At 43.3% G+C, this 57,671-nt stretch carries 49 protein-coding genes and 1 other RNA gene (2 of these 50 running past the window's edge); 38 read left to right on the top strand and 12 right to left on the bottom strand.

Features of this window, described 5'->3' with window-relative positions; translation table 11 throughout:
- From rpsB to GSF13_RS17530, 19 genes are all read left to right on the top strand, one after another.
- Positions 1 to 403: the 3' portion of a 30S ribosomal protein S2 gene (gene rpsB / locus GSF13_RS17620; RefSeq protein ID WP_010371318.1), read on the top strand. Its footprint begins 326 nt before the window's first position; only the last 403 of its 729 coding nucleotides appear in the window; its start codon lies off the left edge, out of view; the stop codon is at positions 401 to 403.
- A gap of 220 nt (positions 404 to 623) precedes the next feature.
- Entirely contained in the window at positions 624 to 1,475 is an 852-nt protein-coding gene (gene tsf, locus GSF13_RS17615) for a translation elongation factor Ts (RefSeq protein ID WP_010371321.1), read from the top strand.
- Between the two features lie 139 nt (positions 1,476 to 1,614).
- Positions 1,615 to 2,352 carry a UMP kinase gene (gene pyrH / locus GSF13_RS17610; protein WP_010371324.1) on the top strand — a complete coding sequence of 246 codons (738 nt, stop codon included), beginning with the start codon at positions 1,615 to 1,617 and terminating at the stop codon, positions 2,350 to 2,352.
- 92 nt (positions 2,353 to 2,444) lie between these two features.
- Positions 2,445 to 3,002 carry a ribosome recycling factor gene (gene frr / locus GSF13_RS17605; RefSeq protein WP_010371327.1) on the top strand — a complete coding sequence of 186 codons (558 nt, stop codon included), beginning with the start codon at positions 2,445 to 2,447 and terminating at the stop codon, positions 3,000 to 3,002.
- A 171-nt stretch (positions 3,003 to 3,173) separates the two neighbouring features.
- The gene (locus tag GSF13_RS17600) at positions 3,174 to 3,947 is read left to right on the top strand and encodes an isoprenyl transferase (RefSeq protein WP_010606771.1); all 774 of its coding nucleotides are present in this window, start codon (positions 3,174 to 3,176) and stop codon (positions 3,945 to 3,947) included.
- Positions 3,948 to 3,957: 10 nt separating this feature from the next.
- Positions 3,958 to 4,824, top strand: a complete 867-nt coding sequence (locus GSF13_RS17595; protein WP_017216091.1) for a phosphatidate cytidylyltransferase — start codon at positions 3,958 to 3,960, stop codon at positions 4,822 to 4,824.
- A complete protein-coding gene (gene ispC / locus GSF13_RS17590; protein WP_206471041.1) occupies positions 4,821 to 6,011 on the top strand; it encodes a 1-deoxy-D-xylulose-5-phosphate reductoisomerase in 1,191 nt (396 codons plus the stop codon). Before GSF13_RS17595 ends, ispC begins: the two co-directional genes overlap by 4 nt.
- Positions 6,012 to 6,013: 2 nt before the next feature.
- Positions 6,014 to 7,366 carry a sigma E protease regulator RseP gene (gene rseP / locus GSF13_RS17585; protein WP_174170037.1) on the top strand — a complete coding sequence of 451 codons (1,353 nt, stop codon included), beginning with the start codon at positions 6,014 to 6,016 and terminating at the stop codon, positions 7,364 to 7,366.
- A gap of 166 nt (positions 7,367 to 7,532) precedes the next feature.
- A complete protein-coding gene (gene bamA, locus GSF13_RS17580) occupies positions 7,533 to 10,004 on the top strand; it encodes an outer membrane protein assembly factor BamA (RefSeq protein WP_010606775.1) in 2,472 nt (823 codons plus the stop codon).
- An 11-nt stretch (positions 10,005 to 10,015) separates the two neighbouring features.
- Positions 10,016 to 10,534: an OmpH family outer membrane protein gene (locus GSF13_RS17575; protein ID WP_010606776.1), complete on the top strand. Its 519-nt coding sequence runs from the start codon at positions 10,016 to 10,018 to the stop codon at positions 10,532 to 10,534.
- Positions 10,534 to 11,577 carry a UDP-3-O-(3-hydroxymyristoyl)glucosamine N-acyltransferase gene (lpxD, locus tag GSF13_RS17570; protein WP_211866556.1) on the top strand — a complete coding sequence of 348 codons (1,044 nt, stop codon included), beginning with the start codon at positions 10,534 to 10,536 and terminating at the stop codon, positions 11,575 to 11,577. The genes GSF13_RS17575 and lpxD overlap by 1 nt, the downstream gene beginning before the upstream one ends.
- A 10-nt stretch (positions 11,578 to 11,587) precedes the next feature.
- A complete protein-coding gene (fabZ, locus tag GSF13_RS17565; RefSeq protein WP_010371351.1) occupies positions 11,588 to 12,040 on the top strand; it encodes a 3-hydroxyacyl-ACP dehydratase FabZ in 453 nt (150 codons plus the stop codon).
- Complete coding sequence (lpxA, locus tag GSF13_RS17560) at positions 12,040 to 12,813, top strand: acyl-ACP--UDP-N-acetylglucosamine O-acyltransferase (RefSeq protein ID WP_088530226.1); 774 nt, start codon at positions 12,040 to 12,042, stop codon at positions 12,811 to 12,813. Before fabZ ends, lpxA begins: the two co-directional genes overlap by 1 nt.
- Positions 12,814 to 12,885: 72 nt before the next feature.
- Positions 12,886 to 14,040: a lipid-A-disaccharide synthase gene (lpxB, locus tag GSF13_RS17555; RefSeq protein WP_010606779.1), complete on the top strand. Its 1,155-nt coding sequence runs from the start codon at positions 12,886 to 12,888 to the stop codon at positions 14,038 to 14,040.
- Positions 14,030 to 14,623, top strand: coding sequence for a ribonuclease HII (gene rnhB, locus GSF13_RS17550; protein WP_010606780.1), 594 nt, complete (start codon positions 14,030 to 14,032; stop codon positions 14,621 to 14,623). The genes lpxB and rnhB overlap by 11 nt, the downstream gene beginning before the upstream one ends.
- 2 nt (positions 14,624 to 14,625) lie before the next feature.
- Complete coding sequence (dnaE, locus tag GSF13_RS17545) at positions 14,626 to 18,117, top strand: DNA polymerase III subunit alpha (protein ID WP_102057105.1); 3,492 nt, start codon at positions 14,626 to 14,628, stop codon at positions 18,115 to 18,117.
- A gap of 16 nt (positions 18,118 to 18,133) precedes the next feature.
- Positions 18,134 to 19,090, top strand: coding sequence for an acetyl-CoA carboxylase carboxyl transferase subunit alpha (gene accA / locus GSF13_RS17540; protein ID WP_010606782.1), 957 nt, complete (start codon positions 18,134 to 18,136; stop codon positions 19,088 to 19,090).
- Positions 19,091 to 19,176: 86 nt separating this feature from the next.
- Positions 19,177 to 20,484: a tRNA lysidine(34) synthetase TilS gene (tilS, locus tag GSF13_RS17535; RefSeq protein ID WP_211866554.1), complete on the top strand. Its 1,308-nt coding sequence runs from the start codon at positions 19,177 to 19,179 to the stop codon at positions 20,482 to 20,484.
- Entirely contained in the window at positions 20,477 to 20,824 is a 348-nt protein-coding gene (locus GSF13_RS17530; RefSeq protein WP_206471036.1) for a hypothetical protein, read from the top strand. The genes tilS and GSF13_RS17530 overlap by 8 nt, the downstream gene beginning before the upstream one ends.
- 34 nt (positions 20,825 to 20,858) lie before the next feature.
- Here the strand turns inward: GSF13_RS17530 and GSF13_RS17525 are convergent, their stop codons facing one another.
- Positions 20,859 to 21,755: a GGDEF domain-containing protein gene (locus tag GSF13_RS17525; protein ID WP_102057103.1), complete on the bottom strand. Its 897-nt coding sequence runs from the start codon at positions 21,753 to 21,755 to the stop codon at positions 20,859 to 20,861.
- Positions 21,756 to 21,908: 153 nt separating this feature from the next.
- On the opposite strand from GSF13_RS17525, the gene GSF13_RS17520 reads away from it, so the two are divergent.
- Positions 21,909 to 23,879, top strand: coding sequence for a monovalent cation:proton antiporter-2 (CPA2) family protein (locus tag GSF13_RS17520; protein WP_174170041.1), 1,971 nt, complete (start codon positions 21,909 to 21,911; stop codon positions 23,877 to 23,879).
- An 87-nt stretch (positions 23,880 to 23,966) separates the two neighbouring features.
- On the opposite strand, the gene GSF13_RS17515 is transcribed toward GSF13_RS17520, so the two are convergent.
- A complete protein-coding gene (locus GSF13_RS17515; protein ID WP_206471035.1) occupies positions 23,967 to 26,057 on the bottom strand; it encodes a winged helix-turn-helix domain-containing protein in 2,091 nt (696 codons plus the stop codon).
- Positions 26,058 to 26,172: 115 nt separating this feature from the next.
- Between GSF13_RS17515 and GSF13_RS17510 the strand changes: the two genes are divergently transcribed.
- A complete protein-coding gene (locus tag GSF13_RS17510) occupies positions 26,173 to 27,384 on the top strand; it encodes an alpha/beta hydrolase-fold protein (RefSeq protein WP_211866552.1) in 1,212 nt (403 codons plus the stop codon).
- A gap of 79 nt (positions 27,385 to 27,463) precedes the next feature.
- On the opposite strand, the gene GSF13_RS17505 is transcribed toward GSF13_RS17510, so the two are convergent.
- The 3 genes from GSF13_RS17505 to GSF13_RS17495 are packed head-to-tail and all read right to left on the bottom strand — an operon-like array spanning position 27,464 to position 30,400.
- On the bottom strand, positions 27,464 to 28,045 hold the full coding sequence (locus GSF13_RS17505; protein WP_211866550.1) for a GNAT family protein: 582 nt from the start codon (positions 28,043 to 28,045) through the stop codon (positions 27,464 to 27,466).
- Positions 28,046 to 28,051: 6 nt separating this feature from the next.
- Positions 28,052 to 29,230 carry a beta-propeller fold lactonase family protein gene (locus tag GSF13_RS17500; RefSeq protein ID WP_211866547.1) on the bottom strand — a complete coding sequence of 393 codons (1,179 nt, stop codon included), beginning with the start codon at positions 29,228 to 29,230 and terminating at the stop codon, positions 28,052 to 28,054.
- Positions 29,231 to 29,260: 30 nt separating this feature from the next.
- Complete coding sequence (locus GSF13_RS17495) at positions 29,261 to 30,400, bottom strand: patatin-like phospholipase family protein (RefSeq protein WP_045964207.1); 1,140 nt, start codon at positions 30,398 to 30,400, stop codon at positions 29,261 to 29,263.
- Positions 30,401 to 30,954: 554 nt separating this feature from the next.
- Between GSF13_RS17495 and GSF13_RS17490 the strand changes: the two genes are divergently transcribed.
- The 7 genes from GSF13_RS17490 (at position 30,955) to GSF13_RS17460 (ending at position 38,690) form a co-directional block, all read left to right on the top strand.
- Complete coding sequence (locus tag GSF13_RS17490) at positions 30,955 to 31,833, top strand: DUF3014 domain-containing protein (protein WP_211866545.1); 879 nt, start codon at positions 30,955 to 30,957, stop codon at positions 31,831 to 31,833.
- A 146-nt stretch (positions 31,834 to 31,979) separates the two neighbouring features.
- An RNA gene (gene ffs / locus GSF13_RS17485) (signal recognition particle sRNA small type) lies at positions 31,980 to 32,076 on the top strand.
- 184 nt (positions 32,077 to 32,260) lie between these two features.
- Positions 32,261 to 33,730: a gamma-mobile-trio recombinase GmtY gene (gene gmtY, locus GSF13_RS17480; RefSeq protein ID WP_211866543.1), complete on the top strand. Its 1,470-nt coding sequence runs from the start codon at positions 32,261 to 32,263 to the stop codon at positions 33,728 to 33,730.
- Positions 33,727 to 36,315 carry an integrase family protein gene (locus GSF13_RS17475; protein WP_211866541.1) on the top strand — a complete coding sequence of 863 codons (2,589 nt, stop codon included), beginning with the start codon at positions 33,727 to 33,729 and terminating at the stop codon, positions 36,313 to 36,315. Before gmtY ends, GSF13_RS17475 begins: the two co-directional genes overlap by 4 nt.
- Positions 36,308 to 36,952, top strand: coding sequence for a gamma-mobile-trio protein GmtX (gmtX, locus tag GSF13_RS17470; protein WP_211866539.1), 645 nt, complete (start codon positions 36,308 to 36,310; stop codon positions 36,950 to 36,952). The genes GSF13_RS17475 and gmtX overlap by 8 nt, the downstream gene beginning before the upstream one ends.
- A gap of 60 nt (positions 36,953 to 37,012) precedes the next feature.
- Positions 37,013 to 37,879 carry a DUF2971 domain-containing protein gene (locus GSF13_RS17465; protein ID WP_211866537.1) on the top strand — a complete coding sequence of 289 codons (867 nt, stop codon included), beginning with the start codon at positions 37,013 to 37,015 and terminating at the stop codon, positions 37,877 to 37,879.
- Positions 37,880 to 37,934: 55 nt separating this feature from the next.
- Entirely contained in the window at positions 37,935 to 38,690 is a 756-nt protein-coding gene (locus GSF13_RS17460) for a hypothetical protein (RefSeq protein WP_211866535.1), read from the top strand.
- Here GSF13_RS17460 and GSF13_RS17455 read toward each other — a convergent pair.
- On the bottom strand, positions 38,687 to 39,553 hold the full coding sequence (locus GSF13_RS17455) for an FRG domain-containing protein (protein ID WP_211866533.1): 867 nt from the start codon (positions 39,551 to 39,553) through the stop codon (positions 38,687 to 38,689). The genes GSF13_RS17460 and GSF13_RS17455 overlap by 4 nt on opposite strands.
- 33 nt (positions 39,554 to 39,586) lie before the next feature.
- Positions 39,587 to 40,138, bottom strand: a complete 552-nt coding sequence (locus tag GSF13_RS17450; RefSeq protein WP_211866531.1) for a recombinase family protein — start codon at positions 40,136 to 40,138, stop codon at positions 39,587 to 39,589.
- A 159-nt stretch (positions 40,139 to 40,297) separates the two neighbouring features.
- Here GSF13_RS17450 and GSF13_RS17445 point away from each other — a divergent pair, with 159 nt between their 5' ends.
- Both GSF13_RS17445 and GSF13_RS17440 read left to right on the top strand, forming a co-directional pair.
- Positions 40,298 to 41,011, top strand: coding sequence for a hypothetical protein (locus GSF13_RS17445; protein WP_211866529.1), 714 nt, complete (start codon positions 40,298 to 40,300; stop codon positions 41,009 to 41,011).
- Positions 41,012 to 41,254: 243 nt separating this feature from the next.
- Positions 41,255 to 42,151: a DUF4365 domain-containing protein gene (locus GSF13_RS17440; RefSeq protein ID WP_211866528.1), complete on the top strand. Its 897-nt coding sequence runs from the start codon at positions 41,255 to 41,257 to the stop codon at positions 42,149 to 42,151.
- A gap of 829 nt (positions 42,152 to 42,980) precedes the next feature.
- Here the strand turns inward: GSF13_RS17440 and GSF13_RS17435 are convergent.
- Positions 42,981 to 44,171, bottom strand: coding sequence for a serine hydrolase domain-containing protein (locus GSF13_RS17435; protein WP_211866526.1), 1,191 nt, complete (start codon positions 44,169 to 44,171; stop codon positions 42,981 to 42,983).
- A gap of 165 nt (positions 44,172 to 44,336) precedes the next feature.
- Here GSF13_RS17435 and GSF13_RS17430 point away from each other — a divergent pair, with 165 nt between their 5' ends.
- Positions 44,337 to 44,606 carry a hypothetical protein gene (locus GSF13_RS17430; RefSeq protein ID WP_029215787.1) on the top strand — a complete coding sequence of 90 codons (270 nt, stop codon included), beginning with the start codon at positions 44,337 to 44,339 and terminating at the stop codon, positions 44,604 to 44,606.
- A 208-nt stretch (positions 44,607 to 44,814) separates the two neighbouring features.
- Here the strand turns inward: GSF13_RS17430 and GSF13_RS17425 are convergent, their stop codons facing one another.
- Positions 44,815 to 45,438, bottom strand: coding sequence for a DsbA family protein (locus tag GSF13_RS17425; RefSeq protein WP_211866524.1), 624 nt, complete (start codon positions 45,436 to 45,438; stop codon positions 44,815 to 44,817).
- On the bottom strand, positions 45,432 to 46,298 hold the full coding sequence (locus GSF13_RS17420; protein WP_174170054.1) for an MBL fold metallo-hydrolase: 867 nt from the start codon (positions 46,296 to 46,298) through the stop codon (positions 45,432 to 45,434). Before GSF13_RS17420 ends, GSF13_RS17425 begins: the two co-directional genes overlap by 7 nt.
- Before the next feature lie 105 nt (positions 46,299 to 46,403).
- On the opposite strand from GSF13_RS17420, the gene GSF13_RS17415 reads away from it, so the two are divergent.
- On the top strand, positions 46,404 to 47,291 hold the full coding sequence (locus GSF13_RS17415; protein ID WP_206471028.1) for a LysR family transcriptional regulator: 888 nt from the start codon (positions 46,404 to 46,406) through the stop codon (positions 47,289 to 47,291).
- Positions 47,292 to 47,450: 159 nt separating this feature from the next.
- On the opposite strand, the gene GSF13_RS17410 is transcribed toward GSF13_RS17415, so the two are convergent.
- The gene (locus GSF13_RS17410) at positions 47,451 to 47,609 is read right to left on the bottom strand and encodes a hypothetical protein (protein WP_157782784.1); all 159 of its coding nucleotides are present in this window, start codon (positions 47,607 to 47,609) and stop codon (positions 47,451 to 47,453) included.
- Between the two features lie 359 nt (positions 47,610 to 47,968).
- On the opposite strand from GSF13_RS17410, the gene GSF13_RS17405 reads away from it, so the two are divergent.
- Both GSF13_RS17405 and GSF13_RS17400 read left to right on the top strand, forming a co-directional pair.
- Positions 47,969 to 48,481, top strand: coding sequence for a GNAT family N-acetyltransferase (locus tag GSF13_RS17405; protein WP_206471027.1), 513 nt, complete (start codon positions 47,969 to 47,971; stop codon positions 48,479 to 48,481).
- A 348-nt stretch (positions 48,482 to 48,829) separates the two neighbouring features.
- Entirely contained in the window at positions 48,830 to 53,272 is a 4,443-nt protein-coding gene (locus GSF13_RS17400) for a di-heme oxidoredictase family protein (RefSeq protein WP_211866523.1), read from the top strand.
- A gap of 70 nt (positions 53,273 to 53,342) precedes the next feature.
- On the opposite strand, the gene GSF13_RS17395 is transcribed toward GSF13_RS17400, so the two are convergent.
- Positions 53,343 to 54,551, bottom strand: a complete 1,209-nt coding sequence (locus GSF13_RS17395) for a porin (protein WP_010605186.1) — start codon at positions 54,549 to 54,551, stop codon at positions 53,343 to 53,345.
- Positions 54,552 to 54,915: 364 nt separating this feature from the next.
- Here GSF13_RS17395 and GSF13_RS17390 point away from each other — a divergent pair, with 364 nt between their 5' ends.
- From GSF13_RS17390 to GSF13_RS17380, 4 genes are all read left to right on the top strand, one after another.
- Positions 54,916 to 55,878, top strand: a complete 963-nt coding sequence (locus GSF13_RS17390) for a DUF5050 domain-containing protein (RefSeq protein WP_211866522.1) — start codon at positions 54,916 to 54,918, stop codon at positions 55,876 to 55,878.
- 206 nt (positions 55,879 to 56,084) lie between these two features.
- Complete coding sequence (locus GSF13_RS24800) at positions 56,085 to 56,315, top strand: hypothetical protein (RefSeq protein ID WP_249122695.1); 231 nt, start codon at positions 56,085 to 56,087, stop codon at positions 56,313 to 56,315.
- A 2-nt stretch (positions 56,316 to 56,317) separates the two neighbouring features.
- Positions 56,318 to 57,430: a serine hydrolase domain-containing protein gene (locus tag GSF13_RS17385; RefSeq protein WP_249122694.1), complete on the top strand. Its 1,113-nt coding sequence runs from the start codon at positions 56,318 to 56,320 to the stop codon at positions 57,428 to 57,430.
- Positions 57,431 to 57,565: 135 nt separating this feature from the next.
- A protein-coding gene (locus GSF13_RS17380; RefSeq protein WP_010605182.1) for a hypothetical protein crosses the window boundary here: on the top strand, positions 57,566 to 57,671 show its 5' portion. Its footprint extends 134 nt past the window's final position; 106 of the gene's 240 nt are visible here — the first part of the coding sequence; the start codon lies at positions 57,566 to 57,568; its stop codon lies off the right edge, out of view.

Here is a 57,671-nt window from a genome sequence, read left to right as displayed (position 1 = left end):
ATCAATCAAGCGTCTTAAAGAGCTTGAGACTCAAAGCCAAGACGGTACTTTCGAGAAGCTTACTAAGAAAGAAGCGCTAATGCTTACTCGTGAAATGCAAAAGCTTGAAAAAGGCCTTGGCGGTATCAAAGATATGGGCGGTCTTCCTGACGCTATCTTCGTTATCGACGCTGACCACGAGCACATCGCTATCCGTGAAGCTAACAACCTAGGTATCCCAGTAGTATCTGTTGTTGATACTAACTCTAACCCAGATGGTGTTGATTTCATCATCCCTGGTAACGACGACGCTATCCGTGCAATCCAGCTATACACTGGTGCAGTAGCGACTGCTATCACTGAAGGTCGTGAAAGCAACATCGTTGCTCAAGCAGAAAACGACGACTTCGTTGAAGCTGAGTAATTACCTGATTAGGTATTAGCTGTCATCAAGTCTTCATCAAATTATTGATGAAGACTTGATATTCTTTATAAGCGATTAACTGCTTATCCCGTTGTTTGCCAAGCAGACCTTGAAAGATAACGGATTTTTATCAAATTGAGGCGAGCTGTACTTGATTTGATATTCAGCCAACCTAAGGTTGGTTTTATCAAGAACTGAATTCAGATTTGAGGATATTCTAATGGCTGTAACTGCTGCCCTAGTAAAAGAACTTCGTGAGCGCACTGGCGCTGGCATGATGGATTGTAAAAAAGCACTGACAGAAACTGGCGGTGATATCGATCAAGCAATCGAAAACATGCGTAAAAGTGGTGCTGCTAAAGCTGCTAAAAAAGCAGGCAACATCGCTGCTGAAGGTACAATCATCATCAAGCAAGGCGAAGGTTTTGCTGCACTAGTAGAAGTTAACTGTCAAACTGACTTCGTAGCAAAAGATGCAAGCTTCCTTGCATTTGCTAACGAAATTGCTGATGCAGCTGTAGCTGAGCAACTAACTATCGAAGACTTACAAGCTAAGTTTGAAGAGACTCGCGTTGCACTAGTAGCTAAAATCGGTGAGAACATGAACATCCGTCGTGTTTCTTACATCCAAGGTGACAAGCTAGTTGCTTACCGTCACGGCGAGCGTATCGGTGTTGTTGTAGCTGGTGATGCTGACGAAGAAACACTTAAGCACGTTGCAATGCACGTTGCTGCTTCTAAGCCAGACTACCTAAACCCAGAAGACGTACCTGCTGAAGTAGTTGAAAAAGAAAAAGCGGTTCAAGTTGAAATCGCAATGAACGAAGGTAAGCCAGCTGAAATCGCTGAGAAGATGGTTGTTGGTCGTATGAAGAAGTTCACTGGTGAGATCTCTCTTACTGGTCAAGCTTTCATCATGGAACCTAAGAAATCAGTGGGTGACTACCTTAAAGAGAAGAATGCATCTGTTTCTTCATTCGTTCGCCTAGAAGTAGGTGAAGGTATCGAGAAGAAAGAAGAAGATTTCGCAGCAGAAGTTGCAGCGCAAATCGCTGCAGCAAAAGGCCAGTAATCACTTATTGTGATGCCTAATGACGTAAAAGCTGACATTAGCTTTGCGTCATTGCTGAAAATTCTCTAAAATAACCGCGCATTTATGTCTAGCATAAGCGCGGTTATTTTTTACCTCACTTTTAATTGGCCCGGATATTATGACTATCAATAAAAAACCTGTTTTTAGACGCGTTCTTTTAAAGCTTAGTGGTGAAGCTTTAATGGGAGATGAAGGCTTTGGTATCGATCCAAAAGTATTGGATCGTATGGCACAAGAAATCAAAGAGTTAGTAGAGCTCGACGTAGAAGTGGGTTTGGTTATCGGTGGCGGTAACTTCTTACGTGGTGGTTCACTTGCAGAAGCGGGCATGAACCGAGTTGTGGGTGACCACATGGGCATGCTGGCGACCGTCATGAATGGCCTTGCGATGCGTGATGCGCTGCACCGTGCTTTTGTAAACGCACGTTTGATGTCTGCTATCCCGCTAAATGGTGTGTGTGATGCGTACAATTGGGCAGAAGCAATTAGCCTATTAAAATCTGGCCGTGTTGTTATTTTCTCTGCAGGTACGGGCAATCCTTTCTTTACTACAGACTCAGCAGCATGTTTGCGCGGTATAGAGATTGAAGCGGATACCGTGATTAAAGCCACTAAGGTTGAAGGGGTATTTAGTGACGATCCGGTGAAAAACCCAGATGCTACGCTATACCGCACGTTGACTTACAACGAAGTGATCGATAAAGAATTGAAAGTGATGGATTTAGCTGCATTTACATTGGCACGTGACCACAATATGCCAATCAGCGTATTCAACATGAATAAACCGGGTGCATTGAAAAATGTCATCATGGGTGAAGAGGAAGGTACCCTTATCTCTTCTCAAGCAGCAGAATAATCTGACGACTATTTCAGCAACTCGCAGTTAAGTAGCGAATCTCTAAATTGCGAGTATAATCTGGCATAACAAGAACAGACTAGGAAAGTATTGTGATCGAAGATATTAAAAAAGACGCTCAAGAGCGCATGAAAAAAAGTGTGGCGGCACTTGGAAGCCAGCTTTCTAAAATCCGCACAGGTCGTGCACACCCTGCACTACTAGATGGTATCTCTGTTTCATACTACGGTGCAGATACACCGCTAAACCAAGTAGCAAATGTAACGACGGAAGACTCTCGTACGCTGGCTATCAGCGTATTCGACAAGTCACTTGCACAAGCGGTAGAAAAAGCAATCATGTCTTCTGACTTAGGTCTAAACCCAATGTCAGCAGGTACTGTGATCCGTGTTCCACTTCCTCCACTAACTGAAGAGCGTCGTAAAGATCTCATCAAGATCGTACGTGGTGAGGTTGAAGGTGGTCGTGTTGCAGTACGTAACATTCGCCGTGATGCAAACGGTGATATTAAATCATTGCTAAAAGACAAAGAAATTTCTGAAGACGAAGCGCGTCAAGCTGAAGATGATATCCAAAAACTGACTGACAAGTTCATCAAAGAAATGGATACTCAACTAAGCGCGAAAGAAGCAGAGTTGATGGAAATCTAAATGTCTTTATCCTAGCGTTTATATTTACGCACTGTTTACGTATTGCAGAAAATTCTGCTTTGTTTCTGAGCAGTTAGGTTTTTTTGGGCTAGGTACACTGACAAATTTATTAGGTTTGAAGCGCCGCCTAAGGTATACTAGGCGGCGTTTTTTTTCACTTAAATTGGAATTATGGTTTTAAAAGCAGAGGTTATTTCGCAGCAATCATTGCCAAAACATGTTGCGATAATAATGGATGGCAACGGTCGTTGGGCTCAAGCTCGCAGGCGTCCACGCGCCTTCGGACACAAGAAGGGCGTAGATTCTGTTCGTAGTGCTGTACAATTCTGTTCCAAGTTAGGTATAGAGTCTCTGACGCTATTTGCCTTTAGTAGTGAAAACTGGCGTAGGCCAGAAGATGAAGTCAGCACGTTAATGGAATTATTTATTTATGTGCTGACTAAAGAAGTTAAAAAATTACATAAGAACAACGTAAAGCTAACCATTATTGGCGAACTTTCTCGTTTTCCTGACAGCCTCCAAAAGCGTGTTCATGAAGCTCAAACATTGACCCAGGACAATACAGGGCTTAACTTAAACATTGCAGCAAATTACGGTGGACGTTGGGATATCACACAGGCAGCACAACACCTCGCAAAACAAGTTGCAGCGGGTGAATTGCAACCAAGTGATATAACCGAAGATGCCTTGACAGAGCAGATGACGATGGCCGATCAAGCGAATCTCGACTTGCTGATCAGAACGGGAGGCGACTTCCGCATCAGTAACTTCTTGCTATGGCAAGCTGCGTATGCCGAACTCTATTTTACCGACACGCTTTGGCCTGATTTTGACGAGCAAGCATTCTCTGAAGCCATTGCTTGTTACGTGTCTAGAGAGCGACGCTTCGGATGCACAGGAGAGCAGATAAAGCAGCTCCTCGCAGAGAAAGACGCAACAAGTTAAGGGTTCAAATTTGTTAAAACAACGTATTCTAACGTCAGCGGTGCTTGCACCTCTGGCTCTACTTTTGGTGTTTTATACACCGCTGGCAATGTTTAGTACGATTGCCGCACTAATCGTTTTGCTTGGTGCATGGGAGTGGTCGGCGCTTGCGGGCCTATGTCAAAAGCGTCAGCGTTTTACTTTCGTTGGCGTCATGGCGGTGTTAATTCTATTGCTTAACACCCACTGGCCAATACAGGATTTATGGCAGCAAGGGCGCTTAGTCGCTGATGCTAATTATGTATTTACGCTCGCTTTTGCGTGGTGGCTGGTTGCTACTTTCTTGGTAGTTAAATATCCACGAGCAGCTCGTGCTTGGAATGAAGGGATCATGATGCGCTCCATCGCTGGTGTACTGACACTAGTACCGCTGTGGCTTGCGTTAAACGTGATGCGTAGTGCCGGATACGAAGATGGCGAACACATAGGTTCGGTTCTTATCATGGTGGTATTGGGTATAGTGTGGAGCGCAGACATTGGCGCCTACTTCGCTGGAAAGAATTTAGGTAAGCACAAGCTCATGCCTAAAGTGAGCCCTAATAAAACGATTGAAGGCCTAGTTGGTGGTGTGATCACCGCGGTTGTTTTTGTTTTGGTGTTTTGTCACTTCGCTGCGATTGATCTCAACATGTGGCCAATTTACGCTGCAATGACCATTATTATCGCGCTATTTTCCGCCGTTGGTGATTTGCTTGAAAGTATGTTTAAACGCGAAGTAGGCCTTAAAGATTCAGGCCGTTGTTTGCCAGGTCACGGCGGTATCCTAGATCGCATTGATAGCTTAACGGCTGCAGCACCCATTTTTGCTTTTTGCTACGCTTGGACGGTAGTGCTATGAGCGAGCAAAACTTGGTAGTACTGGGGGCGACAGGCTCAATTGGACTATCAACCTTAGACGTCGTCAGCCGCAATACAGAACAATATCGTGTATTTGCCTTAGTCGCAGGGCAAAACGCAGAAAAGATGGCTGAGCTTTGTTTACATCATCAACCCAAATACGCGGTTATGAGCTCTGAGCACGCAGCTAAGCAACTTTCTCAACGTTTGACGGACACTACCACCGAAGTACTCCATGGCGTTGAAGCAATGGCTGAGATGGCTCGCCACGTGGATGTGGATATTGTGATGTCCGCAATCGTTGGTGCAGCTGGGTTGTTACCGACTTTAGCGGCAGTCGAAGCGGGTAAAAAAGTGTTGCTGGCGAACAAAGAGTCGTTAGTAATGAGTGGCCAGCTGTTTATGGATAAAGTAAAAGCGCATGGTGCGACTTTACTCCCTATCGACAGTGAGCATAATGCTATTTATCAGTGCCTACCAACGACCATACAAACTGGGCAATCTTCAAATCTAAGCCACAGCGGTGTTAGTAAGATTTTATTAACCGGTTCAGGTGGACCTTTCTTGCAGCGTTCATTGGCTACCTTAGCTTCAGTAACGGTAGAAGAAGCGGTTGCGCATCCTAATTGGTCGATGGGCAGAAAAATCTCTGTCGACTCTGCGACCATGATGAATAAAGGGCTAGAGTTTATTGAAGCTAAGTGGTTATTTAACTGTTCAGCTGACGATATTGAAGTGGTGATACACCCACAAAGTATGATCCACTCTATGGTGCAGTATCGCGATGGCTCGGTGCTGGCACAAATGGGGCAACCAGACATGCGAACGCCGATTGCATATGGGCTTGCCTATCCTGACAGAATTGACGCGGGCGTCAAGCCATTAGATTTTTCTCAGATTGTCGATTTCACTTTTACCAAACCAGATTTTAACCGTTATCCCAACCTCAAATTAGCGATTGACGCATGTCGTAGTGGTCAGGCCGCAACAACAACAGTGAATGCTGCAAATGAAATTGCTGTTGCGGCATTTTTAGAGGGTAAGATAGGGTTTTGTGATATCTATCGAGTCAATGCCTTAACGCTTGAGCACAGTGAGCTAAGCGTATTAGAATCCGTTGAGTCTATTATGGAAACAGACCGAACGGCACGCCACCGAGCGCAGCAAATTATCGCCACATTGAGGTAACCATGTTTGAATTTTTCTGGCACTTAGGCTCATTTATTCTTGCTTTAGGGATTTTAGTTACCGTTCATGAATATGGCCATTTTTGGGTTGCCAGAAAAGCCGGCGTTAAGGTCTTACGTTTTTCTATCGGTTTTGGTAAGCCTTTAGTTAAGTGGTATGACAAACACCAAACCGAATACGTTATCGCCGCAATTCCACTTGGTGGTTATGTCAAAATGCTCGATGAACGTGTCGACGATGTGCCAGAGCAGGAGCGCCACCTTGCCTTCAATAATAAGCCAGTACTTTCTCGTATCGCTGTGGTAGCTGCAGGCCCCATTGCGAACTTTTTGTTTGCCATTGTCGCGTTGGCGGCAATGTATATGGTAGGGGTTCAATCAGTAAAACCCGTCGTTGGAGCTGTGACACCAACCAGTATCGCGGCGGATGCTGGGTTTCAATCAGGCGACCACATCATTGCACTGAATGATGAGTTAGTGCACTCATGGCAAGACGTTACGTTTGAATTGATGGCGCATTTAGGTGAACCATCACTGGTTGCCAAAGTACAAGATGAAAAGGGTAGCTTAGCAATTCGCACGCTACGTTTGAGTGACTGGAAGCTGGAAAAGCAGGACGAAGCGCCGCTGACCTCAGTCGGCATTACGCCATATAGGCCGCCACTGACGCTGCAGCTCGGTTATATTGAAGAAGGTGCGGCTGCCGACAAAGGTGGCTTACAAGTAGAAGACACGCTAGTTGCGATAAATGGTGACAAATTGGCGTCGTGGCAACAGCTGGTGAGCCGAGTTCAAAAATCGGCAAATCAAGCCATAAGCATTGATATTCTGCGCGATGGGCAGCCACAAACCCTAACGGTAACCCCTCGGGCAAAAACGTCATCAGAAGGTGTCGTACAAGGCTACTTGGGCGTTGTGCCTGTGATGGAAAAATGGCCAAATGGTTATATTGAAACTAGACAATATGGCATCCTAGATAGTATGGTGCTTGGCATTCGTAAAACTTACGACTTGATTGCCTTAAGTTTCGACATGATCGGCAACTTAATCACGGGCCAAGTCTCGGTAAAAAACTTAAGCGGGCCTGTGGGGATCGCGGTTAGTGCCGGAAATAGCGTTAGTTACGGGTTAGTTGCATTTTTAGGCTTCTTAGCGCTTATCAGCGTGAATTTAGGAGTTTTTAACTTATTACCGCTCCCTGTCCTAGATGGTGGGCATTTAATGTATTACTTAATTGAACTAATTCGCAGAAAACCAGTCTCTGAAAAGACACAAGAGTTTGGGTTTAAGATTGGAGCAGCGCTTCTTCTTGCCTTAACGTTTTTTGCACTATTTAATGATGTTTCTCGGCTTTAAGCCGTGCGGTGCTAAAAAGCGCACATTATATGCAGTTTAAATGTTTGCATTTTTGTTCAAGCATACAACGGATAACATAATACAAAAGCTGTAACGTTTGAATGTTGTGATGTAGTGGGCCTTAGCGTATCGCGCCAAAATTGTTGTAAAGGATAAAGATAATAAAATGCCTATAAAAAAACACATTGCAGTAACCAGTTTACTGGGCGCTAGTTTTGCTGCCTTAGGGCAAAACTCCTTTATCGTAGAAGATTTAAAAGTAGAAGGGCTGCAGCGCGTTGCACTAGGTGCTGCATTGACACATATTCCGATCAACGTTGGTGACAATGTCGATCAGTTTACTATTTCACGCACAATCAAGGCGTTGTATAAGTCTGGCCACTTTGACAACATTGCGGTATTCCGTGATGGTAATCAGATTATTTTTAAGGTTAAAGAACGTCCAACTATCAGCTCAATCGAATTTGATGGCAACAAAGACATCAAAGACGAGCAGCTAAATGAGAGTTTAGAACAGCAAAATATTCGCCAAGGTGAGCCGTTAGACAGAACGGTACTCGATAGTATCGAAAAAGGCTTAACGGAATTCTTCCACAGTATTGGTAAATACAATGCTAAGGTTGAGGTGAGCATTGTAGAATTGCCACGTAACCGTGTGAAGTTGATGCTGAAGTTTGAAGAGGGTGATGCTGCTTCTGTACGTCAAATTAACCTTGTTGGTAATGAACTGTTCTCAGACGAAGAACTTCTTAACCTAATTGAATCTCAGCAGGACTTGCCGTGGTGGCGCTTCCTCTCTAATGACCGTTATCAAAAACAAACTATTGAAGGCGATTTAGAAAAGATCCGCAGTTTTTACCTAGACCGTGGTTATTTACGTTTTAACATCGATTCAACGCAAGTTTCAGTAAGCCCAGAACGTGAATCAGTTTATGTTACGGCAAACATCACCGAAGGTGAAAAGTATACCGTTAAAGGATTTGATTTCATTGGTGACTTACTAGGCCGTGAAGACTTAATTAAAGGTATTGTGCCACTTCGCGCTGGTGAGCTTTACAACGGCTCAGTTGTAACGGCGACGGAAGACTTCATTAAGAGTTATTTGGCGCGCTTTGGATATGCTAACGCTGAAGTGCGAACAGTCCCTGAAATTGATGACGAAAATAAAGAAGTACAACTAACGCTATCGGTAGACCCTGGTAAGCGTGTGTATGTGCGTCGAATCGTAGTGAATGGTAACCAGAATACAGCGGATGAAGTGTTACGTCGTGAAATGACGCAGCTTGAAGGTGCATGGTTGTCTAACCAAAACTTAGAGCGTTCTAAGCTTCAAATTCAACGTTTGCCATATATGGAATCGGTAGAGTTTGAAGTCAAGCCAATTCCAGGGGTTGAAGATCAGGTTGATGTTGACTTTAAAGTAAAAGAGCAACCTGCAGGCAGTTTCCAAGCGGGTGTTGCTTATGGTTCATATGCGGGCCTTCAGTTTAACATCGGTGTCAGTGAGTCTAACTTCTTGGGGTCAGGTAACCAAGTTGCGTTCAATATCAACACTTCGCGTGGTTCAGAGCGTTATAGTGTATCTTATACCGATCCGTACTTTACACCTGATGGTGTGTCGCAAGGCAGCAGTATCTTCTATAGTAAGTTCGATGCAAGTGAGTTTGGGATTGTAGATTATAAATCGACGAGCTACGGTATCGGCACTAACTTTGGTTTCCCAATCAATGCGATAAACCGTGTTAACTTTGGTATTCGTTGGATTGAAGAAAGCCTTTCGCAAATTTCAGACTTTGAGCAAACACGCGTACTTCGTGAGAGCTTCTTAAACGAAAGCGATCCAAACGCAGATTATGACTTTACCAAATATGAGTTAAGCGCAGGTTGGTCACGTGTAACGGTTAACCGTGGTATGTTCCCAACCGCAGGTTCTCGTCAAAGCTTGAACTTAAGTATTACTACACCAAACTCAGATCTTAATTTCTTCAAGATTAATTACGATTCACGTTTTTACTGGCCAATCAGTAACGACCATCGTTGGGTATTCTCAGCGAGAGCGGGCTTAGGTTATGGTAACGGTTATGGCGAGACCAATGGCTTTGAGCAAGTATTGCCATTCCAAGAGTTCTTCCGTATTTCAGAGCAAGAGCTGCGAGGCTTTGACCGAAACACGATCCTACCTCGAGCGGTACAGCGTGCGCCTAAGTGTATTCCGGGTACACCTAAACCAGATGGTACATCAGGTAGCTGTATTGGCGGCGATCAGCAATTTGATACGCTAAACCTAGGTGGCCGTATCGGTGGTAACGCAAAAGCACTAGCTGGTTTAGAGCTTATTGTACCAACGCCATTCCTAGACGAAGATAATACCAGTTCTGTAAGAACCAGCTTCTTCGTTGATGCGGCAAACGTTTGGGATACCGAGTTTGATGTAGATCGCTATAACAACTTGACGGAAGATCAATACAATCTACTTTCTGATTTCTCTGATCCATCAAGGTTCAGAGTATCAACGGGTTTATCGATTCAGTGGATCTCGCCAATGGGTCCAATGCTGATCAGTTTCGCTTACCCACTCAAAAAAGAAGAAGAAGACGATACGAAGACGATCAGCTTCAATATCAGTAATACATTCTAAGGAGTTTTATTGTGAAAAAATTTATTAAATCATCAACACTAGCCATGACAGCAGCACTAATGATGGGTGCTTCAGGTAGCGCGCTTGCACACAAAGTCGGCATCGTAGACATGCAGGAAGTGTATAAGCAAATTCCACAAATGGCGAAAATTGAACAAACGCTACAAGCTGAGTTTGCTGAGCGTCGTCAAGAGCTTGAAAAAATTCAAGGTGACATTCGTTTCGAAGCTGAAAAATTTAAGCGCGAAGCGACGACTATGAGTGAAGAGCAAAAAGAAGCGCTTCGTGAAAAAATCCAAGGAATGCAAAAGACACTTGCTGAAAAAGGTCGTCCACTAGAGCAAGAAATTAAAGTTCGTCAAAACCAAGAGCTTGCTAAAGTACAAAAGCTAATCGTAGATGCGATTGAGGCTGTTGCTAAAAAAGGTAAGTTTGATGAAGTTAAAGTAAAAGATACGACAATTTACTTCAATCCTGATAAAGTAGCCGACCTTTCTGAAGAAGTGGTAAAAGCGGTTAGCAATAAGTAATGACAAAACTTCACACCTTATCTCAACTTGCTGAGTTTCTAGGTGCTCAGCTGCAAGGTGATGGCGATAAATCAATTCGAAATATCGCCACTCTCGCACAGGCAAAAGACGACCAAATCGCGTTTTTAGCCAACAGCAAATACCGTGGTCAGCTTGAAAGCACGACTGCGGGGGCCGTGATCTTGAGTGTAAAAGACGCGGATTATTTTGCGGGTAATAAACTCATTATCGCAGATCCCTATGTAGCCTATGCAAAACTTGCACAGAAGCTAGACTCAACACCTAGCGCAGCAGCAGGAGTTCATCGTACAGCAGTTATCTCTGATACCGCGACGCTTGGCGAAAATGTCAGTGTGGGTGCGAACGCTGTAATTGAAGATGGCGCTGTGATTGGTGATGATGTTGAGATAGGGCCAGGCTGTTTCATTGGAAAACATGCCAAAATAGGCGCAAAGACTAAACTCTGGGCAAACGTGACTATCTATCATGAAGTACAGATAGGCGAGCAATGTCTATTCCAGTCTGGTGCCGTAATAGGAAGTGATGGTTTTGGCTACGCCAACGAGAAAGGCGAGTGGGTTAAAATCCCTCAAGTTGGCACCGTAATTATTGGCGACCGTGTCGAAGTTGGCGCGAGTACCTCTATTGATAGAGGTGCGCTAGAAGACACCATTATTCATAGCAACGTCATTTTAGATAACCAGATCCAAATTGCCCATAACGTCGAAGTTGGTTACGGTACAGCCATCGCAGGCTGCACGGTATTAGCGGGCAGTGTTAAGATCGGCAAGTACTGCCAAATTGGCGGCATGACAGCAATCAATGGTCACAACGAAATTTGTGATGGGGTTGTCATTACTGGTATGAGCATGGTTACTAAAGGAATTACTGAGCCAGGGATCTATTCTTCTGGTTTACCTCACCAAACGAATAAAGAGTGGCGTAAGTCTATTGCACACTTACGCAATTTATCTGACTTTAAGTCGCGCCTGAAGGCACTTGAGCTGCTGACAGCACAGCTTAAAGATACTGATGTAGAATAAGGAAGCTATTTTGGCTAACGAATTAAACAGCTTTGATATCCAAGAGATTTTAAAACTTCTTCCGCACCGCTACCCAATGTTGCTTGTTGACAAAGTGGTAGACTTTAAGCCTGGCGAATATCTTCACGCGATTAAAAACGTGACGATTAATGAGCCTATTTTCACGGGTCACTTCCCAGAGCAACCTATTTTCCCAGGTGTGTTGATCCTAGAAGCGATGGCACAGGCAACTGGTTTACTTGGTTTTAAAACGGTCGAGAATCGCAGCGAGAATGAACTATACTTATTTGCAGCGATTGACAATGCACGTTTCAAACAACCTGTTCTACCGGGTGACACGATGCATTTGCACGTTAAGTTCGAAAAAGAACGCCGTAATATCTGGAAATTCAGTGCTGAAGCTAAAGTAGAAGGCAAAACTGTGTGTTCAGCTGAAATTATGTGTGCTAGAAGAGAGTTTTAATGGCTATTCATCCTACCGCAATTATCGAATCAGGCGCGCGTCTAGGCGAGAATGTTTCTGTAGGCCCTTATAGTTATATTGGCAATGACGTAGTCATTGGCGATAACTGTAAGATTGAATCACATGTTGTGATCAAAGGCCCATCTGAAATTGGTTCAGGCAATCACATTTTCCAATTCGCGTCAGTAGGGGAAGCCTGCCAAGATAAAAAGTACAAGGATGAACCAACCAAGCTAATTATTGGTGATAACAACGTTATTCGTGAGTGTGCGACCATCCATCGTGGCACAATTCAAGACGAAGGGATCACTCGAATTGGTAGCAACAACTTATTTATGGCTTACACCCATGTAGCACACGACGCAGTCATTGGCAGCAATGTGATTTTCGCTAACAATGCGAGTGTAGCCGGACACGTACATATTGGTGACTGGGTTATCCTTGCGGGTAATTCTGGTGTACATCAATTTTGTAAAGTGGGTTCACATGCCTTTATTGGTATGTACTCGGGTGTGAACCAAGACGTGCCGCCATTTGTTACAACGACTGGCACGCCAGCGAGACCCGTTGCAATTAATACTGAAGGCTTAAAGCGTCGCGGCTTTGAGTCTGATGAAATCATGGCAACAAGACGCGCATACAAAACGTTGTTCCGTAAGGGGCTGCGTTTAGAAGATGCGTTAGAAGCGCTAAAAGAAGAGGCTTCTGAGTTCGCAGCAGTTCAACAAATGATTGATTTTATTGCGACTTCTAATCGTGGTTTGATCCGCTAAACTTGAACCGCAATACAGGTTATACTTACGCCATACATTTTGTATGGCGTTTTTTTATACTGAAAAATAACAATGGCTAACGAAAAAAATATTACCATTGGCGTGGTCGCAGGAGAGTTATCGGGCGATATACTCGGAGCAGGCCTCATAAACGCGCTAAAACTTCATTACCCCAATGCCAATTTTGTCGGGATCGGTGGTCCTAAAATGCAACAAGCTGGTTGTAAAAGCCTGTTTGACATGGATGAACTGGCTGTTATGGGACTAGTCGAAGTGCTTGGTCGCTTACCTCGCTTGCTAAAAATTAAAAAGCAATTGGTGAATTACTTTATTGATAATCCACCCGATGTATTCATCGGTATCGATGCGCCGGATTTTAATTTGCGTGTTGAAAAACCGTTGAAAGCGGCTGGGGTTAAAACCATTCAGTATGTAAGCCCAAGTGTGTGGGCGTGGCGTCAAAAACGCATCCATAAGATTGCTGAAGCGACTAACCTAGTGCTGTCTTTGCTGCCGTTCGAAAAAGCCTTTTATGATAAACATGAAGTGCCTTGTACATTTGTGGGTCACACGCTAGCGGATGAAATTCCACTTGAGCCGGATACCGCAGGTGCGCGTGCACAGCTGAGCTTAAGTCAAGATGATACGGTTTTAGCACTGCTTCCTGGTAGCCGGGGCTCTGAAGTTGGCTTATTGAGTCGCACTTACCTTGCCACTGCAAAAAAACTAGTCGATAAAATTCCCGACTTAAAAATCGTCGTGCCTTTGGTAAACGAAAAGCGCAGAGCGCAGTTTTTGGAAGCCTTGAAGGAAGTTGCGCCGGAATTGAACCCGATTATGCTTGACGGCCAGTCAGCACTGGCAATGCAAGCTGCGGATAGCGTTTTACTGGCCTCGGGTACAGCCACACTTGAGGCGATGCTATATAAAAAGCCAATGGTGGTAGGGTATAAGCTAAATCCTAAGAGTTATTGGATTTTTAATACCTTTTTTACCTTTAACATCAAATACTTTGCTTTGCCGAATTTATTGGCTGACGCACCACTTGTGCCTGAATTTTTACAGGCAGAATGTAATCCTGACGCACTCGCTGATGCACTTTTCCCGATGTTAAAGGGCAATAATAGTAAGCTTGTTAGAAAGTTTTACGAGATACATGAGAACATTCGCCTAAATGCCAGCAAACAAGCGGCTCAGGCTGTAATGGAGTTAATAGATGCAAATTGAACGTCCTGATGTGCAGTATATTGCAGGCGTTGACGAGGTAGGACGTGGCCCGTTGGTGGGTGACGTTGTGACCGCTGCCGTTATTTTAGACCCAACCAAACCAATAGTAGGGTTAACCGACTCAAAAAAACTGTCAGAGAAAAAGCGCATTGCATTGGCAGAAGAAATAAAAGAAAAGGCATTATGTTACTGCATTGCGAGAGCATCAGTTGCAGAAATTGACGATCTGAATATTCTTCACGCAACGATGTTGGCGATGACACGCGCAGTTGAAGGGTTGGAAATTCAACCAAATCATGTATTTGTTGATGGAAATCGTTTACCTAAGCTAAGTGTTGCGGCAACCGCAGTTGTAAAAGGGGATAGCCTAGTTGCCGAGATAAGTGCAGCATCCATATTGGCGAAAGTCACCCGAGACAATGAGATGTTAGCACTCGATGCGGAATATCCAGAGTTTGGTTTTGCAGGCCACAAAGGTTATCCAACCAAAGCCCATTTTGCCGCACTCGAAGCACATGGTGTTACTCCGCATCACCGTACAAGCTTTAAGCCTGTGCAACGAATTTTGGCCGAGAAGGAGTAAACATGCCAGCCCCGCAATTTGTCCATTTGCGTGTACACAGTGACTTCTCAATGGTGGATGGTCTAGCAAAGACCAAACCAATTGTGGCTAGGGCCGAAGAGCTTGCAATGCCTGCGCTTGCCATCACCGATCAAATGAACTTATGTGGTTTGGTGCGTTTTTATGGTGGCGCACACGGGGCAGGGATTAAGCCAATAATTGGTGCGGATTTTTGGCTGAAGTCAGATCAGTTTCCTGATGAACCAAGCCGAATTCTCGTTCTCGCCAAGAACAATCAAGGGTATAAAAACCTCACCTTGTTGATCTCCGATGCCTATCTTCGTGGTCATGTATTCCATCGTCCTGTTATTGATAAAGAATGGCTCGCCAAATACAAAGAAGGGCTGATCCTTATCTCGGGCGCGAAAGATGGCGATTTAGGTAAAGCCATCTTAAAAGGCAATCCTAAGCTAATTGAAGAAACGCTGGCGTTTTACGAGCAACATTTTAGCGACCATTTTTATATTGAGCTGCAACGCACAGCACGTGCACAAGAAGAAGAATATCTCCATGGTGCTGTGGAGGTCGCGGCTGCGCGTAATATACCCGTCGTTGCGACGAATGAAGTGGTGTTTTTACACGAAAAAGACTTTGATGCCCACGAAATTCGTGTTGCTATTCACGACGGCTATACATTAGAAGACAAAAATCGACCAAAACGCTTTTCTAAAGAGCAATATTTAAAGACTTCTGAGCAAATGCAAGCGCTCTTTAGTGACATTCCAGAAGCTTTAGAAAACACCGTAGAAATCGCCAAACGCTGTAACGTGACGGTACAGCTTGGCACCTACTTCCTACCAGATTATCCAACGGGCGATCTGGCGATTGAAGATTTCTTGGTAAAAGTGTCGCGAGATGGCCTAGAAGAACGGTTGCAGTTCTTATTTCCTGATGAAAATGATCGCAAAGAAAAGCGTGGTGAATATGACGACCGTCTGCAGGTTGAACTCGATGTTATCAACCAAATGGGATTCCCAGGTTACTTCTTAATCGTAATGGAGTTCATTCAGTGGAGTAAGGATAACGGCATCCCTGTAGGTCCTGGTCGTGGTTCCGGTGCCGGCTCTTTGGTGGCATATGCGCTTAAGATCACAGATCTTGACCCACTTGAATTCGATCTTCTATTCGAACGATTCCTTAACCCCGAGCGGGTTTCGATGCCAGACTTTGACGTCGACTTCTGTATGGATAGACGAGACGAGGTAATTGATCACGTTGCTAAACTGTACGGTCGAGACGCCGTATCTCAGATCATCACCTTTGGTACGATGGCGGCAAAAGCGGTAATTCGAGACGTTGGTCGTGTGCTTGGTCACCCTTATGGCTTCGTAGATAGGATCTCTAAGCTTGTACCTGGCGACCCTGGGATGACACTTGCCAAAGCGTTTGATGTTGAACCTCGCCTGCCTGAAGCTTACGATAGCGATGAAGAAGTTCGTGAACTGATTGATAAATGTCGTATTCTTGAAGGCTGTACGCGTAACGCAGGTAAACACGCCGGTGGTGTTGTTATCTCGCCTACCACCATTACCGACTTTGCAGCGCTGTATTGCGATGAAGAAGGTAAATTCCCAGTTACCCAGTTTGATAAGAATGACGTAGAAACTGCAGGTCTGGTTAAGTTTGACTTCCTCGGTCTAAGAACGCTAACCATTTTGCAATGGGCGCTCGACATGGCGAACGAACGCCTTGGTAGAGAAAGTCGTGAGCCGATTGATATCGCTGCGATCCCATTGGATGACCCTGCAAGTTTTAAAGTGTTACTAGACGCACAAACAACTGCGGTATTTCAGTTGGAATCTCGTGGTATGAAAGACTTGATCCGTCGCTTGAAGCCAGACTGTTTCGAAGACATGATCGCACTGGTTGCGCTATTCCGTCCGGGTCCTTTGCAATCAGGCATGGTAGATAACTTTATCGACCGTAAGCATGGTCGTGAAGAAGTATCGTATCCAGACGCACAATACCAGCATGAAAGTCTACAACCCATACTGGAGCCAACCTACGGGATCATCCTATATCAAGAACAGGTAATGCAGATAGCGCAGGTGCTTGCCGGTTATAGTCTAGGTGGCGCTGACTTGCTTCGTCGTGCGATGGGTAAGAAAAAGCCTGAAGAAATGGCGAAGCAACGTGCAACGTTCGAAGATGGTGCCAAAGATAATGGCGTCGAAGGCGAACTTGCCATGAAAATCTTCGACTTGGTAGAAAAGTTCGCGGGTTACGGCTTTAACAAATCACACTCCGCAGCCTACGCGTTAGTGTCGTACCAAACGCTATGGATGAAGACCCATTTCCCTGCCGAGTTTATGGCGGCAGTAATGTCAGCGGATATGGATAACACCGACAAAATCGTAACCTTGGTAGATGAATGCGAAAATATGAAGTTGACGCTGCTACCACCAGACGTGAATGCCGGTGTCTACAAATTTGCTGTAAATCTTCAAGGTGAGATCGTCTATGGTTTAGGTGCGATAAAAGGGGTGGGTGAAGGCCCCGTTGAAGCGATCCTTGAAGCGCGAGCCCAAGGGGGAGAATTTAAAGATTTATTCGACTTCTGTGCGCGAGTTGATTTAAAGCGTCTAAATAAACGCGTGATTGAAAAGCTCATTTACGCAGGAGCGCTTGATAAGCTTGGCCCTGACAGAGATCAGCCTGGGCGCGCGACTTTACTGGCAAGCTTAAAAGATGCCATGAAGTCGGCAGAGCAGCATCACAAAGCCGAATCACTTGGACAGAGCGACTTATTTGGTTTGCTAGCAGTTGAGCCTGAGGAGGTTGAGCAAGCCTTTATCAAAGCCACGCCGCTTAGCGATAAAGAATGGTTAAATGGGGAAAAAGAAACCTTAGGTCTTTATCTAACAGGCCACCCAATTAACCAATATCGTAAAGAATTAAAATATTATACCTCTGGCAAGTTAGTTGACTTACAACCCGGTAATCGTGATACGGTAGCAACCGCGGCGGGACTGGTTATCAATGCTCGTACCTTGATAAACAAAAAAGGAGCGCGTTGGGGGCTTATCACTTTAGATGACAAAAGTGCCCGAATTGATGTACGCTTATTTCCTGAACAGTTTGAAATGTACCAAGAAATGCTGCAAATTAACCAAATCTTGGTAATATCTGGACAGGTCAGCTTTGATAACTTCTCTGGTGGCATTACAATGACCGCAAGAGAAATCTCTACCATTGCTCAGGCGCGAGAAAAGCGTATTAGTGCAATAAAAATGACGCTAAATATGGCTCAAATTGACGCGAACTTCTTTGATAATTTCAAAAAAGTGCTAGAACCATACAAATTTGGAACGTGTCCGGTAAAAATTAAATATCAGCGTCCTGATGCATTAGCAGAGTTAACATTAGGAACACAATGGTGTGTGACGCCAAGTGATGAGCTTTTAACTCGTTTATCACTGTTGGCGGCGCAGGAATTAGAATTAGAATTTAACTAAACAGGTAGTTTAGAGCATGAGCCTCAATTATCTTGAATTTGAACTTCCAATCGCTGAATTGGAAGCAAAAATCAAAGAATTACAAAACGTAAGCCGCTCTGGCGATTTAGATCTTAGCCTTGAAGAAGAGATAAGCCGCTTAAAAGACAAAAATGTTGAGCTAACCAAGAAAATTTTCGATGGTTTAGGTACTTGGCAAGTGTCTCAATTAGCGCGTCATCCGCTTCGTCCATATACTCGCGATTATATTGAACGCATTTTTACCGAGTTTGACGAGTTCGCAGGCGACCGTACTTTTGCTAACGATCCGGCTATTCTTGGTGGTGTTGCACGTCTTGACGACAAGCCAGTAATGATTATCGGTCAGCAAAAAGGTCGTGATACGGCTGAAAAAATCAAACGTAATTTTGGTATGCCAAAGCCAGAAGGTTACCGTAAAGCATTACGCTTAATGGAAATGGCTGAACGTTTTAAGATGCCAATCATTACCTTTATCGACACTCCGGGAGCTTACCCGGGTGTAGGCGCTGAAGAGCGCGGTCAAAGTGAAGCGATTGCACGTAACCTTAAGGTGATGGCAGCGCTTAAAGTGCCAACCATTTGTACTGTGATTGGTGAAGGTGGCTCTGGTGGCGCGTTGGCTATTGGGGTAGGTGACAGAGTAAACATGCTGCAATACAGCACGTATTCGGTAATTTCACCTGAAGGGTGTGCTTCTATTCTTTGGAAGAGTGCAGACAAAGCTTCCCTTGCAGCAGAAGCAATGGGTGTATCAGCTTCTCGCGTAAAAGAGCTGGATCTTATCAATAATATCATCGAAGAGCCGCTAGGTGGCGCACACCGCAATTACGATGCGATGGCAAAAAACCTGAAAGTGCAGCTTAAACGTGACTTGGCTGATCTTGAAGCGCTAAGCACCGAAGAGATGTTAGATCAGCGTTATAAGCGCCTGATGTCATTTGGTTATTGTTAATACGGGTTGCTGCTCGTATTGATATCAATGCTAATTTAAGTTAAAAAGCCGCTATTGAGCGGCTTTTTTTATTGATTGTAGAAAACATGATTAATAGTCGGGTTTACCAACAAGTAGAGTCAAGTTTAAAGGTATTGAGTTCCAGCCTTGACGCCAAAGGGTTGTGCATTGCCTTATCTGGTGGTGTGGATTCGGTTGTGTTGCTCCATCTTTGTCGAGAATATGCAAACAAGCATAACGTTATACTCCAAGCGGTTTATGTTAATCATGGCTTGTCACAGCACGCTACGCAGTGGCAGCAATTTTGCCAATCACTTTGTGAAACACTCAATGTTCCCTTTGTTGCAAAACAGGTTGTCATTACTCGGAAAACCCGCACTAGCCTTGAAGCGCAAGCACGCGAAGCTCGCTATCAAGCATTAGATGACGCGGCCAAAGCCGGTTTTGCAATCGTACTTGGGCAACATGCCGATGACCAAGTAGAAACTTTCTTACTGAGATTAAAGCGCGGCTCTGGATTACTCGGGCTTGGAGCGATGAGAGCGACTACTCAGCTGCCATCTGGGCGCTATTGTATTCGTCCGTTACTTGCCGTTAGTCGCAGTGACATTGAAGCATTTGCACAGCAGTTTGGCCTTGAGCATATTACTGATGAGTCCAACGCTGACGATGTGTTTGACCGTAACTTTTTACGCAATCAGGTGATCCCGCTACTTACCTCTCGATTCAATGGTTTTGTAGGTAACACACTGCGCAGTATTGATATTTTACAGCGCCAACAAGCCATAATTGATGAGGTGAGTGAAGAAGACTTGCAAAAGTGTCGTTGTCGGATGGCGCTAAATATCACGGCTTTACAACGGCTCTCTTGTGCAAGAAGAGATAATGTTATCAGACTGTGGCTATCAAAGCAGGGCATAGAGATGCCGAGTCACAAACAGCTAGATGAAATCGTACAACAGGCGTTTTTATCGCGCCAAGACAGTCAACTTGAAATTCGTTTTAAGCAAGGCGCAGTGAGGCGCTATCGTGACGCACTTTATTGGGTAACGGAAACTAGCCAAAAGCATGACATTGAGACCGTTAACCTCAACGAACTCAGCGGACAAAGTACACCTGTTGCTTTACAAACTGGCAAGGGGATCCGCAAACCTTTCACGGACGAAATCGTTAGCATTCGCTACGGCAGACTTAAAGATAAAATCAAACCACAGAGCAAACCTGGCTCTAATACCTTGAAACATTGGCTAAAAGATTTACACATTCCAAGCTGGGAGCGTGATTCTATTGCGGTTGTTTATTACAATGATACACCGGTTGCGGTGAACGGACTGTTTGTGAGTGCCGATCACGCAGAAGACAATGGCATTATTTGGGTAGTAAAAGATGACTGAAAGTAAAAAGATTGGCCAACAGTTAGCGCAAAAGGCACCTTATGCGGTGGTGTTCACTGCGGTGGTGTTTATCGTACTTTTTATGTCGAGTGAAGTGGTGTGGCTAAATCAAATATTTGCTTCCGCGTCAGGCATTATCAGTATCGTGTTTTTACTTCTGTATTGGCATGGTAAGGGTGGAATGTATTTTATTCTTGGCTTACTTGCGCCAATGCTTGCGGTGATGTTTTCAGTGTTACCCGATTTCCTTGCGCTTGCATGGGTAATAAATGGATTTTTTAACGGCGCGGCACTTGCCCTGATGGCCTACCTATACTTAGGAAAAGGTGCTCAGCGTTAACGCATAACACTGAGCAAAAGGGGAAGTGGTTTTTTTATACTGCGCGAGCGCAGTTTCGTCCGGCTGCTTTGGCGCGGTATAAGCCGCTATCCGAACGAGCAAATATGTTGTCGGCAGTATCATGGCTCGATGCCAGCGTAAAGCCAATGCTCGTGGTCACCGTATATTTAGCCAACATGCTCGACTTTCTTACGGCTTCCATAATTCTTTCTGCAATTACCTTGTTGGTGGTAAACGCAGGATCGTCAATTAAAATGGCGAACTCATCACCACCGAATCTAAATACCGAATCAGTTGCGCGCGTTGAGGTTTGCAAAATACGTGAAAACTCAACCAGCACTTCGTCACCGGCTTTATGACCATGAACATCATTCACCTGCTTAAAGTTGTCTAAATCTAAAAGCATTAGGCTAAAATTACGATGTTGACGACGGCAACGCTCGAGTTTCTCTTCTAAATTGTCAGTAAATTGACTGCGATTATAAAGTCCTGTTAGAGAGTCCTTAGTTGCTAATTGCAATACACGGTTGTACATCAAGGCATTACGCATTGGGTAAATTAAACAGGCGTGTAATTTTGACAATTTTGCCTTGATCGCTTCACTAAATGGAAACTCACTGAAATACACCAGCTGTCCTAAGTGCTCTTTTTCTAGCTCAAGATCAAACGTACTAGCCGGAAATTGGCTATCGCTGTCCTTCATCTGAAAGACACCAAGGCTACAATGGAACTGGAGCCCCGAAATTTTTGAAATTCTTGCCACATGCTCCGCGTAAATAGTCAACAGCTCTTCAATGTTGAGTGTTGTCTGAAGTTTGTCGACTAATCGCGCGTAGTGTTCACCGCCTTGCGTACTATACTGTTCAGAATTGAACGGCAAGTAATCGCCTCTGGTCGGCAATCTCTGTGTCAAAATATGGACATTTTCCATATTTCTTCCCCTTAAATACAACAATACATGATTAATATGCGAACTTTGTGCCAAAAATTTAAACTGGCTTAAAAACAAACGCTTGCTATATTTAAGAGAAAGAAAAAGAAATCCACCTTTATTCCCCGTCAATTTTTTCGCTCAGGAGGCAGATTGCAAAGTATCTTCGCGCAGGTTTTTGCCTTGCTGTTATGTGCAGTGATTTTAGTCTGGTCCTTTAAGCGGATTGGCTTGCCGCCTATTCTGGCTTATTTGCTCACTGGAGTCATTGCAGGCAGTCACGGCATTGGATGGATGAGTGACAGCCAAGAAATCCACTTTATGGCCGAGCTTGGGATCGTGTTTTTACTGTTCAGTTTAGGGCTTGAATTTTCCGTGCCAAAATTAATGGCAATGCGAAACGTAGTATTCGGTTTAGGGAGTTTGCAGGTCATCGTTACCACGATCATTGGTATGTTTGTGTTGCGTTTTATGCAATATGAGTGGGTGGGTGCATTTGTGATTGCAAGCCTCATTGCACTTTCTTCTACGGCGGTTGTGGTTAAGCTGTTAAAGGAGCTGGGGATGCTCAACACACGTCATGGTCAGCTCGGTATTGGCATGTTGTTATTCCAAGATATTGCCGTTGTGCCGCTGCTCATCGCGTTTCCGCTTATTTCCTCTGCGAGTAATTCAGAGCTGGCGTCAGCGCTACTTTTTGCATTTGCTAAGGGTGCGGTTGTGTGTCTGGTTTTATGGGCAGTAGGTAAGTGGTTACTACCTAAAATATTTAACGAAATCGCATTAGTAAGAACAGATGAGCTCTTTGTTTTATCTACTTTAGTTGTTGCCCTGTGCGCGGGTTCGCTCACTTATGCCTTCGGACTTTCAATGGCGCTCGGCGCATTTTTAGCGGGCATGATGTTAGGGGAAAGCCAATATCGGCATCAGCTTGAGGCAGAAATTAGACCGTTTCGAGATATTCTAATGGGACTCTTTTTTGTCACAGTGGGTATGCAACTAGATATTCCTTATGTGCTCGACCAATTTATTTATATTGTTGCAGCACTTGGCGCTGTGCTTGTGATCAAAGTGTTGATCATCGTTGGCGTTGCGCAGTTAATGGGAGAGCGTAAAAAAGACGCTTGGGGCGCTGGTATTTTGATCTGGCAAATGGGGGAATTTGGCTTTGTATTGGTTGCTCTTGCCAGTAAACATCAATTATTAGACAAGAATGAAGTGTCCTTCTTTATCACGCTTGGCGTGTTGTCTATGGCGTTAACGCCTTATCTTATTAGTAAAACCGCGCATATTCTCAATATCTTGGGAATAGAAAAAGACTGGCAACCCGAAGCGCCAAGTGGTTATAACGCGGCTGATTTAAAAAATCATGTTGTGATTTTTGGCTACGCGCGTGTTGGTCAAACTATCGCACGATTTTTACGTCCAGAGGCTATTCCATATATTGCGGTAGAGCGCAACCCGCAAATTGTACAAGACGCACAAATTGCGGGTGAGCCCGTGTTATTTGGTCATGCGGCACAAAAAACGCTGTTAAAGTCAGCAAATATTGATAAAGCGCGCTTGGTTATCATTACCTTTGATGACTTTGAACAGACGCAGGTGGTTGTTGACGCCATTCGTCGGCGTACCCACGAAGTGAAGATCTTGGTACGCATGAAAGATGACAGCTACATGGAGCAATTAAAAGCCATGGGCGTCGCAGAAGTTGTGCCAGAAACTTTAGAAGCAAGTTTGATGCTGGTTTCTCATGTGTTGTACATGTCTGGTGTGCCAATGCGCAGAATTTTTCGTCGCGTCAGTAAAGAGCGAGAAAATCGTTATCCGTATTTACATGGTTTTTTTGCTGGAGACAGCAGTGATCTGCATGAAGTCACAGGTGAGCGGTTAGAATATCTGCATGCCATTGCTTTGCCTGACCATGCATTTGCCGTTAATAAATCGATTGCTGAGCTTGAGCTCAACGTTAAGCGCGTTGATATTACTGCGTTAAGGCGTGACGGCGAAGAAATTGCTCAACCAGATGAGCAAACCGTTTTACGCGTTAATGATGTTTTGCTGTTAAAGGGGAAACCCCGCCGCGTTGAACGTGCGGAGCAGTTTTTACTCGATGGCCTACCGTAATAACGTTTCTTAAATTTATGCTTTTTTAACAGATCGCCGCGTAAAGCGTCTCCTACAACACGGAGTAGGCCTGCGTTCTTGCTCTATCTATGTGCCTTGATCATCAGGTGTATTAAATGACACGATATGCTTTTGTAACAAATGCATTTGAGTAAACAAAAAGGTTTCACCGTTAAAATCTGCCAAGTAACGGCTGTTACTGGGTACCTCTGCAAGGCGTTGATATATCCCTGTACTGAGATGATAAGACCATAGCTGGTTGTCGTTGTTTACGCCGTACAATATACCATCTTTATAAACGGCAAATGGCTGCGCTAACTGAGCGCGTAACGCATTGATCTCAGTCGGTATAGGATCTGTGTTTGTGTTAACAAGCCAAAAACGCTGATTCATATCTTGATACAGAAAATGCTCACTATCTACTTGCGTGGCCCAAACTACATTTTCAGAAACAATGAGTGAGGCCTCTTTGGTATCTTTATTAAGAATGTAAAGCCCCGCGTTTCCATTCTCCCTTGCTGTGACCAACAACGTTTTCGGCGTTAGCCACTGCAGGACAGAATCAATGGCAAGCGAATTAGCAATGAGGGTTTTCTCACCATTTAAAGACCAAATAGTGAGTCCTTGTTGTGTTGTGCCCGCTATCTCATTACCCGCAGGAGACCACACAATTCGTTTGCTGATATTGTCTTGCTGTGAATCGGTAAGCTGTGCAACACCTTGGTCATTATAAAGCCATAATTGCCTTGAACCAGTACGTGTAGACGTAAAAGCAATATGATCACCATAAGGTTGAAACTGAGGGTTGTCTTCCTTCATTGTTGTTCTGGCTATCTTTGCTGCCGCAGTGGTTTGGTGATTTCGTATTTGAGCAAGACTTAATGTAAAAATATCGGTATCGGCATTTATCTGTGTCGCTAAAATCTGTTTTCCATCAGCTGAAAAAGAAGCCTCCCTTAGATTTTTTCTACCCCCAGTATCAAGTGCAACCATTCTCCCGTTGGTTTGCAGTTTATAAAGTCCATTAGTCGTCGATGCGAGCAAATACTCGCCGCTTGGATGATAACTGACTTCAATTGGCTGTAATGGTGACAATTCGTGCGGTAGTAATATCTTTGCCGTGATCGTTGGTGTCTTATCGGGATTGTAAATATTCAGGTGATGAGAGTTGTGCTCATCAATGCTTACCATTGCGAAAACATTTTTATCTGCAAGATAGTCAAGAGTGTAGTTTTCAAAGTTTGGCATATACTCGGTAGTGCGGCTTTTTTTTGTCTTTAAATCAAAAAGGTAGGGCACTGCTTGTTTGGGACGTAAATGAGATAAGTAACTGATCTCGCCATTTTTCATCCAATTTGGACGCCATATGGGCTTTTCTTGGCAAGCAATAACGGCATGTGGATTTTGTGGTGAGTTGATTGCAGTATCGACATTTAGTGTGTTTAAAGACCAGCAAAAGGGAGACGTCTCTTGAGCCTTGCAATGACTCCGTTCGGTAAAAGTTAGTTGCTTTGCGTCCTGTGACCAACTTGGTTTTCCGTACACGCCCTGGCGAGCGGTTAAACGAGAGGTTTTGTGCGAGGCTAGATTTTTGACCCAAAGCTGACTATGGCAATTATCGCTAAAGCGCTGAAAAACAATCCATTGTCCATTGGGTGAGTAGCTGGCATTTGCATCCCATGCGTCACTTGTGGTCATTGGAGTAAAAGTAGGTTGAATAGGTACTCTGGGGGCGGTTTCGGGTGCAATTATAATAGTAAAGAGGTAAGCCGTGATAACTACCACTAGTGCCGCCACCCCAAATTTTGCAGCGCGTGGGCGAGATTTTTGAGTCGCTTTATGCGCGCTCGGCTTATCGCTTGTCGACGTAACGGATGCCTCTAAACTATAGCCTTTTTTACTGTGCGTTTTTATAAACTCTAACTCACTATCAGCATATTTGAATACTTGGCGAATTTGGAAAATGCAGCGCTGCAATGTATTGGGAGAAACAACTCTGTCGTGCCAAACGGTGTTAAGTAGTTGCTCAAAGCTCACTACTTCTCTGGGTTGTTTTGCCAATTCACAAAGCACCGCTATTGCTTTAGGGGGGAGCGCATAAGTCTGTTGGTCGATAACAATATGATTGCGGTTTACATCCACAAGGTGCTCTGCAATCAAAAACTGCTTTAATTCCATTTTAAAATTCTTTTTTCAGCGAATTATCAGCGAAAAATCAGCAAACTTTGCTGTTTTATCGCCCTGTTTTTTTCTAATGTAACACACTGATAAAAATAAACTAAAAAGGAAAGTCATGCGTTTTATTATTTTGCTATTGTTAATGCTACTTGCAGCATTGGGCAAGGTGTATGGGCAAACATTAGAACAACAAGCCATCACGATTGGATCTAAAATAACTTTTGCATCTAAGATATTAAGTGAGAATAGGGAGGTCATGGTTTATACGCCAAATGATTATGACCCTAAGAAACAATATCAAGTGTTGTACTTACTCGATGCAGAATTCTTTTTTACCCAAACCGTGGGCATTGTGGAGTCTTTGGTTAGCACTGGAAAAATACCAGCTACCATCGTTGTTGGGTTGAAAACCACGGTGAGAACAAGAGACTACTTACCGCCAATTAACGGTGAGGCTCAAAGTGATAGACAGCGCTGGATTAAAGAGAAGTTTCCTCAATTTGGCAAGACAACCGAGTTTACAGCCTTCTTAACTCAAGAGTTATTTCCTTTCATTGAGTCACAATATTTACTCAAACCTAATCGTACGTTAGTAGGGTATTCCAATGGTGGGATCTACGGACTACACACCTTTCTAAATAAGCCAGAGATATTTACTAATTATCTGCTTATTAGCCCGCCAGGTTGGTGGGGTGAGGAAGAGCTCGATCAGCAGTTTAAAGCACTTAGCAACTCAGCACATGATTTACGTCGCAATCTGTATATTAGTATCGCAGGGGAAGGAGGCGACTTTTACACCAACGGTATGCGAGTTGCGTCAAACCTGAAAGCACTTCGATCAAAAGAAGTAAATTGGCAATTTAGCCTCAAAGAATTGGAAACGCATCAAACTACGTTCTACCCAAGTCTCTATGAAGGACTAACAAAACTTTTTGATGATTTTTATTTTGAGCTTAATGAAGAAGCAGGAAAATATGCGCATATCTCTGATATTGAAGATTATTATCTAAAGCTCTCTAAGCGCTATGAGTTTGATGTGTTAGTGCCAGAGTCTATATACAGAGCACTTGCTGACGCGCAAATCAGCCATAAACGTGTAGACGCTGCACTTGCGACTTTAAATGCATTTGTCACGCGTTATCCCGACTCGTCTTATGCGCATGCAAGCCTAGGCCATGGATATTTAGAGAATAAAGCGTATAACAAGGCGTTGAAAAGCTTTAATCACGCCTTGCAACTTGCGAAAGCACAGCAAGTCGACGACCCGTCAGTATATGATTATTTTGAAAGCATGATAGCCCAAGCAAAAAGCAAAATCGTGCAGTAAGCTATACAGATCGCCGCGTAAAGCGTCTCCTACAACACAAAGTAGGAGCAGGTTCACCCTGCGATCTTTTATGCTTTTACTACCTGTCAAGCTTGCTCAATAAATGCTGCTTAACGGTGGGCCATTCTGAGGCGATAATCGAATACACAACAGTGTCTCTTAGCTCGCTGTTTCTACCGATCTGGTGGCTGCGCAAGATACCATCGAGTTTGGCGCCAAGCCGCTCAATCGCATTGCGAGAGGCATGATTAAAAAAGTGGGTTCTAAATTCAACGGCAATGGCGTCAAAATCTTCAAAAAGTTGCTGTAACAGCAAAAGCTTACACTCCGTGTTAACCGCTGTTCGACGTACTTTATCGCTGTACCAAGTATAGCCAAGCATGGCACGGCGATTGGCTATATCTGCATTGTAATAGCGGGTGGTTCCCACAATTTCGTTGCTGCTATTTAGCCTTACTGCATACGCAAGGTTGCCTTCAGATCCTTGGCTTATCGCAGTGTTAACATAGCGTTCCATATCGTCTGGATTGGGTACATTGGCATACCAAAGCTTCCAAGCTTCACCATCTTTTACTGCTTGTTGCAGGGCATTAATATGGGTTGTTGATAATGGTTCAAGGGTGACATGCTGTCCTATCAGTGGTTTATTAGCTGGCCACATGCGGTACTACTTCCTTATTTTGAGTATTTTGACGGTATCTTGTTTTGCAAGAGATACAGCTAAGTGATTTGGGTCAGTTACAAAAGCCAAGGCCGATATATTGGCTAAAGGATTGGTCAAATCATCAAAAGTTGCGATATGTGTGAGCTTGCCCGTTGCGGTAACGCTAAACTCTGCAATACCAGAGCTACTCTCTGAGGCTGCGAACAACCTTTTGCCATCAGCAGCAAGTAACAAGGTGGAGACACCGTTAAGTGGCTTGCCAACTTGGTTTGCATCAATGGTCTGGAGTAAATGATATTGACCATTTTGTTGACGCTCAAAGGCTAAAATGCTGTTACTGCCCGCCGCTGCAACATAAAAAACAGTGAAATCTGAGCTTGCAACTAAGGCTTGTGGTTTACTGAGTGCGAGCAAGTTAGTGTCGTTTTTAACGATGCGCTGCTTAACAGTATAAGTACCATTTGTCTGTTGCCATAGCGTAATGACATCGCCTTCATAACCTGCAACGATAAGCGCGTTAGCCTCTTTACTTACTAGCACATCCACAGGCCCACCCATATCAGTTTGCTCAGCGCTATCAATAGGGCCTAGCCACGTCACGCTGTTTGTAGGCGTGATCCTAAAAGCAGTGATGGTATTGCTTTTAAAACTTGGGATAAATGCATAGCGCTTGTCGCCACTTAAACTAATTTTCCAAGGTGCAAACAAGCTAAGGGTGTCATGATCTGAGGCATTTTTGGTTGGATCAAACACCACTTTGTAAGACACTTCGTCAGAAAAGGTTTGCACAAGGTTAAACTTACCCGTTTTATCTTTTGCAAACACATTTAATGCACCATCGTAAAAGCTAGTGTTAAGAATGAGATTGCTATTTACGAATACCGCATCGGATGCGCCAGTAAGTAAAAGCGGTTGCGCATCGCTCGATTGAAAGAGTTGATTTTGGACTAGCTGCTTATTTGCATCAAGCGTAAATGTAACCACTGCGTTATCGTCGCCACTTACTGCAACGGCCTGCGTACCTTGGTGATTAAAACGCAGCTGCCTTGGATTATCTAAGCCGCTAAACCCAGCAGTGTTATTTTGGATGGTTTGAACAACGTCGAACGTGTGGCTGTGTGCGCTAAATGAAATTGACCCAAGTGCGATAAGCATAAGTGCGCTTATAGTAGGTTTATACATCTTTACTACCTATTTTTATTATGATAAATCTTACTTGAGTTCCAAAAATTCTCTCATTTCGTCCAAGCGGTTCATGCCGTCTTCAAATCCAAGCTCAATGAGTTTTTGTGTATAAGTACGCTCAAACAGCAAGTAACTCGTTAAACTCGACGGAGAATGCTTTTTAACCCCCATGGTTCTGAGCAACAGCTTGATTGCCAACGGCATATCTTCGTAATAATGATCTGCGACTTCATTAAAATTAACCGTTGGCTTGATGAGCATATGATCTACTCGTCTAAGCTCTTTGTGCTTTTCTCTGGCCGGTAGCAAGCTTACCGTACGGTTGACGCGGTCGAGCCGTTCGATGTCTGAATTTAAGGTATCGCTAAACACACTGTCTAGCAGGTGACCGGCGACCACAGACATTCCTGGAAAATGCGGCTCATAGCCGAGCGGCTGTGGCAGTTTAGGCTGCTCAACACCAATCACAAAGATTTTATCCGCACCTAAATGAATGGCAGGGCTAAGCGGGGAAAGCTGGTGGATAGAGCCATCACCATAGTAATGATGCTTAACGCGCACGCTTGGAAACACCATAGGTATAGCCGAACTTGCCATGAGTAAGTCGAGCGAAATCGTGCCCGGAACACCTTCGCGCTTTGAGCGCTGCCAAGGTTCAGCATTGTTCGCCTGATAAAACGCCACAGATTTACCAGTAGAATAGCTCGAAACCGTAATCGCGATGGCATCAAGATAATGGCGGTGTAGATTGTGATCGATGCGATTTAAATCAAGTACATTGGCCAGCAGCTTTCGAAGCGGCGAGTTATTTAACAAGCTGGCTGGTGGCTGATTAAGGTATTGCGCTTGAAAGCTGCGCATCATATTGGCAAATAAATGGCCGTATGCACCAGTAAACGAGCTTTTGTACACCATGTCGGTGCTAAAGTTCTTCCAAATATATTCCACTTTTTTCACCGCGAGGTGAAAGCAAGATGCGTAACAGGCAATCCCCGCCGAGTTAATTGCACCGGCAGAGGTACCAGTAATGATTTCAAAGGGGAGGGGAGAAGTACGAGGCATACTTTGCGCAAGCGCCTTTAATACCCCAACTTGATAAGCGGCTCTTGCACCACCTCCAGTCAGTAGTAAGGCAATTTTTTTATCACTCGTTCTATGCTTTCTCAAAAGAGGCCATCCTGCTGTTAAATTTGCTTAATTTAAATTTGGTCTTTTTATGCGTTATTTATCTTTGTTGATGTTGTAATGCTTTAGGTGCAAAGAGTTGATAACTCCAGTAAATGCGTTATTTTTAGTAGTAAAGTGCCACTCTGCCCTTAAGCCGCTTTTAGGTTGTATTATTTATTCTAGTTGAACCTAGCTAAAACCCAAGTTGTCTGAGTGCACATACTCGCGCAACATATTAGGCTATTATTTTGAAATTTAAGCACTAAAGCGCTATGGTGGCACAAACAAATTTTAACAAACTAGCGGTTTAATTTAGTCGCTAATTGGCGCGATTTTGTATTTAATAAAGTGGCGATTTAGCTTAACTTCAATGTACTGAACTTAAGTTCGGTGCTCAAGTATTTTTATTAAGATCAAATGTTTGAACAAGGTGTAGCCGGAGTTTGCACCACAACGCATTTTTTTAGGGTTTCAGCGCGCATTAAGTTATTAGTCAAGTATTTGGTGATAGTTTTACATTAACGCGTATCAACAATGACGAAGAGGGAGTCCCCATGTCAGAGAACCATCAAGAAGGTAATAAAAGACCTTCTAACAGCCAGTTGTTATTTGCCGCGATAGTTGTACTAGCGTTGATTATTGTGGCTGTGTTTGTGCTAGCACAAAAAGACACTCCATCGACGGAAAACCAAAAGGTCAAACAAGATATTGTTGTGCCTGAACAAACAGAAACGCCACTGGTTAATACCGCAAGAGAAACACCACCAGAGCAAGTGGTTGAACCTGAAGTAACCTTGCCACCGCAACGAGAGCAAATCGAGCCAGAGCAAGTAGAACCGGTTGAACCTGAAGTAACACTACCGCCGCTTTCTCAAAGTGATACCGAAATTAAAGAAGCAGTATCAAATTATCTCTCTAATCAAGCGGTAAAATTGCTGGCAGATGACGACGTGATCCGCCGCACGGTGGTTTATGTAGATAACCTAGCAAAGGGTAAAGTGGCAGAAAACCACGCACCAGTGGTGAAGCCGCAAGATGGCTTTAGCGTAATTGATGACGACATTATTATTACTGATCCTAACAGCTACGAGCGTTACACACCTTATGTCGCCATGTTCGACACCATGAGCACCGCGCAAGTGGTTAGACTATACGACCAATACAAACCTTTATTTGAAGAAGCATACGAAGAAATAGGCTACGAAGGAGATGCATTCAACGGCACGTTAACTGACGCAATCGACGAGTTGTTGGCAACACCCATTCCAGACACCGCATTGCCTTTGGTAAAAGACTCAGTTACCTACAAATATGCTTATGCAGAATGGGAGCAACTTTCTTCGGCGCAAAAACAGTTTTTAAGAATGGGCCCAGAAAACATGAAGAAAGTGAAAAAGCGCCTAGAAGAAATTAAAATTGCGTTGAACAAATAAGCGCACAGCCTCATAAAATCCACAAAAGCTTGGCAAACTGTTTAAACATCACCCAGTTAGCCAAGCTTTTTGACTTTTCCCTTGCATCCCCCTGCAATCTTCGAGATAATTCTTTCCGCGCCAAACAAGGCCCTCAATGGTAGTCTTATTGGTCCTCTCGCAACAATAGTACGTGAATCTGGTCAGGTCGGGAACGAAGCAGCCACAGCGTATGACTTGTGTGCCGGGATGTGGCTGGTAAGACTGCCACCCAAACCTCCAAGTGTGTTGTTTGTAGTGTAAGTTTTATTGATAGTACTTAAAACTATACTAAAACATACTAATTCCTATTCTTTTAAAGTAAAAAACTAATTCTTAGTTCATTAGATCAATAGCACTTCTTATACTAATCTACTAAAACTCTTCAGCACTAATTGGTTTAGTTACCGTGTTAGTCAAAGTTCTTGCGCAGGTTAAAACAGATAATTCAGGCTTATTGATTGAAGTACCTGTGTTGCTTAGCGAATATGGCGTATTCGATCCCTTACTTGATTACGTTATAAGCCAGTCGCACATTAAAAGTTTGCCATGGATGAATCGCATTACGTTTGCTTGCCAATTGTTACTCGAGTACATGGAAGCCAACACAGGATTATTTTCAGACGCCAGCAAGTTATTTCAATCATTTGTAATGCGTTTGTCACTGGGTACCATTAGCCCAGAAGGGAATGATCCATCGGGTTTATATTGGTTACCTCGTTCTACAGCAAACGTAAATCAACTTTTATCTGCGCTAAATGGCTTAACGGATTGGCTCGCCAATAACAGAAATACAACTAGCTTAAATCCATTTGAACAAGCCAGCTCTCATCAAGAACGCCTTAACTATGCTGCATGGTACAAACGCAATCAGTACAACTTTTTAGGCCATATCAAAAGCAACCCTTTACCCAGTGTGCTTAAAACCGTGCGCAAGATACGTGGTAAAAAGGATGTGCTTAAGGTTGACGGTGATGCCATTTCATTTCCAGAAAAGCTCTTTAAACCCTTTTTTATTCAAGGTTTAGGCAAAGCCAGAGATAAGCGCGTGGCACTGCGTGATCAGCTTATTGTGCTGCTGATGCATTGCACCGGTGTACGCGAAAGTGATGCTTTGCACCTTTGGGTGGATGATGTGTTTTACGACCCAGAAAACCCAAGTGGTGTGATAGTACGTTTGTATCACCCCGAAGATGGCAGAGCACCAAATAACTGGACTGGCCGCAAACGGCAAAAAACACGCGCAGCGTATTTGGCTGAGAACTTCAACCTAATTCCTCGTAACCGTATGACGGGTACCGCCCGAATTGGCTGGAAAACCAAAGTGGTTGATGATGACGAAAACTACATTCAACTGCACTGGTTTCCTGCCTTTTACGGTGAGCTATTTGCCAAGTTGTGGCAGCAATACTTACTTTACCTTTTACCGTTACCAAGAATGCACCCTTACGCATTTGTGTCTTTTTCACAAACGCATGAAGGCCAATCACTCACCCTAAACGCGTTTAACCAAAGTTATAAAGCGGCCATGGCCCGTATCAGCCTTGTCGTGTCAAAACCCGAAGGGCGAACCCCGCATGCCCATCGTCATGCTTATGGCAGACGTATGTCGAGCGCGGGCATTGATCCAAGGCTGATCAAAAAGGCACTCCACCATGCTTCGTTATTATCACAAGCCGTTTATACCCAGCCCAGTATTAGAGACGTTACGATTGCATGTGAAAGAGCGTCAAAAAACCTTGATGGTCAACACTATGCCGAGTTTAAAGAAGACGTCAGCGTGAGCTGGCAAAACGTGATGGAATCGGGCTTTGAAGATATTGACCCTGATGGGCTATTTAGCGGTAAGTATCCTAAATTAAGGAGATATAAACCATGAAAACACAGGATTATGAGTTTAATTGGTTTATTAAGAAAAATGGCTCAGGCTGGGAAACATGGCGGGAGCTGGCCTCTACTTGGCTTGAACAAAAGCAATATGGCATTGACCATTCACGCGCAGCTATCGCACGCTTTTTAGATGAGTACCTAGTACCGCGATTTATTACCGACCCCATTGAGTTATTTACACTGGCAGAGCAAGATTACAACAAGTTCCTTATGCCGTTTGAGCTGAATGAAGGCTACCGTGTTAGGCAAAATAACGAAGTATGTAGCTTTATTGATTGGATAATTAGCACCTACTACTCAGAGCCTGATGACAATGGCGATCCTGTGCCGCTATTCCAAAACCCCTTTAACAAAGAGCAAAACCCAGTAAGAAGGCAGGAGACTGTCTACAACGCTTTACCCTACGCCTATATTAAGCAATTGCGCAGCATATTATGCCCTGCGCCTCGAGGCCACTTTAAACAATGGCTGTGGGCCATCGACTACAGTGAGATCTTCTTCACCAACGCTCGATATTTAAAAGACTGGATTTTGGTTGATGAGTCGGCGATAGACAAAGCAGATCCCGATTGTGTTTGGCAAAAACACACGCTAGATAAACAGCGGCAAATAAGAATAGATGGTGCACTGAGAACCCTAGAAAAGGGTGACAGCATTTACTTAATTTGGCCGCCCGTTCGTGCTATGGCTTTATACCTTAAATTGCAGTTACCTTTACGAACCTTTCAAGTGCGAATGCTGGACTCGGGTGAGGCTGATACGTGGCGTTACAGCAATGGTGAGTGGCAAATGAATGAGCAACATCATTTTGCTGAAGGCAGCGATAAGCGCCCATGGCAAAAAGGGGTATTCCACCGCATTATTACGCCAGATATTGGTGATGTGATGACGGGTATGTATATAAACACCAATAAAACCGCAGATAGAAACAAAGACGAAATAACTCGGGGATACGTGATCCCATGGCAACACGAAGAGGTGTTGTATTGGCTTGAAAAGCTCAGAAACTGGCAAGAAAAGTACAACCCAATCAACAAGCCCACGTCAATTTACGACTTAGATTACAAGCACTTTGGTAGCACTAAAACCAAAATTCAGCGCAGTGAAATTGGTGATATTTGCTTTTTGTTTCGCAATGCCGCTGCGTATCGTAAGCGCGAACGGCGCATGCCAATTACAGATGGTTATGTTAACGCGCTTTGGGTGGCTTTGCTTGCCCAACTCGAGCACGATGTGGCGAAAAAAGAGCATACTTTAAGAGATGGTGCCAAAGTACATTTTGTAGACCCTAAAAATGCCAGAAGGCCGCTATTTCCTTTGCATGCATTACGCGTTTCTTTGATCACTTGCTACGCCATTGAGGGGGAAATACCCACACCGATATTATCAAAGCTGTTGGTTGGCCACAGTCGTTTGATCATGACTTTGCACTACACTAAGCTCACGCCTGTGATGATGGCCAAGAAAATGCGCGAGGCCGAAGGCAAAATAATCGACAAAGAAGACGATAGTTTACAGTCATTCCTAGCCAATAAATCCATTGAAGAAATCGGCCTGCAAGCCGCGTTTAAAGACATTGAATCGCTACAAACCGCATTGAGAGTGCGTAACCCTGCTGGGTGGCAAGAAAAGTCGATAGGCATTTGTTTAGCAGGAGGCAACACCTCGCCCTTGGTTGAACATGCCTCTATTGCTGGGTGCTGGAATGGCGGCGATAAACTAAAAAAAGCGAATCGAAACCAAGCCGATCTACACGCGCCAGTACCCCATGGCATTGAGAACTGTATTCGCTGTCGCTGGTTTATTACCAGCATTCGCTATATTCAATCGCTTACGGCTCACTTTAACAACCTAAGTTATCACGCCACAGAAGCGGCTAAAATTGCTGCGGAACTTGAGGGCGAGCAAGCTAGTTTGTTGGATGAAGAATATTTTTGCGAGGTAAACAGCACTCTATTTAGCAAGCGCGGCCAACTAAGCAGCATAGACAGGCGTATTGAGCGACACAAAACCGAAGCCGATGAATACTGCAAAGACTTAGTAGCATGTTTTCAGGTGATCCGTAAGGTACTAAGCATTGAGCAAAACCGTGAAGAGCACGACCACAAAGACAAAGTAATTGCGCTTGGCTCGGCACAAGACATATCACCATTTTTTAGCTTTTTAGACACGAAATCTGAATTTAGGCAGCTGATTCAAATCTGCGATGACGCAGAAGTATTTGCAGACTTAAAAGACGATTTAAAGAAAACCACGGCCATTAATCACAGATCAAACATGCTAAACACCATGCTGATGCGCATGGGCTACCAACCAATCCTGATGCAGCTCGACGACGAAGCGCAGCTTAAGCTTGGTAATGTGATGATCAATGCCATGCTAAATGCGACTAAAGAGCCAGACAAAAGCAAAGCCATGACAATGCTTTCAACTTACCTTGATACTGAAGCTTACTTGAAAGACGCAGGCCTACTCGAGCAAGGTGTACAAGCGATTGAAAGTAATACAGGCATTAGCATCAGAACATTAGCAAACATGGCAACAGCCACTTTAGGAGTGAAGAAAAATGGCTAAACCAGTTGACCCAACCCTAGTGCTGCAAGAGCTATGCGCAAGCGCCACCACAAGAACCGCTAATGCTTTAACGGTATTGAATGCGGTACTTGAACAACAAAGTAAGATAACGCCTCTCGACTTTTCCATGGCAACGATCGGGCGGTTGTCAAAAGAGCAAGGCGGCCCATCAACACAAACCATCCGTAATCGCACAGGAAAGCATTTTCAGCAATTAATTGAGGCTTGGGCAGCCTATGCAGGCACAACGTGTAAAAAGCCGCTCTCAGTGCGCCAAAAACAGCTATTGAACAGCAACGACCAACATATTCTAGACGCTATCGACGACCCTGTGATTAGAGCCGTTGTAGGCTCACTGATTGCCGAACGGAACAAATACCGTGACCAACTCAATACGCTCAAAGCCAACTCAGACTTGTTTATTGACCGAACCAAAGGCGATAAAACCAACACCACACTTGAAAACAAACAACTGGTACCGCTGGAAGTTGAAGCCATTAAAGCCGCAATTTCTGATGCGTTTTTCAATAAACATGGCTGGGAAGTTATGCCCACGGGGCAAGTCAAAGATGCTGAGGGAAACGAGATCTATAAGCGCGGGTATGTGAATGGGATAAAAAAATTTTTAATTGCCTAAGTTAAAATCTTTGTATTATTGTGTGTAATACATAGTGAAATTGGCTAGTAAAGGATATCGATGACGCAAAACTTCAGAGATGCCGATTCAGGTGATGGGTTTCTGTATCACTACACAAGCATTGACACGGCTCGTGACTATATTCTTAAAGATAATCGCTTACTCCTAAACTCTCTTCATAAAGCAAATGATCCAAAGGATTGTAAAACTTGGTTTCTGAGTGCTTACACGAATGATCACGAAAGATATGGCCTAAAACATGGCCTTAGAGCAGCTGAAGAGCTCAAGAAAGTTGTAAGGGTGACTTGTTTTACACAAGATCAACTTCAAGAAAACCCTCCGAGCAAAATTATACTAGATATAAACCGCTGTGGGTTCAACAACCCTCAAATGTGGCATTATTATGGGAAGGCTAATACAGGGGTATGTTTGGTTTTTGATAAGAAAGAGCTATTAGCGCGTTTTTCCGAGCAATACGGGGGCAACGCTCTAAGTGGGCCTATTAAATATATTGACAGGTCATTGGGTCATTCAAATGCAATACCTCAGTACCAATATTTTCCAGAGCGATATGATGAAATTGGCTCGTTGAATTATTGCAAAGAGCATATGATGCAACCAAGTAATGCTGAACTAATGCTGTTCCAAAAGTCTACACCTTGGAATTGTGAGAATGAGTTTAGACTTGTAACATTTTCAGATAAAGCCGATGCAATATATCTGAACTTTGAAAGCTCGCTAAAGGCAGTGTGTTTTGGTTCTTTCGCATGTATCGACGACATTGAAGCGGTAAAAGCTTACAAGAGCGATGCTCACTATAGAGGTTTAACCCTGGGCAAGATATTTTGGAGAAACGCTTCACCTTTTTATGTTGAGGGGTATCACAACATAAAACGGAGGATATTGAGTATCACTGATTTTAACTAGTTTAAGAAGCTTTTTAAACCAAACTTATTGTAAGACATTTTAGGGGGATGGTGCTGTGAATGTTGTGTCAAGATGGATTTATAACCTTAATGACCAAAGTCCATTCTGGCAGGTTTACGCCGTTTTTATTCTTTTAGTTTTTCTATTTTCTGGCTCCTTAAGCATTTTGTTAATGGAAACTGAGGTTTCTAACAGGTTGGCTAGTTGGGGGAGTTTTATAGGCGGGCTCTTCACGGTAGTAGCTGTTTTTGCAAGTGTATTCACTTACTTGAAATTTAAAAGAGAGTATTATCAAAATAAAGAGAATGATTTATACCATGATTTGGTTTTTAACCAATTACCAAGCTGGGAATCTGAAATCCTTAATGAGGTCTTTTCAGTGATTAAAGATCTGCTAACTGTAGCTGGCCTTGCTGATAATCTTACTAACTCGGAGGAACTCGAAAGCAGAGCTACTTCTATCAAGAGGCTAGAAGATGACATCCTTATAACAAGTTCTCAAATAGGAGTTTACTCTACCATACCAGATAAGGATAAGTTAATTGACGAAACAAAAGTTCTGGTAGCTATTTGTATGGACTTTAGATTGTTCCTTCAAGAGTATAAAAAGAAAATCAACAGTGAAGATAATCGGTTAAGTCTAGCTATCAACCAGTTGTTAATTAGGAACAATATCATAGAGCCTTTGATGAAGAGCAAATTGGTACGTGTAAGAAGTAAAAGAGCGGTTTGCACTCCGCAATGTAGTAGGTATATGCACAATACTTTTATCTCTTTAACTGAAAGTTGCAGAACTTGTATTCAAAATTAATCCAAAACATCAGCAATAATCCGCTTACACAGTGAATCTAAATCTCGAAAGATGCTTTCTCTATTGATCCCACATTTGCTTAGCTGAGCTAGGATTGCGTGTTCAGCCCCTTTTTCAATATGTATACATTTTAAAATATCGCTTCGGTTGTGCCTTTTTAAAAATATATCTAATGGTTCATTATTGTTGCCATGAATCGTAAATGCACTGTGCTGCAAATCCATTCTGCCATCTAAAGAACTAGCTTCAATTGCCAGCGGATACTCCCAAGTAAACGACTTTAAAGAATTTGATGGTGAAAGCAAAAAGAGGGGATATGGTAAATACTCATCTAAAGAGTACGATTCAACATCACTTGTTTCGCCATCACTTTTTTCAAAGTTAGACCATAACAAGCCACCTTCAGCGATATAATCAGGGTCTCCTACTTCATGAGCGTTAAAAACTCTTCTGTTGCCCATTTGCGAAGGGCAATATATCAAATTCAATCCTGTCACTAATTTATTTAGGGCGTGTGGATCCAGAACCCATATTGCCCTTTGACCTTTTTCAGATAGAGGCTCTTGGGTAACAGCGAAGAACAATGCGACCAGAGGCGAACGTGACCAGTCTAGTAGCCTAGTTGGCAGACCATGATGTTGCATAAGAGCGTAAACTTTCCATGGGTTGTGGCTCTCTGTTTCTGAGTATTTGCCGTAATCACGGAGAAACCTATATGCAACAGTGTCTTCTTTCGTCTTATCTAGCCCACGCCATTCAACTTGTGAACTGGGTTTGAAGTTGAGATTACCAACACCTCGGTACCAAAAATCGATATCATGGTCTGCTATCAGATCTAAGAATTGCCCCACACTTGAAATCACTAAATTTTCCTTATAATTGTCTACCACTAAAAGCTATTCTTTTGATTTAATAGCTTTATAAACTGTATTCCTTGAGAGCTTTAGCTCTCTAGCGATTGTTGTAATAGGTTGATTTTGCTTGTACAAGCGATGGATATCAAGTTTTACGTTTTCAGATATTGGCTTGCGGCCTTTGTATTTACCCGCTTTTTTAGCGGCTGCAATGCCCTCGAGTTGGCGCTCTTTTCTGATATTGAGTTCAAACTCAGCGAATACGGCAAGCATATCTAAAAAGGCTTTGCCTGAAGCTGATTCGGTTGAGATGGGCTGCTCTAGCGCTTTTAGCTGAATATCGTTGGATTTTAGGTGGTTCACTAAGGTTTGTAAGTCGAGTACGGAACGAGCGATACGGTCGACTCGAGTCACAATTAAGGTGTCACCAGCACGAAGGTAGTTAAGTAGGGCTTGAAACCCTTCGCGTTTGGTGTTCGACGCTGAAGCTATATCGGTAAACACCTTGCCACAACCCGCTTCTTCAAGTTTGGCTACTTGTAAATCTAAAGACTGATCTGTGGTCGAAACTCGCGCATATCCAATCTTACTCATGGCAATTGTTCATTTAGCATCTAGACTAAATAAACATAGTGCGTACTAACGCCTTAAACCACCCTAAATGAACACTTTTAGTCTGTTTTGGTGATGTTCAATTAGGGTATACGCTATTTGAACTTGTGCTTTGCCGTCGTTTTAGGAAATGCCACCACAATGGACTTGCAAAATCCCGACCTGATTATAGTTAAACGCTTATCGGAGCATTCATGCTCTTACTTTGCGGTTGAAAGCGTAGCGGGTACTGATGTGGTGTTGACAGATATTGAAAGCGGTGGGCGGTTCAATTTTGAAAAGCCAAGGCTTGAGCAACTGGTTTCAAACGGTCAGCTCAGAACCATTGCGCGGTGTGAGCTACCAACCAAGTTAACCTTTAAGCCTCTCAGTAACGTTAAAAAGCCTAAAGCTGAAACTACGGAAGATGTTGCGTCCAAAAAAGAAATGGAGCGACGTTATAAGTACGTGCAAGGCGCAATTGAGCAATGCGTTCCAGCCTATACCGAGAAGTGGTTAACCCCGTATATTACCCAGAAGGCGGCGGAGATAAACGACAGCAGCCCACCGTCATGGCGAACGCTAGCCTATTGGAACAAAACCTTTGTGGAAAGCGGCTGGGATAAAAATGCACTAATGCCCAAGCATAAAGCCAAAGGCAATCGAACCAAGCAACTGCCTCAAGAAGTACATGACCTCATTGATGACGTGATCAATGAATACCTTCGTACTCATACGGTGGTGAGGTATCAGAAGGTGTATGACCAGTTTCTAGAACGGCTTGATACGCTTAATGCAGAAAGGCGTGAAGCTGATTTAGTTGAGTTAAAACCATGCAGCTATAGGTGGATAGTGAATAGGCTTCAAAATAGGTAGAAATGACCTGAAATAGCTAGAAGCAGGTTTTCACCTTGCCTAATTTTGGCTGTTTATTTACAAGTTTCTCGTATAGCCAGGAAAACGAGCGATTTGGTTCGTTTTCATCCCAAAGCTTTTTGTAGCAATAAGTTATCCGCTATGATAAAAATTCCTTAAGTAGAAACTCGTGGCGATTCACGACAAATAAACGCCCAAATCGCTCGTAGATCGAGATTGTTAGAACTACAGGAAATAAACTTAGTGCAATTGCCAAAAAGAGACCCTAAGCACGTAACTGAAACAAAATCTTTCAAGATTTTCTCAAGAAATATACCCGATAACTGGATTATTAGGGAAGTATCGGAGAGGGATTACGGCATCGATTGCTATATAGAGTTAGTTGATAACAATGATCAGGTAACTGGCGAGCTGATTTCTATACAGCTAAAAGGAATAAGAACAATAAAATGGACAAAATCAGATCACTACACCTTCTCAGGGATAAAAATATCAACAACAAATTACTGGATGAAGTTTCCGACTCCGGTATTTATTTGCCTAGTTGATGTCGATTCCGAAGAAGTGTTTTTCACTCCCGTGAAATCGACTGTTAGAAAAAATTTCTATAGTTACATCAAGCAAGATGATTTCTCATACAAAGTACACAAAAAAGACAGTCTAAGCCAGCTATCTCTAGAGGCGTTTTTGATTTCATATTTCACAGAAAAATCATGGAAAAGTCTTGAGCTAAATATTAATTCATTCTTGTCTAATTGTCATAGATACAAAGAATTTATCGAAGAAAATATAGGTAGAGACTACTTCATGGGAGTGGACATCGGTAGGGTTATGTATTTGAAGGTTTTTTTCGAAAACATAAGGTTCTTATGCTTACACTTCCAAATTGAGTGGAAGTTAAAACCAATTAATGAATACTTCAAAGAAAGCCAGAAAGCGTTTGGAGATCATTATGATATTCATGAACACTACATTGAGCTGATAGTTAAGCAGCTAGAAGAATATCTATCATTACTGGCGCTAAAAATTAAAGACCATGTTTCTATTGATGAAGAAGAGTATTGGCACGCCAAAGATTCACAACTATTTAATTTAGTAATCAATATAGACAATGAGGGAAATATCCCTGAATTCATATGAGCACTAGTTCTAACAATACCAAGCACGGTGACGATTTTTCGTGTGGCTTCGCCTCCACTACAAAGCCGTCCGTGTTGGGGGCGTTGAAGATCCGTTTTTGGCACAAAGCACGTCAAAATGCCTAATACAGTTGCACTGTTATGTAAGTGACCCTTTTTTTTTGGGGTACTAATTTTTTACTACCATATCTTATTGTTTTAATTGTGTTTTGTATATTTAGTACACTTTCCACTATAAATTTGTAAGTTACTACAAACTCCAGTGTGTTGTTTGAAGTGTAAGTCTTATTGATAGTACTTAAAACTATACTAAAACATACTAATTCCTATCTTTCTAAATTTAAAAACTAAATCAAATAAAACACTCATTCTTCGCTCGTTAGATCAATAACACTTTATTAGCGTGTTCCCATAGCTTGGAAAAGTCGTAGGCGCTTTCCAACTGAGTTATGAAAAAAGTGTAACTGCTGTGCAAAAGGTTTGTCAGGTGGCGGCGTTGCACGCTTTATTCGACCTACAAATCAACAAAGTAAGTCATATTAATAAACACTTTGTCGTAATCCGCTTCCTCAAGTTTGGCTACTTGTAAACCTAAAGACGGATCTGTGGTCGAAACTCGCGCATACCTAACCTTATTCACGGCAGTTGTTCGTTTAGAAAAGAACATGAAGGCAATAAGCAAGATCTGACCCTAATAGTTTCTACAAGATTGACCCTATGCCTTGAGGTGTTTACCCATATGGCATCAGCGTCGAATACCAAACGCGATGGGTTTCAGGCCCTAATAGAATATAACGTCGATGCTTCATTTGCCTACGCTATCAAATTGACTATTCTATAGAGTTTCTTTTCATCAGTACTTCTAACGCTTGCGAGAGTGCTTTGGTTGCGTTATCTGTATCGCCATTCACTGCCGCAAAATAAGCGTTATTTTGACTAGGATAAAGCAGGCTACTGACCGAAAATGCGCCCGTAAAGCCGTCATGACCAAAAGCCGTTTTATCTGACTTGACATACCAGCCCATCGCATACTCAGAATGGCTGTCTTGAATTTTACTATAAGGCGAGAGCAACATTTTGTAACTCTCTTTACTCACAATATTGTCACCTCCCTGCATTCCCTCTAATACCGAAGAAAAATAAACAGCAAGGTCAGGTAAACTTATATTCACCGTACCGGCAGGACCATATACTTTTGGAGCAAGCTTTTTTTCTTCAGTTACCCCATGCCAGTGACCATTTTCGTAAATATGCCCTTTAGGCTGCTTTGCGCTCTCAAAGCTCGGTTCACCAAAACCATAATTAGTGATGCCTAATTGCCCAAAGACTTCTTCGCCAATAAGCCACTCCCAAGTCTGATTGCTGACTCGCTCTAACATATGTCCTGCTATCACGTAACCAACATTACTATACCAAAACTCACTTCGGGTTTTCACTGCAGCGGTATTAAGCACCTCTTTTGTTAGCTCATATCTTAATTCGGTTAAAGGCTTGGTATTGTCGTACCACTGCTGATTTTTTACATCTATGTCCTTTTTTAACCCGGATGTCATGCTCAACAGATTCTGTAAAGTAATTGTCTCATGCTCTGGTCGAATTTGGCCTTTAAGTTCAGGAAATACATCTATGACGGTAGTGTCAAAAGTAATGAGGCCTTGTTCAACTAAACGAGCGGCGAGCAAAGCGGTCATAGATTTTGCGACAGAGCCGATCGCCCAACGATCATTATCGCTTACAGGCTCAAGGCTTTGTATATCACGATAGCCTGTGCTGGCAATTTCGTACACTAAGCCATCTTTTACTGTCATAGCCGTAATTGCAGGTACATTATATGCCTGTCGAATACTTTCTAAATGCTGTTTTAATGCACCATCTTGTGCAATACCTACTTCTTTAGGGAGCTCAGTTTCATCAATTAAGGGCGAAGTTTGAGTTATATCCGAACCACACGCGCTTAATAGTAAGGTTAATAACGCTAAATGAGCGAATTTAAATGATGATTGTAAGTTTGTTATAAGCAAAGCAAAATCCTTTATGTTGGTTGTTAATGCTCCACTGTAGACTCAAATATTATTGAATTACTCAAAATTAATTTGTTTAAAAATGTATAGTTAGCTAATTTGTGTGGCTTTACTGCCGCTGCTACCCCTGCCAAAGGGAGTTTTATCGCAAGCCAGTCATGTGATATGTACCAGTCTAAGCGTAAAGGAACCAACTCAGGTTCACTTGAATCAACTCCAGGAGAAACGTACCCCATTATTGAAGTTGATGCCCAAGAGGCGCAACAAGTAAATTGGGTAAGAGTGAAGACTACATATAACCCTTCACCTGATCGCTGGGTGTCGGCCAGTTGTGGAGATTTACATCTTGCTTGGGGGGATTTACAGAGCAAGATTTACAGTGGACTAGCCGATAATGAATTTATAGTAGAACTTAGACCGGGTAAGTTCTACTAACTAACCGCTGATAAAAGCATGTCCGTTATCGAATTAAAGGATTGGCAATTCCAAAAAGTTAGGTAATTCAGAGGTAAGGTTAGTTGCAATCTAGATGCAAATTAGTGTGACAACGCCAAAGTTGTGTAGCGGATATGCCGACAGCCCCTTTTGGAGCTCACATTAGCGTAACAGCAGCTCCAATTCCAACCCCAAAGCTTGTATAGAACTAGTGTATATAGTCATCAATTAGCTTGCGCCAAGCATCGGGCTTACCGTAATAGGCAGTATGCGGAAGCTTTACGAACGTCTCATGCTTTTCCAGGATAAGGGTTGGGTAGCCAGTAACCTGAAGCTTTTGCATTAATTGGCGGCTTTGCGCGATTTTTGTTTGCTCAGCACTTTGATTTGCCAGCATAGCTCGTTGCCAGTGGTTTTTATCTAGCCCAAGCTCAACGGCTAGCTCCTCTATAGCCTCAGCTCGGTTAACCTGTTTACCCTCTATATAGTGGGCATGCTGAATAGTTTTAAGCATGTTAAGTGGCGCTATGCCCAATTGCTCAGCGGTTATGATGGCACGAGCGGTGATGTATGAGTCAAGGAGCATCGGATCGTTACTCTTCACCCTTTGGATGTAACCTTTGCCAAACTGCGCGCCTGTTATGCTGGCTATACGCGCATCGCTTGTGAGAATGTGGTTGCGGAATGCTTTCTCTATAGATTGGTTGGCAATCATACCTCCAGGATGCAGTTCAAGCTTGAGGTCACTGTTGGCTGCAATTGCATCCAGCAGTGCAGCCGCACCATAACACCAGCCACACATGGGGTCGAAGAAGTAGTGCACTTTTACCATTTCATCTCTCCCATATGTACCTTAGCACCAATACCCAACGCCATCGGTAATCCTGCATCAGGGTAGCGTGCAGACATACTATCAATCAGTTCAGCGCTATTTTTGCTGCTGCTTTTTGCCTGACTAAAGTCGCTTAAATACTGCTGCGAGTAGCTTATGGTACTTGAATCAAGTTTGGTGCCTGCTTTCATGTGACCAGGTATTACAATCTCTGGCTTCAGTGCTTTTAACTCTTTTAATTGGCGGCTCCACGCTTGTTGACTGCGTTGGGATTGCGCATCGGCCATCCATAAGTGCACATTACCGTAGACTGCAACATTGCCCAGAATCGCTTTACTTGACGGGATCCATAAGTAGGGGCGGTGTGCCAGCTCAGATTGCGTGCCGTGGATCTCTATTTTGTGCCCATCTACAAAGAGTGTATTTCCCTCTACAACTGTTGGGATGTATGGCTTAACAGGTGCATTTTCCCCCATTTTTGGTGTCCAGAATGCTAATTTACCCGCGAGTTTTTCTTCAATCACTGCTTTTACGGCCGCTGTGGTTAGGATCTTAGCTTCAGGGAATAAAGTGTGTAGCACTTCCGCGCCAAAATAATAGTCCGGATCAGCTTGGCTGATAAAAATCGTTTTTAGGGTTTTGCCGCTGTCGAGCACTTTGGCAGCTATGCGTAGTGCATCCGCTTTGGTAAAACCCGTATCTACGACCATCACTTCACTCTCACCAATCACCAGTGTTGAGTTAACGTGGAAGCTGTTTTTGTCAGCGTTATAAACATCCAGTGTAAGTGGGGCGGTGTTTGCTGCCATCGCATTGCTTGCGAATAAAATCGATGCTGCTATCAACGTTAGGTGTTTCATATCTTTTGCCTCAATAGGTTTAGTACGGAGCAGATGATATGAAATTGATAGGCTCAGAAAAACATGCCAAACTAAACATCATTGTTTCATAAATCGAACAAATAAATGGATAGACTCATCGCTGCTAAGGTCTTTGCCGACGTTGCAATCACAGGTAGCTTTACCGCGACGGCTGATAGGCTAGATATGTCTCGCCCTATGGTAACTCGGTACATTGAAGCAATGGAAAGCTGGCTAAACATTCGTTTATTACATCGCACCACGAGAAGAGTGTCTTTAACGACAGCAGGGGAGTCCTGCTTGGAAGAAGTAAGACAGTGGCTGAGGCAAGCTGACACCATAACCGGCTTGGCGAATACTAGCGGAAAACTGTCTGGTACGGTTCGACTAGCAACCAGTATGTCTTTTGGCTTTTCTCAACTTGTGCCCGCTATTCAACAGTTTATGTCAGCACATCCTGATGTGAATATTGATATTGATTTGCAAGATTCTGTGGCCGATCTCACTGAGAGTCAGATAGATCTTGCTATTCGTATTGCCTCTGCACCGGACCCTTCTTTGATTGGTAAATCAATTGCAGTATGTGACTCTGTTATTGTGGCGTCGCCGCAGTACCTTACGAGTGCAAGTGAAATCACAAAACCTGATGACCTAGCTGAGCACTTATGCCTTGGGTATAAGAATTTTCAGCAGCATATCTGGCATTTGCGCAAAGGTAACTCACAACAGTCGGTAGCCGTAAACTGTCGTTTAACTGCGAACGAAGCGACGGCCTTAATGCACGCAGCGTTAAATGGCGCTGGTTTGGCAATTCAACCCACTTATTTGGTTAACCGCTACATCAAATCTGGCGAGCTTAAGCCGGTACTACCTGATTGGAAGCCAAGCGATATGAATATATACGTGCTCTATTCTTCGAGAAAGTATATGTCTCCAACCGTGAGGGCATTGATAGATTATTTGTCGCACTATTTTGCCAGCACGCCATGGTGAAACTGCAAGTATCTTAAGAGTTACATCTTAATGTTGTTACGTTACTAGCTCGTTTGATCAGGAGAGTAGCTAACACGACGAGTGTTTTATTATCGTTATATTTTTCTCAATTACTTTTTACTTAAAACTAAGCCCAGCTAGTTGCTGGGCTTGACATACTTAGCAGATGTAAACTGTTGGGCAAAATTCAGGTGCGGTATAGCATGCACCGTAGTCTTTACTGTAAGCGCCGGTTCCGCCTGCTATTTCTTTCGTTTGTTTAGCATCTAGCGCTTTGTTTGCGTTAAGGTTTTTTAATTTTACTTTTTTCAGTTTCATGTTGTATCCAGTTATTTTGTTATCTTTGATTATTCGGTAATGTAGATAAATACCTATTTCTAAGTACTTATCTGTTAAATAATGTGTTTAATTTTTAAACACATTTCAAGCGGGGATGGCAAATAACTTCAGTAGATCTTTTAGTTGTTTGTTTTTTAAGTTGTTTATTATATTGAATTTTTATCAAGCAAGTAAAAATGACAGCGTTGGACTTTTGTGCATGTCAATCTTGTTGATTGTACAACCTATATCCAACCAATTGTTGCGGCAAATAGCTGCGTGCGCCTTACACATTAAAAGAAGCAATGCTAGTATCCTTGTTAGGATAACAATCGAGTTGATAAAAAGTAGGGGAGCTAATGGCATTATCATTTCAGACCTTAAGGTTGCATATTATTGAGGTTAACGACGATTTTCCGGCACTCGATCGTGAACGGCTGATAGAGCAAATTCCCCATATCCTGAGTTCTAACGTGGTTGAAAACCTTCCCCCCTATTTTCATGGTATTGATTCAACAAAACAGGCCGAAAACTGGTTTCAGCGTATGTGTTCAGAGAGCCGCTTACTGCAAGTTAAGCTTGGGCAGCATGAGACAATTGGCTTTTTGTTTGTTTACGTTGAAAACGAAAGTGATGCGCATATCGGTTACTTATTGGCTGAAAAGCACTGGGGCAAAGGTTACGCCAGTGAATTGCTGCAAGGGTTTATCCATGCAGTTACCAGTATAGAGTATTGGAGTACCCTAATTGCGGGAGTGGAGCAATCCAACCATGCTTCCATTCGGTTGCTCAAAAAGCTGGGGTTTTCACAGCAAGTGCATGATGAAAACAGTCCACTTTTCTTTGAATATGAGATCCATCGCGTCTGTTGACCTCAGCGGTTTGACTTTTATTTCCCTGAATGTGCTTTGGTCACAACGCTCGACTTGTCGTTAGTCCATCAATTGATAAAAGTAAAAAATATAACAATTGTTGTTATTTTCTTGTTAATGTAAGCGCTTACATGTTAGGTTTAACATTCAACATACGATTACACCGCGCTGAAAAGTGTGTAGTAAAGCTCGTGTGTTTGAAAAGCGCTATATTTTTCAATTGTTCGGGGTTGTTATGGATTGAAATGTAAGCGCTTTCATTTCTGCGGTTTATGAAGTGATAAAAGGATCCGTGTTTTAGTGGTTGATCACTAAAGCAGTTTTATACATTACATTTGGAGACATAAAGTGAAAACGAGTAGCAAGTTAATCGCAAAGCTCGCAAACATTAGCGTTATCAGTCTGATTGTTTGTGCGTCTTCGCAAAGTAACGCGGCTGTGGGGAATTTACTTTGGGAAGATAATTTTAATAATTTAGATACCAACACATGGAATATAGATGTCGGGGATGGTTGTGACCAAGGAATATGTGGTTGGGGTAATCAAGAATTACAGTGGTACAGTGAAAATAATGTCTATATTACCGACATTGTAGGCGAGGTGGGAAACAAAGGCCTTGTTCTTGAAGCAAAAAATCAAGCGATAGGCGGCAAGGCATTTACCTCAGGTAAGATCCAGAGTAAGAATAAGCTTGCTGTGCAATATGGCATGATAGAGATCAGAATGAAGGTATCTGATGTCGACACGGGGCTTTGGCCTGCACTTTGGATGCTAGGGACGAGTACTGCTAGCTGGCCGGCAAAAGGCGAAATCGACATCATGGAGATGGGCCAATCTCAAGCCGCTCGTAATGATGCAGGCTTTCCCGGTGCGCCAAGCAATAACTATACAGGCTCAAACTTAATTTTTTATGCAGATGCCGCCTGCAATGAAGGTAATCCAACCTGTGCAGCAAGTGTGGCATACAAAACCGATAATGCACATTTGTCCTCAACCCCCTTAACCAATCGCTTTGTTATCTACCGTACTTATTGGACCGAAGAAACGATCCGTTTCACAGTTGAGGATAATGGGGTCGAATATGATATGTTCGATAGCCCGTTTGTTATTAGTGAAGAGTCAAATGAATTCAACGCACCATTTTATCTATTGATGAATTTGGCTGTCGGCGGGTTATTTACGGACGCGCTTAGCAATGAACAGGTGAGCGCGCCACTTCCTGGGAAAATGGTGGTGGATTATGTGCGTATTTATGAGCTAGATGGTCAAGGTGAAGTGTTCAGCGGCAATGTCACTAAGCCCGAAGTTGGCACCTTTGGTGTTTTTAGTGAGGGGCCAAGCGATAATCAGTTAGTGCCGGGAAGCAACGCGGATATTTATGTGTGGAACCAAGACTCACTCACTCAGGGCAATATCCCTGCCTATGAAGGCAATGAAGTGATTGCATGGCAATATTCGCCAACGCAGTGGTTTGGAGCCGGTATTCAAAGTCGTCAAGCGCGAGATATGAGCAACTTTAGGGATGGTTACTTAAATTTTAAGATTAAAATTCCTGCGAATGTGAGTTTCAGAATTGGCATTGCTGACACTTATACTAATGAGAACTGGATCACATTCCCCGCGAACACCAATCAGTATGGCCTTGTTCGTGATGGTCAATGGGGTGAAGTGCGTATTCCAATCACTGAGTTAGCGGGTAGCTTGGTGGCATTACAATCAATTAAAAATCACTTCAATATTGTCTCTGTCGCTGGGCAAGAACCTAACTATTCTTTTCAAATGGCAATTGACGATATTACCTGGACAGGGGGCGGTAGTACCCCTGTCGATAGCGATCAAGATGGTGTTGAGGATAGCCTCGATCAGTGCCCAAATACTCAACCAAATGAAGAAGTTGATGCGAATGGCTGTCCACTGAATAATTTACCCGATGGATTGGAACAGGTCTCTCTGGATACTTTAACTTTCTATGTTAACACTACCGGCTGGGCGGATGTTCATTATCGAGTCAACGGCGGTGTGCAGCAAAATGTCCGCATGCAAGTGATTAATGGTCGCAATGAGCTGACAATATCTGGGCTAGCAGTGGGGGATGTGGTTAGTTTTTGGTTTACTTACCAACAGGAGGACGGAACGGTCGTAGATACCGCAGAGCAGGCCTATATACTTTCAGAATCCTCAGCTGGTAACGATAGCGATGGTGATGGCGTGAATGATGGTATCGATCAGTGTCCAGATACGCCTGTGGGGGATGTGGTAAACACCGATGGATGTAGCATTTTAATCACTGAGCAACTTCGTATCGAAGCGGAAGACTATAGCAACTATTTTGATAACGATGCAGGCAATACTGGTGGCGAATATCGCAATGATGATGTTGATATTGAGCTGACCAGCGACAACGGCGGTGGTTACAACGTAGGTTGGACGTCGGCGGGAGAGTGGCTCGAATATCAGGCTAATTTAGGCGCGGGAAGCTATAATTTGACTGCACGCGTTGCCTCCCAAGTTGGTAACGGAGCGTATAACGTTCTTGTTAATGGTAATCTAGTTGCCAGTACCGTTGTGCCTGCTACGGGTGGCTGGCAAACCTTTATTAGTCAAAATATTGCGTCGATTACGTTAAATGAGGGTGTACATACCGTTCGTGTTGAAATGGCGGGTGGCGAGTTAAATCTAAACTGGCTTGAGTTCAATATCGCTGGTTCATCTAACAATGATAGCGATAACGATGGTGTGCCAGATAATCTAGACCAATGTCCCAATACCCCTACGGGGCGCCAAGTTGACAGCCAAGGTTGTGAGCTCAGCTTTGGCACTATTGTGCCACTTTATGATGCAACAACACCTTTAGAGCAAGCCGTTAGTTATGACCGTGGAGATGCACTAATTACGCGTTTTGCTGATCGCGGCCGAGACCGCCATGCAAAAGAAGATCAGTTTCAAATCTATGATCACTATTTATCGCATTATTGGACGCATCGAACTGCGCAATTTGAAATCGCTGATTTTGTAGCTAAAGGCGGCTCACGCATTGAAGTGACCTTTATTACAGAATGGAAACTCGGTGCGCGCGAATTTCGTGCTTGGTATCGTGGATTAGGCACAGTTGCTGAGTACCACGGTAATTACTTTGGTGGCGGTGCGGTCGTTGAGCTTGATAACGGCAGTTATGATACGAACTTTAATAAGATAAGTGATTCAGGTGATCAATATCGTTATAGAGTGATCATTGATGACTACAGACCGCTAAATTGGGACCCTGCTGCAGGCTTTTTGCCTCTTGAAGTTGGTCAGCGCATGGAGTTTGAAGTTAGCCAGTTTCTTGATGCGCCACCAGAAGGACGAGAAAATTATTATGGTACAACGTATTTATACATGGTAGGTGAAGGGCTTGTCCCATGGAAAACCGTTGGCGACTTTGCTGATCCATCATCACAACGCGAAGATTCTTACCCGATTGCAGAAGCGGGGTGGTTGGGAGGCAAAACCACATTGCCATACAATTACACCAATGAGCCTGATAATCACTTTATGCAAATGGCGACCAATTTATCGAGCCAAAATGGACAGGCATTTGTTCAGGGGCGACGTGTTCACCACAGTAGTTTTGTTAATGGTGAGCACGATGAACGCAACGGAGAAAATGGCGTGTTTAGTGCGGTGGTTGGAAAGTCAGGCCCACACTACATCAACGACAGTTGCGCAGCTTGCCATGTTCGCAATGGTCGTGCGGCTCCACCAGCTATTGGCGGCTCATTGGCAAAATGGGTGTTTAAAGTGGCCGATATCAATGGCAACACCCATCCCTTATTGGGGAATGTGTTACAGCCTAAAAACACAGGCATAGATACCGAGACGCAAGGCGAGGGAGATGTAACGATTGCTTCGTGGACTGAAAATAATGGTTTGCGTTCACCCAATTACCAATTTAATAAAACCACTCCAGCACGCTACTCAGCCCGTATCGCGCCTCAGCTGGTGGGCTTGGGCTTACTTGAAGCGATACCAGAGAGTGCGGTGTTAGCCTTGGCGGATGAAAACGACAGTAACGGCGACGGTATTTCGGGCAAAGCGCAGCGCGTGAACGATCCTATTACCGGTCAAACACGGTTAGGACGCTTTGGCTACAAAGCTGCGGCGGCATCAATTAAACACCAAGTCGCTAGTGCATTTAATACGGATATGGGAGTAACCAACTCGGTATTTCCAAATCCTGACTGTGGAGCATCACAATCAAGCTGCGGAGGTGGCGTTGTAGAAGTGTCTGATCAACATCTCACTGCGCTAAGCAAATATATCGCTTTATTGGGTGTAAGAGCGCAGCGTGGGCTTGACGACCCTGAGGTGCAATTAGGAAAGGCACGCTTTACCTCAATTGGCTGTGAAGGTTGCCATACAGCAACATTTGAAACCAGTGAGTATCATCCATTTGCGGAGTTACGTGCGCAAACGATCCATCCGTATACCGATTTATTACTACATGATATGGGCCCAGGTCTTGCGGATAACTTAGGTGAAGGCATCGCTAGCGGTGCTGAGTGGCGAACAGCGCCATTATGGGGGATTGGATTGTCTGCTTGTGTGACAGGTGGTGTTGATAATGTGTTAGGTGGGCAGGGCAATGAGTTTTGTACCGCTGAGCCAAGCTATCTGCACGATGGTCGTGCGCGAACGATTGAAGAAGCTATTTTATGGCATGATGGTGAAGCGCAAGCAGCGAGAGTAGCTTACGAAAGCTTGTCGGCAAATGATAAATCAGCCGTGTTGGCATTTTTAAACTCATTGTAAGTTTGTGCATCAAAGATCACGAAAGTCATGAGCTTTGATGCACTTGAAGTTGTTATTACAGTGCTTAGTCTTACAGCGTGTAATGGAAACCGATGGCGATACCGTCGTCTTCGGTTTGTGACATTTGTGCTTCTTGCGCGGCATCGGCGCTTGAGAAGTCACTAAAGTCCTTACGCGCTTCAATGTACAAAATGGTGTCTTCAGACATAAAGTAGTGTGCGCCTATCACGGCAAACTGACGCTTAAAAACATCATTAGGATCAGCATTAAAGTTTGGTTGGATCACATAGTCATCGCCCGCATCAAATACGTTGTAAGCGATAAATGTACGCACGTCATTATCAAAGCGGTAGCTAACAAGCGACTCTAATCCAACGGCATCCTTGATTAAGCGGCCTAGGTTATCTGTATCGTGGTTTTCGTTTTTATTGATGTTTGCAGCTGCATACCAACCAGGCTTATAGAAATCCCCGTAAGTAATACCGACGCCATAAATTAAATCTTTAACCGATTGATTTCGGCCACCAGCGTACACAATATCAAACGCGCCGCGGTTAACACCGGCTGTGAGAGTTAAGTTTTCGGTCGCAGCATAGGTAAGTGAGGCACCATAAGTTGAATTAAACTCTACTTTTTGTGCCGCGTTGTTCCCTTGATTAAATTGGGCTTCGCAGGAGCTGCTCGAAATATCAACGACATCACAAGTATAAAAGTCATCAGATTTTAGCTGAGCTTGTACAGCAAAGCTCAGCTTGCCAAATTGATTACGGTATTGCAGCACTTTATCACCACGACCAGTACCATTGATCGCGCCGTCGTCTTTGTTATAGGTGTAAACACCTGCGGCATTACCATCCCAAACTAGGCTGTAGTTGGTGCTGTATACCACGTCGTACCAAGCGCCCCATTGTTTTCCTAGGGTAACTTGGCCGTATTCATCGTGCTTAATACCAACATAACCTAATCGGTTATATAAAAACTCGTCTTGTATTGATTCGAAGCGGTTGCTGTAAACAATATCACTACTACCAACAGGGTTTACACCCCATTCAAGGAGTGCGAAAGCCTGCCAGTTGTTTTTCAATTGGCGTTTAAAGTCAAAGTTAATACGCGATGCGCCGTTTACCAATTCAGTCTCGCCTTGAGTGTTAATAACTCGAGCATCGATAAAGCCGCCAACCGTGACACTATTCTTTTCATCTTTGAATATCTCGATAGCGTTCACTGTTGGAATAGTAGTCACGCTAGCGATTAGGGTGGCAGCAAGTGTTCTTTTCATGAATTACCTTGTTTCAATGTTGTTGCTAAATAGGGCTAAATTAGCTAAAAAATGGAGATTATCAAAGCTAAAATACAGGCAAAAGTGAAAAAATATCAAGAAAATAACGTGGTTTTTGGTAAATTTATTCATTTCCTGTTCATTGAGTTTAAATATCAATGAGTTAGGAAAGTACGAGTTCTGAGGTTATTGATTGATTTTACGCAATAAATGTAAGGGGTTATAGCAATATCAGCGTTTTGTTACTGCAAGATAGCACGAAAACGTGTAATTCAGCGAAAAATCAATAAAACATCATGTTTTTGGTAGATAGACTTCTGTAGTCTTCCAATTAGATACACAACTACAAAAGGGAGATTGAGTAATGCTTGTTAAAAAAATTGGCATCTCAAAATTGGCTTGTTTTTCCACCATTATGTTGTTTTTTATTCATGAAGTTCAATCATATAGCGAACCACCAACAGAGTCGTATGGTGTTATATATGGTCTTAAAGACGGTAATAGCAAAGCGATTTACTTAAGTGACCAAGGTGGTAAATCGCCAGTAAAGATCGTGAAAGCCACGTCAAGTGACGGCTATCCTGCTGTCTCACCATCGGGAGACAAAGTAACCTTTTACGGTAAATACGATAACTTCAAAACATGGTCAATTCATACCGTTGATATTACTGGCCGCAATCTGAAAAGATTAACCAGTAAAAAATATGTGTGGGATAGTGCACCTGCTTGGTCTTTGGATGGAATGACGATAGCGTTTGCTAGAGAATATGAAAATAAGGAAGGTGTTTGGCAGGAAGAAATTTGGTTAATGAATGCTGATGGTAGCGAACAGCGCCAAATTAAAAATCTCGAAGGTCGTGCTCCAGAATTTATGCCAGATGGTCGATTACTATACCAATCTAAAGCCAGCCCAAGCCAAATTAGCATTGCCAATTTGGATGGCAGCGAGGTTATTCAACTCACTCAAGACGACACTGATAACATGTCTCCTCAAATTTCCCCAGATGGCACAAAAATAGCCTATCTATCTAATAGAGATGGGAATCAGGAAGTATATGTTATGGGTATTGATGGAACCAATAACAAGCGACTGACTCGTAATAACATTCAAGAGTGGGATCCATCTTGGTCCCCAGACGGCACAAAGGTGTATTTCGCTTCAGAGAATGTATTTGGCTTTTATGATGTCTTTTCTATAAATGTGGATGGCACGTCTATCAAAAAAATACTTCAAAACAGCTCGCAAGCGACAGTTGTGCCAGGTCTTGACCAAGAAGCGCTAAAAAAGTTAAAGAAAAAAGTGAGCACCAGTGGGCCTGTCCGCTGACCGTAGCTTAAGTTATTTACTTTGCTGTTGTTGGAGACGACCTAAAAAAGGAAAAGAAGTATCGCGATATTGTGACTAAATCTGGTAATGTTCTACAAAATATTAATAACAACTACGACCAATTAAGAGAGCGTTATAATTTTACTACATTGCTAAGATCAACGCGTTGGAATAGTGTAAATAGGCTCGGCTTCAGTAGTACGAATTTGATTAGACTAAGCCGAGTCATAGAAGCGATAGAAGTCGCAGAACGTTACACCGAATATCAACCTAAGTCTTGGCAAGCCTATGAGTCATTAGCAAAGGCATTTGAGGCGAATGAGGATAACTTACAAGCGCTGAAAAACACCAAAGTAGCCGTGCGACTGGTTGATAATGAAGTAAATAAAAGCCTTCTATTGGAATACATCAATCAATTAACCGAGGCGCCAGAGTAAATATGCTGCTACGTTCAGTGAAATCATTAACCCTACTTTGTTTGATGCTCTTTTTGATGGTGTTAACCGCCTGCAACAACGATAGCAAACTAGACTTTGACGCATTTGTTGAGAAAAAACTAACAGATTTTCTGATTGAGGAAAATGCACAAGTTGCCTCCATCGCCATTGTGAATGACAAGCTTAACTATCAAAAACAGTTTGGCGAGTTTCCTGATGGTACAAAGCCACACCATGACACCGTGTATGAAATTGCATCCATCACTAAAACTTATACCGGGTTGTTGCTTGCCAAGGCGGTAGTAGATAAAAAAGTACAACTAGATGAAGATATTAGGGTGTACTTGCAGGATGGTGATTATCAAAACCTGCAGCATCTAGGCAAACCTATCACTTTGCGTCACCTCGCGACTCACAGAAGTGGTTTACCGCAAGATTTTGCATATACAAGCGCAGATATAAAGTCTGGCAAGGCTTTTGAGCTGTTCTCTAACTATTCAAAAGCGAAGTTTTTTGAAGATTTAGCTCAGTACCAACTTACCTCAATGCCTGGTCAGACATTTCAATACTCCAATGTTGGCGCAAACCTGACTGGGTATATTTTGGAAAACGTGTATAACCGACCATTATCTACACTTGTTGCGCAATTGATCACGGAACAATCGGGTGAAGAACATACAAGGTTTCGTTTAGAGCCCAGTGAGATAAGTAAAATAACGAGAGGGGTAGATAGAAACGGCAAAATTGCACCGTTACTCAGTCCACACTCGTTTGCTGAAGGCGGACTAACATCCAATGCAGCTTCGATTGCCGATTATATGCAGTATTTACTCAGCACCCAAGCAGAAGAAGTGCTGTTGTCGCGCACCTTATTAACAGAAACCAGCAGTGAACATGGCCATGCATTTTTTTGGAATACATACGAGTATCACTCAGCTAATCCTATGTTCTATCACAGTGGAGGCTCTATAGGTACTTCCACTTGGCTTGCGCTTTATCCAAAGCAGAAGTTAGGAATATTTATTGCCACAAATGTTTCAGCGAACAACACGCAAGGGAAATTAAATGATATTGCCAATGCGATTGTTGAAAAGTATGAGCACGCTAAGCGCTAAAAAGACAATGAAAATTCCGGATTCAAGAAGTTAAAAAATATGCAATTGATTAAAGTGGTTTAATATCAGCTTCATTAGCTTACTTTCTGAAGCGAAAGCTGGATCGGGTACGAACTTAGAGACAAGGAGTTAGGTATGAGTTTACTTACATGGATACTCTCTCATGTCACACTTGCGGCATTTTGGCTTTGGATTTTAAATTTTGGCGGAGCTGCAAAAATAGAAGGGTGGAAGTCGTTCT

The sequence above is a fragment of the Pseudoalteromonas sp. M8 genome, from assembly GCF_018141365.1.
GTDB lineage: Bacteria > Pseudomonadota > Gammaproteobacteria > Enterobacterales > Alteromonadaceae > Pseudoalteromonas.
This window is presented reverse-complemented; position numbering and strand designations above follow the sequence as displayed.

What these genes read in the sequence shown, in the direction of transcription:
- tsf (WP_010371321.1), top strand. Translation starts at nt 624, where the DNA reads ATGGCTGTAACTGCTGCCCTAGTAAAAGAACTTCGTGAGCGCACTGGC.
- pyrH (WP_010371324.1), top strand. Translation starts at nt 1,615, where the DNA reads ATGACTATCAATAAAAAACCTGTTTTTAGACGCGTTCTTTTAAAGCTT.
- GSF13_RS17600 (WP_010606771.1), top strand. Translation starts at nt 3,174, where the DNA reads ATGGTTTTAAAAGCAGAGGTTATTTCGCAGCAATCATTGCCAAAACAT.
- ispC (WP_206471041.1), top strand. Translation starts at nt 4,821, where the DNA reads ATGAGCGAGCAAAACTTGGTAGTACTGGGGGCGACAGGCTCAATTGGA.
- rseP (WP_174170037.1), top strand. Translation starts at nt 6,014, where the DNA reads ATGTTTGAATTTTTCTGGCACTTAGGCTCATTTATTCTTGCTTTAGGG.
- bamA (WP_010606775.1), top strand. Translation starts at nt 7,533, where the DNA reads ATGCCTATAAAAAAACACATTGCAGTAACCAGTTTACTGGGCGCTAGT.
- lpxD (WP_211866556.1), top strand. Translation starts at nt 10,534, where the DNA reads ATGACAAAACTTCACACCTTATCTCAACTTGCTGAGTTTCTAGGTGCT.
- lpxA (WP_088530226.1), top strand. Translation starts at nt 12,040, where the DNA reads ATGGCTATTCATCCTACCGCAATTATCGAATCAGGCGCGCGTCTAGGC.
- lpxB (WP_010606779.1), top strand. Translation starts at nt 12,886, where the DNA reads ATGGCTAACGAAAAAAATATTACCATTGGCGTGGTCGCAGGAGAGTTA.
- rnhB (WP_010606780.1), top strand. Translation starts at nt 14,030, where the DNA reads ATGCAAATTGAACGTCCTGATGTGCAGTATATTGCAGGCGTTGACGAG.
- dnaE (WP_102057105.1), top strand. Translation starts at nt 14,626, where the DNA reads ATGCCAGCCCCGCAATTTGTCCATTTGCGTGTACACAGTGACTTCTCA.
- accA (WP_010606782.1), top strand. Translation starts at nt 18,134, where the DNA reads ATGAGCCTCAATTATCTTGAATTTGAACTTCCAATCGCTGAATTGGAA.
- tilS (WP_211866554.1), top strand. Translation starts at nt 19,177, where the DNA reads ATGATTAATAGTCGGGTTTACCAACAAGTAGAGTCAAGTTTAAAGGTA.
- GSF13_RS17530 (WP_206471036.1), top strand. Translation starts at nt 20,477, where the DNA reads ATGACTGAAAGTAAAAAGATTGGCCAACAGTTAGCGCAAAAGGCACCT.
- GSF13_RS17525 (WP_102057103.1), bottom strand. Translation starts at nt 21,755, where the DNA reads ATGGAAAATGTCCATATTTTGACACAGAGATTGCCGACCAGAGGCGAT.
- GSF13_RS17515 (WP_206471035.1), bottom strand. Translation starts at nt 26,057, where the DNA reads ATGGAATTAAAGCAGTTTTTGATTGCAGAGCACCTTGTGGATGTAAAC.
- GSF13_RS17510 (WP_211866552.1), top strand. Translation starts at nt 26,173, where the DNA reads ATGCGTTTTATTATTTTGCTATTGTTAATGCTACTTGCAGCATTGGGC.
- GSF13_RS17505 (WP_211866550.1), bottom strand. Translation starts at nt 28,045, where the DNA reads ATGTGGCCAGCTAATAAACCACTGATAGGACAGCATGTCACCCTTGAA.
- GSF13_RS17500 (WP_211866547.1), bottom strand. Translation starts at nt 29,230, where the DNA reads ATGTATAAACCTACTATAAGCGCACTTATGCTTATCGCACTTGGGTCA.
- GSF13_RS17490 (WP_211866545.1), top strand. Translation starts at nt 30,955, where the DNA reads ATGTCAGAGAACCATCAAGAAGGTAATAAAAGACCTTCTAACAGCCAG.
- GSF13_RS17475 (WP_211866541.1), top strand. Translation starts at nt 33,727, where the DNA reads ATGAAAACACAGGATTATGAGTTTAATTGGTTTATTAAGAAAAATGGC.
- gmtX (WP_211866539.1), top strand. Translation starts at nt 36,308, where the DNA reads ATGGCTAAACCAGTTGACCCAACCCTAGTGCTGCAAGAGCTATGCGCA.
- GSF13_RS17465 (WP_211866537.1), top strand. Translation starts at nt 37,013, where the DNA reads ATGACGCAAAACTTCAGAGATGCCGATTCAGGTGATGGGTTTCTGTAT.
- GSF13_RS17450 (WP_211866531.1), bottom strand. Translation starts at nt 40,138, where the DNA reads ATGAGTAAGATTGGATATGCGCGAGTTTCGACCACAGATCAGTCTTTA.
- GSF13_RS17445 (WP_211866529.1), top strand. Translation starts at nt 40,298, where the DNA reads ATGGACTTGCAAAATCCCGACCTGATTATAGTTAAACGCTTATCGGAG.
- GSF13_RS17430 (WP_029215787.1), top strand. Translation starts at nt 44,337, where the DNA reads ATGTACCAGTCTAAGCGTAAAGGAACCAACTCAGGTTCACTTGAATCA.
- GSF13_RS17425 (WP_211866524.1), bottom strand. Translation starts at nt 45,438, where the DNA reads ATGGTAAAAGTGCACTACTTCTTCGACCCCATGTGTGGCTGGTGTTAT.
- GSF13_RS17420 (WP_174170054.1), bottom strand. Translation starts at nt 46,298, where the DNA reads ATGAAACACCTAACGTTGATAGCAGCATCGATTTTATTCGCAAGCAAT.
- GSF13_RS17415 (WP_206471028.1), top strand. Translation starts at nt 46,404, where the DNA reads ATGGATAGACTCATCGCTGCTAAGGTCTTTGCCGACGTTGCAATCACA.
- GSF13_RS17410 (WP_157782784.1), bottom strand. Translation starts at nt 47,609, where the DNA reads ATGAAACTGAAAAAAGTAAAATTAAAAAACCTTAACGCAAACAAAGCG.
- GSF13_RS17405 (WP_206471027.1), top strand. Translation starts at nt 47,969, where the DNA reads ATGGCATTATCATTTCAGACCTTAAGGTTGCATATTATTGAGGTTAAC.
- GSF13_RS17395 (WP_010605186.1), bottom strand. Translation starts at nt 54,551, where the DNA reads ATGAAAAGAACACTTGCTGCCACCCTAATCGCTAGCGTGACTACTATT.
- GSF13_RS17390 (WP_211866522.1), top strand. Translation starts at nt 54,916, where the DNA reads ATGCTTGTTAAAAAAATTGGCATCTCAAAATTGGCTTGTTTTTCCACC.
- GSF13_RS17385 (WP_249122694.1), top strand. Translation starts at nt 56,318, where the DNA reads ATGCTGCTACGTTCAGTGAAATCATTAACCCTACTTTGTTTGATGCTC.